This window comes from Oceanibaculum indicum P24, from assembly GCF_000299935.1.
GTDB classification, from domain to species: domain Bacteria; phylum Pseudomonadota; class Alphaproteobacteria; order Oceanibaculales; family Oceanibaculaceae; genus Oceanibaculum; species Oceanibaculum indicum.
In genome coordinates this window covers 1-55950 of record NZ_AMRL01000001.1, presented here as the reverse complement: position 1 = coordinate 55950, position 55950 = coordinate 1, and the positions used below count along the sequence as shown (strand labels likewise).

The following is a 55950-nucleotide window of genomic DNA, read 5'->3' as shown; positions in this document are numbered from 1 at the left end:
GCTGCTGACCGCTTTCGGCAAGGCGACGCTGACCGACCGCTACCTGCTGGCAGGTGAAAGCTATCAGGACATGTTCGCGCGGGTCTCCTGCGCCTTCGCCGACGATATCGGCCATGCCCAGCGCCTCTATGACGCCATGTCGCGCCTGTGGTTCATGCCGGCGACGCCGGTGCTGTCCAATGGCGGCACCACGCGCGGCCTGCCGATTTCCTGCTTCCTGAACGCGGTGCCGGACTCGCTGGATGGCATCGTGCGCACCTGGAACGAGAATGTCGCGCTGGCCTCCAATGGCGGCGGCATCGGCACCTATTGGGGCCAGGTCCGCTCCATCGGCGAGGCAGTGAAGGGGGCAGGCGAGACCTCGGGCATTATCCCCTTCATCCATGTGATGGACGGTCTGACGCTGGCGATCAGCCAGGGCTCGCTGCGGCGCGGCTCGGCGGCGGTCTATCTCGACATCCACCATCCGGAGATCGAGGAATTCCTGGAAATCCGCAAGGCCTCGGGTGATTTCAACCGCAAGGGCCTGAACCTGCATCACGGCATCAACGTGACCGACGAGTTCATGGAAGCGGTGCGCGATGGCGGCCAGTTCGGGCTGAAGAGCCCGAAAACCGGTGAGGTGCTGCGCAAGGTCGATGCCCGCCAGCTGTGGCAGCGCATCCTTGAGACCCGCCTGCAGACCGGCGAACCTTATCTGTTGTACATCGACACGGTGAATCGCGCCCTGCCGAAGCATCAGCAGAAGCTGGGGCTGAAGGTTTCCACCTCCAACCTGTGCAGCGAGATCACCCTGGTCACCGGTCAGGACCAGGAGGAGAAGGAGCGCACTGCCGTGTGTTGCCTGTCCTCGCTGAATGTCGAGACCTGGGAGGAGTGGGCCGAGGAGCCGGGCTTCATCGAGGATGTGCTGCGCTTCCTCGACAATGTGCTGACCCATTTCATCGAGAATGCGCCCAGCGGCATGGAGCGCGCGACCTATTCGGCGATGCGCGAGCGCTCCGTCGGGCTTGGCATCATGGGCTTCCATTCCTTCCTGCAGGCGCGCGGCATTCCGTTCGAGAGCGCGCTCGCCAAGTCCTGGAACTTCAAGATGTTCCGCAAGATCCGCCGCGAGGCCGACGCCGCCTCGGTGGCGCTGGCGGAAGAGCGCGGGCCGTGCCCGGACGCGCATGATGCCGGCATGAAGGCGCGCTTCAGCCACAAGATCGCCATCGCGCCGACCGCCTCCATCAGCATCATCTGCGGCGGCACCAGCGCCGGCATCGAGCCGATCCCGGCCAACATATACACCCACAAGACGCTGTCCGGCGCGTTCTCCGTGCGCAACCGCCATCTGGAGACGATGCTGGAGGAAAAGGGCCAGAACACCGCCGAGGTGTGGCAGTCCATCGTGGAGAAGGAAGGTTCGGTCCAGCATCTCGATTTCCTCAGCGAGGACGAGAAGGCGACCTTCCGCACCGCCTTCGAGATCGACCAGCGCTGGATCATCGACCTGGCGGCCGACCGTGCGCCCTTCATCTGCCAGAGCCAGTCGCTGAACCTGTTCCTGCCGGCCGACATCGACAAGTGGGACCTGCACATGCTGCACTGGTCCGCCTGGAAGCGCGGCATCAAGAGCCTGTATTACTGCCGCTCCAAGTCGATCAGCCGTGCCGCCTTCGCCGGCAAGCTGGATGCCAAGGCGGAGGAGGGCGAGACGTCGGCCTTCGATAACCAGGCCCCAACCGATTACGAGGAGTGCCTGGCATGTCAGTAAATCTGGGTTATCTGAACCCGCGCGATCTGGTCGGTACCGGCAAGGTCGGGCTGCTGACCGCCACCGGCACCTATGATGTGAACCGCTATGGCTGGGCCTACGAATACTGGAAGCGCCAGCAGCAGACCCACTGGATGGGCGAGGAAGTGCCGCTGGGCGGCGACATCAAGGACTGGGCCTCGGATCGCGTCAGCGATTCCGAGCGGGCGTTGCTGACGCAGATTTTCCGCTTCTTCACCCAGTCGGACGTCGAGGTCGGCGACAATTACCTGAAGCGCTACATCCCGCTGTTCCAGCCGCTGGAACTGCAGATGATGATGGCCGCCTTCTCCAACATGGAGACGGTGCATATCGACGCCTATGCGCTGCTGCTGAAGACTCTGGGCATGCCGCAGTCGGAGTTCGAGGCGTTCCGCGACTATTCGGAGATGCGCGCCAAGGCCGACTACATGCACACGTTTGGCGTGGAGACGGTGTCGGACGTCGCCCGCACGCTGGCCATGTTCGGCGCGTTTACCGAGGGCATGGCGCTGTTCGCCAGCTTCGCCATGCTGCTGAACTTCCCGCGCCACAACAAGATGAACGGCATGGGGCAGATCGTCTCCTGGTCGGTGCGCGACGAGAGCCTGCATTGCGAGGGCATCATCCGGCTGTTCCACGAATGGCACCGGGAGACCGGCGCGGTCACGCCTGCCGTGCGCGACGACATCATCGACGTCGCCAAGACGATGGTGGGTCTTGAGGAGAATTTCGTCGATCTGGCCTTCGGCATCGGCGAGATCGAGGGGATGAAGGCCGAGGACATCAAGGCCTATGTCCGCTACATCGCCGACTGGCGGCTGACCCAGCTGCGCCTGCCCACCGTGTTCGGCTGTTTCGAGAAGACCGACACCGGCTACAAGCAGCTCACGCCGCACCCGCTGCCCTGGCTGGTGGAAATCCTGAACGGCGTGGAGCACGCCAACTTCTTCGAGCAGCGCGCGACGGAATATTCCAAGGGCGCCAGCCGCGGCAGCTGGGATGGCGGCAATGGTGTTTGGGCGCGATTCGAGCAGATGGAAAAACAGCGCGCGGAACTCGTCTCCTGATCGCGCGCAAGATAAAATAAATGCAATATATGGTTATCGATTTCTTAAGATAGTTCACATAGAAGCGTAGGGAAATTCACCTTTCTCCTAATGAAAGGATTGGGAGGGTATGAAGTCCCTACGCATCGGTTTCCAGGTTCAGCTGATTACGCTGATCGCCGTCATCGGTTTCGCGATTTTCACTGCGGTTTATCTGGTCGGCGACCAGATACGCGGCGGCTACCAGCGCGAGGCCGACCGGGCGATCGAGGCCAAGCTGCTGTCCGACCAGATCCGCTACGCCTTTCTCGACGCCCGCCGTCACGAGAAGGATTTCCTGCTCTACAAGAAGGAAGAAAGCATCGCCAGCCATGCCGAGAGGATGGCGGCGATCTCGGGCGCTATCGAGGAGATGCAGCCGAAGGTGAGCGAGGAAATCCGCGCCGGGCTGCCGGAAATCCGCGAGGGACTGGCCTCCTACGACAAGCAGTTCCGCGCCCTGGCGGAAGCCTGGAAGACCATCGGCCTGACCGACCGTTTCGGCCTGATGGGCGAGCTGCGCAATTCCATCGATGCGGCCGAGGAAAAGCTGGACGAGTTCCGCAATCACCAGCTTTCCGCGATCATGCTGATGATGCGCCGTTACGAGAAGGACTTCCTGGTGCAGGTCGATCCGCGCCTCGTCCGTTCCATCGCGGGGCGTTTCGAGGAGTTCCAGAAGGTGCTGGAGCGGTCCGACCTCTATGCTGCCGACAAGGAAGAGCTGATCAAGCGCTTCACCGTCTATGTCGAGAACATGCAGCGCGTGGGCGACCTGCGGGTGCAGATCAAGGCAGCCGAGGAAGCGCTGCAGGCGGAGTTCGCGCGCGTCGATCCCATGGTGTCGTCGCTGGGCGATGCCGTGCAGGCCTCCTACGAGGCGGCCGAGACCCAGGCCCGCAGCATCGCCGATCTGGCACGTCTCATCGTCATCGGCGCGGTGGTCGGAATCATCGTCCTGTCCATCCTCATTGCCGCCCTGGTCGGGCGCGCCATCGCAGCACCGGTAGGCCGGATGACGGACGCCATGCGGCACCTGGCCGACGGCGACAAGGAGGTGGAGATACCGGCCACCGATTACCGCAACGAGCTGGGCGAGATGGCGCAGGCGCTGGACGTGTTCCGTACCTCCATGATCGAGGCCGACAGGCTGGCGGCGGAGCAGGCGGAAAGCCAGCGCGTGCAGATCGAACGGGCCGAGCGGCTGCAGCATCTGGCGCAGGCCTTTGACAGCGAGGTGAAGGATGTGCTGGGCAGCGTGAACTTTGCCCTGCAGACCATGATCGAGACCTCGGCGTCGATGAGCGATGCCGCCAAGATGCTGAACACGCAGTCCAGCTCGGTTTCGACGGCAGCGCAGCAGGCGGCCGGCAATGTGCAGACTGTAGCTTCGGCGACCGAGGAGTTGAACAGCACCTTCGGCGAGATTTCCGATCAGGTCACCATGTCGGCCAATATTGCCCAGGACGCGGTCGCCGAGGCGAAGCGCACCAATGAGGGCATCACCCGGCTGGTCACCACCGCCGACCGTATCAGCGAGGTGGTGCGGCTGATCCAGGATATCGCCGAGCAGACCAACCTTCTGGCGCTGAACGCAACCATCGAGGCGGCGCGCGCCGGCGAGGCCGGCAAGGGTTTCGCCGTGGTGGCCTCCGAAGTGAAGAACCTGGCCACCCAGACCGCCAAGGCGACCGAGGAGACCGGCCAGCAGATCGGCGATGTGCAGGATTCGACGCAGACGGTGGTGACCGCGATCCAGAGCATCACGCAGATCATCGAGCGGATGCACGAGGCCTCTACCGCCATCGCGGCGGCCATCGAGGAACAGACGGCGGCCACCCGCGAGATCGCCCGCAATGTCGAGCAGGCGGCGGCCGGCACCGACGAGGTGACGCGCAGCATCGCCAAGGTCAGCGAATCCTCCGACGAGACCGAGCAGGCCAGCGCCTCGGTGCGGGCGGCGTCGGAAGATCTTGCCGAACAGTCGGAGCGTCTCAGCGCCCGCGTCGAGAGCTTCCTGTCGGATGTGAAGGCCGCCTAAGCGGTACCTGAGGGGAACATCGGAGAGGGATTTTTCGTTAACCCTAAATTCCCTCTGCTCAAGCGCCGGGATTTCGGTCATGATCCCGGCGTTTTAGCTCGTACTGCGGGTTACACCTCTCATGACAACCGATACGGACTGGTGCCGTGACCTTCCCGTCGTCGTTACCGGCGGCATGGGGTTCATCGGCTCCAACCTTGCGCTGCGCCTGGAAGCCCTGGGCGCGCAGGTGACGCTGATCGACAAGATGCTCTCCCAATATGGCGCCAACCCCCACAATATTGCCGATCCGATCCGGGTGAACCGCAAGGGCCCACCCTTGCAGGTGATCGAGGCGGATATCGGCGCCACGGCAGAGATCGAGAACGCGGTTGCCGGCGCGAAGGTGATCTTCAATATCGCCGGCCAGACCTCGCACATGGATTCGATGAAGGACCCGCTGGAGGATATGCGGCTCAATCAGGAATCCAACCTGCGCTTCCTTGACCTCATCCGCCGGGTCAATCCGACGGCACGGGTGGTGTTCAGCAGCACGCGGCAGTTCTATGGCCCGCCGCGCTACCTGCCGGTGGATGAAGCCCATCCGATCAACCCGCCGGACATCAACGGCGTGCATAAATACGCGGCGGAGAGCTACCACATGCTCTATGCCCGGATTTACGGCATGCGCACCACGGCGCTCAGGCTTACCAACGTGTTCGGCCCGCGCATGCGCATCCGCGACGCCAAGCAGACCTTCCTGGGCATCTGGGTGCGCCACGCCATCGAGGGCACGCGCTTCGAGGTCTGGGGCGGCGACCAGATGCGCGACTTCTCCTATGTCGAGGATCTGGTGGACGCGCTGCTGGCGACGGCGAACTCCGAAGAATCGGTTGGGCAGGTGTACAATATCGGCGGCTGCCCCGCTGTCAGCCTGCTGGAGCTGGCCGAGCTTCTGGTGCGCATCGCCGGTACTGGCAGCTTCGAGCGCAAAGTCTTCCCGGAAGAGCGCAAGAAGATCGATATCGGCGATTATTACTGCGACGACTCGCCGTTCCGCGCCGCCACGGGCTGGCAGCCGCATATCGACCTGGAAGAAGGGCTTCGCCGCACCATCGCCTATTACCGGACCAACGCCGAGCATTACCTCTGAAGGCCAGCTGACCATGATTCCGCAGACCGACCCAAAGGCCGCCTATCTCGAACGCAAGGCGGAGATCGATGCCGCGATTGCCCGCGTGCTGGACAGCGGGCGCTACATACTGGGGCCGGAGGTCGAGGCGTTCGAACAGGAATTCGCTTCCTTCGCCGGCGTGCGCCATGCGGTGGCGGTGGCCAGCGGTACTGACGCGCTGATCCTCGCCTTGCGCGCCCTGGGCGTGGGGGAGGGGGATGCGGTCATCACCGTCTCGCACACGGCAGTCGCCACCGTGGCGGCGGTGGAGTTGGTGGGGGCCACGCCGGTGCTGGTCGATGTCGATGCCTGCCATGGCCTCGATCCCGAGAAGCTGGCGGCAACGCTGGCCGCCTGGCCGTCCGGTGCCCCAAAGCCGAAGGCGATCATTCCGGTCCATCTCTATGGCCAGCCGGCGGCGATGAACGAGATCATGGCGATTGCCGACCGGTACGGGCTTGCCGTGCTGGAGGATAATTCCCAGGCCCATGGCGCAACGCTGGACGGCACCATGGTCGGGCGGTTCGGGCGGATCGCCGCCTACAGCCTCTATCCGACGAAAAATCTGGGCGCCATCGGCGATGGCGGCATCGTTGCCACCGACGATCCGGTCCTTACCACGGCGCTGAAGGAGCTTCGCGAATATGGCTGGCGCGAGCGCTATGTCAGCGCAATTGCCGGCATGAACAGCCGGCTCGATCCGCTGCAGGCGGCGATCCTGCGCGTGAAGCTCTCCCACCTGCCGGCGGATACGGCGCGCCGCCGCGCCATTGCCGCTGCCTACGACAAGGGACTGGCCGGCACCGAGGGGCTGCGCCTGCCGCAAACCCGGTCGGGTGCCGTGCCGGTCTATCATCAGTATGTGGTGGAGGCGCCGGGCCGGCGCGATGCGTTGCAGGCCGCCTTGCGCGAGAAGGGTGTCGGCACGCTGGTGCATTACCCGGTGCCGGTGCATCTGCAGCCGGCCTACAAGGGCCGGGTGCCGCTGGGCGCGGGCGGTCTGCCGCGCACCGAGACGGTGGCGCTGTCCGTGCTCAGCCTGCCGATGTTCCCGCAGCTTGCCGATACGCAGGTAGTACAGGCGATCCAGGCAATCCGGGATGTGTGCCGCCAGGCGGCGTAACCGCCTTACGCCTGCCGGGTAATCAGGAACACGCCGCCGACGATCATCGCGATGCCGGCCAGCTTCAGCGGCCCCAGCGATTCGCCCATCGTCCAGTAGGCCAGCAGCGCCACGATGACGTAGGACAGCGACACGCTGGGGAAGGCGACGGAAACCGGCAGCTTGCGCAGCGCATACATGTAGCAGACCGCCGCCGCGAAATAGAGGCCAAGGCCGAGGATCGACTGCGGCGACAGGAACTGCTTCAGCAGCGTATCACCCGAGGCGCCGGCCTTCAGCAGCATCTGCCCGGCGACACCGATCAGGATGCCGACGGCGAGCGCGGCGATGGAAAGGGTCATGCGGCTTCTCCCGGCTTTTCGGCGGCGGCGCTGCGGGTGACGTCACGCACCACGAATTGCGGCTTGCGGTTCACCGTCAGGAACAGCCGGCCCAGATATTCGCCCAACACGCCCAGCATGATCAACTGCACGCCGGCCAGCAGCAGCGTGACCGCCATCAGCGAGGCCCAGCCCTGCGGCGTCTCGCCGGCCAATGCCTCGAACAGTACGATCAGGAACCCCAGCAGGCCGAGCGACGCCATGCCGATGCCGGCCATGGTGCTGAGCCGGAGCGGCATCACCGAGAAGTTCAGGAACATCGACAGGAACAGCCGCACCAGCCGGCGCAGCGTATAGTTCGAGCGGCCGGCGGCGCGCGGCAGATGGGTGACCTGCAGCCGCCCGATATTCTGCGTCACCTGCATCAGCAGTCCGTCCACATAGGGGAAGGGGCCGGCATGGTCCAGGATGGCGCGGGCGGCAAAGCCGCTCATGCAGCGGAAGCTGGACAGGTACAGGCCCTTCGGCTTGTCGATCAGGATGTCGGCACACCAGTTGGTGAAGCGGCTGCCGAGATTGCGCCAGGCGGCATGCTGCTTCTGGGCGTAGTAGGTATAGACCACGTCATAGTGGTTATCATGGGCGTAGCGCCACAGCCGCACCACCTCCTCCGGCGGGTTCTGCAGGTCGTCATCCATGGTGATGATGTAGGCGCCGCGGGCATGGCCAAGGCCGGCCATGACGGCGTTATGCTCGCCGAAATTGCGCGCCAGGTTCACCACCGTCAGCGGGATGCTGGCCTCCTTTGCCAGGCGGCGGCAGACCTCCAGCGAATTGTCTGGGCTGCAATCGTTCACCAGCACGATTTCCAGCCCGCCGGGGACATCAAGCGCACTTAGCGCCTCGACCAGGGCCGGCACGCTGTCCGCGCCATTATAGACCGGGACGACGATGGACAGGGCGAAAGGATAGTCAGAAGCCGGCGCGGAGGGGGCTTCGGAAGGGCTTGCTTTGGAGGCACTCATGGCCGTGTTGCCGATATCCAGACGGAACCGCCGAAAGGCAGGGTAAGCCCATGTCTGGCCATCCCGCGTTCGACCGCCGTAACGGTGAAGAACAGCCGATCCTGCCAGGGCGGAAAAAACGATACGTCGCTATCCTGCTTCTGTCGCGCCGCCAGCATCCGGTGCAGCAGCATTAGCGGAAACAGCAGGCTGTTCCAATAGCCTGATTGCACCGGGCCGAACCCGGCCGCCGCGACGCGTTGCCGCGCCTGCCCGGCGGTGTAGCGCCGCACATTGTGGACATGGCGGTCATGGGCGGAGGCCATCCACTGATAGGCTGGCAGGTTCAAAAGCAGCAGGCCGCCCGGCTTCAGGCAGCGCCGGAACTCCGCCAGCGCGGAGGATTCATCCACCCCGGCATGGCAGAGCACATCGGTGCTGACGATGATGTCGAAGCTGGCATCGGGGAACGGCATCGCATTGACCGAGCCGCTGGTGACCCTGGCGCCGGACTTGGCGGCGGCGATATGCGCAGCTTCCGGATCGTATTCCAGCCCGTGCAAATCGAGGTCAGGGCGCACCGTCGCCAGATGGCGCAGCAGCCCGCCGGTGCCGCAGCCGGCATCCAGCAGCCGGATGACGGGCGCATGACGCGGCAAACGTTCCGCCAGCCCCGCACGCAGCGCGCGGAACCACCACATGCCGTCCTCGACCGCCGCCATGCGACGATACTCCGCCCGCTCCATTGCCGAACGCCGATATGTAGGATGTTGGGATAAAACCTGCCGACCCTGCGCCTATTTACCGCAGCGTGACATGACTGCCCAGCTTCCGGCAAATGGATTTGCGCGGGTTTATTGCGGACGCTAAGAAAAAATCAGCGCGCTATTTGATAAAAAGCGCTCGTTTTTTTCGCGGCGAAGGCGCACTATCCGCGCTTCCGCGGCAGATGCGATGATCCTGATGCAACGCTGGCCGTGCCGATGCGTTCCCTAAGGCAAGAGTGGCTTTCGCGCGTATCCCCGATCCGATCATGAACAACTCCAACGATTCAGCACCGGACGATCTGGTGCGGCGGGACACCGCGCAGCAGGGTCACCCGTCGCTCGACCGTATTGCCGGCATCGACTGGTCACAGGTCTTTCACACGTTGGTCTTAAGCGTCTGCGCGATATGGCTTGCCGGCTATTTCCTGCCGCCGATCAACCACGATACGGCGGTGCTGCTCTATATCGCGAAACTCTGGCTGGAGGGCGGGCAGCTCTATGTCGATGCGATCGACATCAACACGCCGCTGGTCTTCGTGCTGCACCTGTTGCCGCAGGCGCTGGCGAAGCTGACCGGCCTTGATGGCCCGACCATGCTGGTGGCGCTGCTGGGTTTTGGCATCCTGGCCTCCTTCCAGACCTGCCGAACGGTGCTGGCGGCCAGCCTGGAGCCCTATCGCGCCTTCTCGGCCACCTTGCTGCCGGTGCTGCTGCTGTTCCTGCTGATCGTGTTCCCGAACTACATGTTCACCCAGCGCGAGCACATCATGATGGTGCTGGGCATGCCCTATCTGCTGGTGGCCAGCGCGCGCGCCGGCGGTATCGAGATGCCGCGCCGCCTGCGCATCGCGACCGGGCTGATGGCGGGGCTGGGCTTCGCCATGAAGCCCTATTTCCTGGCCTTCCCGCTGCTGGTCGAACTCTATGTGCTGTCGCGGCGCGGCTTCCGCAGCACGGCGACCGATGCCGCCCCCTGGTCGGTGCTGGCGGTCTGTGTCGCGCATGCGCTGTTCGCGGTGCTGGTGACGCCGGAATATTTCACGCAAGTGCTGCCGATGGCGCAGGATTTCTACAGCCGGGTGGCAGACACCGACCTGTTCGACCTGGCGACCGGCACCAACCTTGCGGCGCCGACGATTATCCTGCCGCTGCTGGGCATTGTCGCCTTCTGGGGCGTGCGCTCACATCTCTCCCGGGTCATCTTCCTGGCTGGCGTCGCGGGGCTGATCTCCGCCTATGCGCAGGGCAAGGGCTGGCCCTATCATGCCCTGCCGGCGCGGGCCTTCACCCTGTTCCTTGCCGGCACGGCGATTGCCTCGGTGCTGGACAACACGGCCTGGCTGCGGCGCGGCGACCGACGGCCGGCGCGCTGGTTCGCCAGCGCCCTGATGCTGCTGGTGTTCTACCAGCACGGGCTGGCGCGCGTGCCGTTCGCGCAGCAGCTTGCCTATGCCGATTCGGAAGTGAAGAAGCTGGCCGATATCATCACGCCGCAGCGCCTGGACAACCGCATCCTGATCCTGTCGCCGGGCATCTATCCGCATTTCCCGCTGCTGAACTACACCGGCATGAAGATGACCATGCGGTTTGAGAGCATGTGGCTGCTGCAGGGTGTCTATGCGGAATGCAATGACAATGGCGACATCTATAACGCCCCCGCGCGCATGTCGGACAATGAGGCGATGGTGTTCCGCACCGTCTCGGAAGACTTTAACAAGGCCCGGCCGTCGCTGCTGATCGTGGACAAGATCGCCGGCATTCCCGAATGCGTCGAGGAAATGCCGTTCAGCTATCTAGACTATTTCAACCGCAACCCGCTGTTCGCCGAGCGCTTCCTCGACTATGAGCCGCTCCTCGAATATGATCGGTATGAAATATACGTCCGGCGGCGCTGACCGCGGATAGAGCGGGGCTCTCTTTACTCCAGAAGGCCATTGATGCCCGCGCCCATTGATGCAGGTCAAAGACGCTGCGCTGGCGCACACCTATCCTTGAAAAAACCGGAACTGAGAGGGTGGTGGCCGACCGGCGGCGAGAGGAGGGGGCCCAGAGGAGGAGACGATGTCGAAACCTGCGGTTTCCGAGTTGATCCTGCACCGCAGCCCGATCGTGATGCGGGACACGGCGACGGTGCTTGAGGCCTGCAAGATCATGCAGAAGCACCGCATTGGCGCCATCATCGTGGTCGATGAGGAAAAGCGGCCGGTTGGCATCTTCACCGGGCGCGATGCAGTGAACCGCGTGCTGGCGAAAGGACTGGATGGCAGGCGCACCCTCTTGAGCGCGGTGATGACGGCAAAGCCGGACTGCGTGTCGCCCGACTGGGTCACGCTGGACGCGTTGCGGCAGATGAGCGATTGCGGCTACCGCCACCTGCCGGTGGTGAAAGATGGAAAGATCGTTGGCCTGGTCTCGCGGGGCGATTTCCGGCTGATGGATCAGGTCAGATTGGACGAGGAAACCGGCTATTGGGAACGAATCTGAAGCCGGCAACGGAGTGAACGGAATGGCTTTGAAGAAGATCAGCATGGAACTGGCGCGGTCCGCCGAATTTCCGAATGGCAGTGGCGATCATCGCTACGAGATCACCGCGCCGCTGGCGGCGGACGGGCATCTGGACGCCGAGGCCTACAAGCAGCACAAGACCGACTGCCGGATCGTTCGCTTCTGGCCGCTGGAGCCGATCCGCCAGGGGCTGCTGATCCATACCCGCAAGGGCTGGGCCTTCTCCTACGAAAAGGGGGAGGAGGATGACGAGACGCTCTACAAGCTCGACCGTCACCTCTTCAAGCCGGGCGAATACGTCACGGTGACGGAGCCGGACGGCGACTCCCACACCTTCAAGGTCGTGTCGGTCGCCTGATTTTCAGCCCTTCACCACGGCGGCGCAGGCGCGGATCGCCTCCTCAATATCGGCGCGGCTGACATCCAGATGGGTGACGGCGCGCATCAGGTCCTTGCCCTGCGGGCCGATGCGCACGCCGTGATCCGCCAGCAGCCGGCGGGCGAATTCTTGTTCGGTGAGGCCGGTGCCGCCAACCGTGAAATACACCATGTTGGTGTCGATCTCGTTCGGGTTGATGCCGATGCCCTTGATGCCGGCCAGCCCCTCGGCCAGCAGCCGGGCATTGGCGTGATCCTCGGCCATGCGCTCGACATGGTTCTCCAGCGCATAGACTCCTGCCGCGGCGATGATGCCGGCCTGCCGCATGGCGCCGCCGAACTGGTGCTTGAAGCGCCAGGCCTGCTCGATGAAGTCCCTCGATCCCGCCAGCACGCCGCCGACCGGGCAGCCCAGCCCCTTGGACAGGTCGATCCAGGCGGAATCGGCGGATGCGGCATAGGCTGACGCCGGAATGCCGCTGGCAACCACGGCGTTCAGCAGCCGCGCGCCGTCCAGATGCAGCTTCAGCCCGTGCTTGCGCGCGACCGCCGCCACGTCCTCGATCTGCTCCAGTGGCCAGATCGCGCCGCCGCCCAGATTGGCTGTGTTCTCGATGCTGACCAGCCGCTGGCGCTGGCCGTGCCAGCCATGGGGTACGCGGATCACCGCCTCCAGCTCGGTGCCGGTGAACATGCCACGTTTGCCCCGAATTGTACGGCACATGGCGCCGGACAGCGCGGCCGGCCCGCCGGTTTCGTAATGCAGCGCGTGGGAATTCTCCTCCAGCACGATCTCCTCGCCATGATCGACCCAGACCCGGTAGGCGATCTCGTTGCACATGGTGCCGGACGGCAGGAAGATCGCCGCCTCCTTGCCCAGCAACTCGGCGACCATCTCGCACAGCCTGTTCACCGTCGGGTCTTCGCGCGCCTGCTCGTTGCCGACCTCGGCCTCGGCGATTGCCTTGCGCATGCCCGGCGTCGGGCGGGTGACGGTGTCGCTGTACAGGTCGATGCGCGGGGTGGCAGTGACGGAATTTGCGGCCATGGCGGGGTCCGTTCTTCGTTGCGGGCGAGGTGGGTAGTAGAGCATTGCCGGCGCGGCCGGAAAAGGCTTCCCGCGCATGGCAGCCCGTTTCACCGGCGTATCGCTAAAGCCGGCGCGGCAGGCTAGGCTTCCGGCAGGAAACCATAATTCGCGGAAAGCCTGACCGATGACGCAGCCTGCCGATCTGGCGCATGCCGACCTCTCCACCCTCTCGCGCGCCCTGTCCGATGGCGCTGTCAGCGCACGCGAGCTGACGGAGCTGTATCTCGACCGTATCGCGCGTCACAACCCGGCGCTGAACGCGCTGATCCATGTCGATGCCGATGCGGCGCGGGCAGAGGCGGATGCCGCCGATGCGCTGCGCCGCGCCGGTGCGGTGGCCGGGCCGCTGCATGGCATCCCCATCGCGGTGAAGGATCTGTGCGATGTCGCAGGCCAGCCGGGCACGGGCGGATCGCTGGCGCTGAAGGACCGGCGGCCAAAGGAGACAGCAACTGTTGTGAAGCGGCTGCGCGCCGCCGGCATGGTGCTGATCGGCCGCGCGCATATGGTGGAGTTCGCCTGCGGTGGCTGGGGCACCAACCAGTATCTCGGTACGCCGCGTAATCCCTGGGACAGGGAGGTGCACCGCGTGCCTGGCGGTTCCTCCAGCGGTTCCGGCGTCACTGTGGCGGCGGCGCTGGCGCCAGCGGCCATCGGCAGCGACACCAGCGGTTCGATCCGTATTCCCGCCGCCTTGTGCGGGTTGACCGGGCTGAAGCCGACGCATGGCCGGGTCAGCAACGCCAACACCATGCCGCTGGCGCATAATCAGGATTCGCTGGGGCCGATGGTCCGCACCGCGCGGGATGCGGCCCTGATCCACGCCGCGATTGCCGGCCCCGATCCGCTGGACCCGGCGACGCTGGACCTGCCGCCGGCAGCCGATGTGCTGGACGGGATCGGCCTCGGCATTGCCGGCATGCGCTTCGGCGTGCTGCCCGGTGCGCATCTGGATGGCGTGGCTGACGGCGTTCTGGCCGCCTACCGCGCGGCGCTGAAGGCACTGGAGGGGCAGGGGGCGAGTATCCATGAGATCGCGCCGCCGGAGCGCTGCGAGGATGTGCAGCCGCGCAGCTTCCTCACCATCATGTCGGAGGGGTACAGCAATTTGCGACACCTGCTGGAGGATGAGAGCCTGCCCATCGGCCAGCACACCAAGCAGCGCATCCTGACCGGCAAGCCGCTGCTGGCCGCCGACTATATCGCGCTGTTGCAGGACCGTATCGACAGCTCCCGGCGCTGGCAGGCCAGTATCGACGGGATGGATGCGCTGCTGACCCCGACCCTGCCGATCAGCGCCATTCCGGTGGAGGCGGTGGATGAGGGCAGCTTGATCCTCGGGCGCTTCACCCGCATGGTCAGCTATTTCGGCTGGTGTGCGCTGGCGCTGCCGGCGGGGCTGGATGCGGCAGGGCTGCCGGTTTCGCTGCAGATCGTCTGCCGGCCGCATGACGACGCGCTGGCGCTGCGCATCGGCCATGCCTTCCAGGCGGCCACGGACTGGCACAAGCAGACAGCACCAGGCTGGGAATGATGCCTGTATTGAGGTCTATCTTCCCCTGGACCCCTCTGTTTTTGTCTAAAAAGCAAATTATCTGATATAAGTGAGCATGAATAATGCCGGACAGGAACAGGCGCGATGGTGAAGGATGGCAGATCGTCGAAGGATCGTGACACCGCGACGTCGAATCCTTCCATCGCCAGCTTCTCCAGGAAGCTGACCCATCCGCATCATCGCCAGATGTTCGATTACTGGCGCGGGAAATTCGTAGGGACCTTGCCACCGTCCCGGTCCGCGATCGATCCGCTCGATATACCGACGGCTGTCCTGCCCTGGCTGGTTCTCTACAATGTTCACTGGGTTTCAGACGAGCAGGGTTCGGAACGGCCGCGCTTCGAGTTCCGGCTTGTCGGCACCGGCGTCGTCCAGCGGTATAATCGCGATTCGACCGGGAAATATTTCGAGGATGTCTATGACAGCACTGTCTTCCCCAGAATGATGGCCGCCTTCTCCGAGGTCGCCCTGAACTGCCAGCCGGCCTATGCCCAGCTTCAGATGCCAATTCCGGGCCGCGACTTCATTCCCTATGAACGCCTCCTGCTTCCGCTAGCCGGAGAGGACGGGCGGGTCGAGGCGATAATCGCCGTCATGGGCTTCAAGCCCAACTGATCCCCGCATGGCCCCATGCCATTGCGCCGCATGGACCCTATTCAAAAATTGCGGCATACACCCCTTGCTAAACAGGGGTGTCTTTATTTAAGAGTAAGTCTTAACAATTTGTTCGTGTACGTACAATTATCAGCAAGGAAGGCGGACGGACCGGATGAGCAATCTGATGAAGGCGACCGTGACCAGCGTGCATCACTGGACCGACACGCTGTTCAGCTTCACCGCGACGCGCGATCCGTCCTTTCGCTTCCTGAATGGCCAGTTCGCCATGATCGGGCTGGAGCTGAACGGCAAGCCGCTGCTGCGCGCCTACAGCATGGTCAGCGCCAATTACGAGGAGCAGCTGGAATTCCTCAGCATCAAGGTGCCGGATGGCGCGCTTACCTCGCGGCTGAAGGATATCCAGCCCGGCGACACGGTGCTTGTCGGCCGCAAGGCGACCGGCACGCTGCTGCAGGACAATCTGCTGCCGGGCAAGCGTCTCTATCTGCTGGGCACCGGCACCGGCCTGGCACCGTTCATGAGCATCATCAAGGACCCGGAGGCCTATGAGCGCTTCGAGAAGGTGGTGCTGGTCCATGGCTGCCGCGAAGTGGCGGAGCTTGCCTACAAGGACGTGATTGCCGACCTGCCAAACAACGAGTTCTTCGGCGAGATGGTGCAGGGCAAGCTGCTTTACTACCCGACCGTCACCCGCGAGGCGTTCCGCAACACCGGACGCATCAGCACTTTGGTCGAGACCGGCAAGCTGTTCAGCGATCTGGGCCTGCCACCGCTGGATAAGGAGCATGACCGTGTGATGCTGTGCGGCAGCCCCGCCATGCTGGCCGATCTGCGCGTGATCCTGGAAGGCAAGGGCTTCGTCGAGGGCAGCCAGTCGGAACCGGGCCACTATGTCGTCGAGAAGGCCTTCGTCGAACAATAGGCTGGCGTCGAGCAATAAACAGGCTGCCGTGCGGTCGCCACAATGACGCGATAGCGTTGATGAACCCTCGCGTGATAGGCATGCGCGAGGGTTCGGTTTTTTCCATGGAGAAGTGATCTTGTCCTCCGCTCTTTTCGTCCGCCGCCTCGCCGTTCTGTCGGCAGCATTTGCGGCGTTCTTGTCTGTTCCGGCTTTTGCCCAGACCGCGCCGGCGCCCGGTACGGCTCCCGGGCTGGCGCCCGGCCAGCAGCAGGCGCCGAAGCAGACCCGCGAACAGGTGCAGGACTGGGTGGTCCGCTGCCTGGAGCCGCAGGCCGGCCAGCCGAAGCGCTGCGAAATGGTCCAGGTTCTGTCCGACCGCAATACCAAGCGCGAGGTGCTGGTGATGGTTGTCGGCTATACCGGGGAGAAAGCGCCACAGGCGGTACTCGTGCTGCCGCTGGGCGTGCTGCTGCCTGCCGGCATCTCGCTGAAGATCGATCAGGGTGCGCCCAAGACGATCCCCTACCGGCATTGCGAGCCGCAGGGCTGCATCGCCCCCTGGCAGATGACCGAGGTCGATCTGGCCGCCCTGCGTGCCGGCACGACACTGACAGTCTCGGTGAATGACGGCGGCGGCAAGGCGGTCGATCTGCCGGTATCGCTGAAGGGCTTCACGGCTGCACTCGGCAAGCTGCGCTAGGCTGCTCGGCGTCTATCTTTTGAAATTCAAATATAAAACAAGGACTGGCCGGGATCGACCGAGAGAATACGTGAATACGCGCTTATATATTTGTTAATATCTAAGCGTTAGAAAGAATGCGTACTCTCTCGGTTAGGACTCGATGCGCCCGTCACATTTCCTGGACCGTCTGTCGCTGCCAACGCAGCTTGGTATCGCCATCGGGCTGCTGATGGCGGCACTTGTGTTTTTGTCCACTCTCGCTATCGATTCCTATACCACGCGTCGCCTGCAGGACCGGATCGGCACTGATCTCGCCGTGCGCGCCACGATCATGCAGAAGGCGCTCGACAATGGCATGTACGAGCGTTTCCGCGATGTCGTGAACCTGTCCAACATGCATTTCATCCTGAATCTGGAGCAGGCATCGGACCGGCAGCTTGCTGCCCTGCTCGACCGGATGAAGAAGACCTATCCGCTGTACAGCTGGATCGGCATCGTGAAGCCCGATGGCACGGTCCGGGCATCGACTGGCGATATGCTGGTGGGTGTGAATGTCAGCGCCAGGGACTGGTTCAAGGGCGCCCTGAACGGCCCCTTCGTCGGCGATGTGCATGATGCGATGCTGCTGGCCAAGCTGCTGGGCGCAAGCGATCTGGAGCCGTTGCGCTTCATCGATGTCGCGGCGCCGATCCTCACACGCGATGGCAAGGTTGCCGGCGTGCTTGGCGCACACCTGTCGGCGGAGTGGCTGCGGGAGGTGCGCAACAGCACGCAGTCGAATGACGATCTGGCCGAGCAGCGCTCTTTCATGATCCTCGATCAGAACGGCAAGGTGCTGGTCGGTGGACCGTTCGGGCAGGATTATTCCGAACTCGCATCCTTCCGGCAGGCGCGGGCGGGAAAGAACGGCTTCGTGCGCGAGACGGTGAATGGCCATGACAGCATCATCGGCTACCGTGCCACCGAAGGGTACAAGGACTATGAGGGGCTGGGCTGGGTCGTGCTGTCTTTCCAGCCGGCGGAGAGGGCGCTGGCGCCGGTTGTCCGGCTGCAATATGTGATCATTCTGGTCGGCCTGTTGCTGGCGAGCCTAGCGACCATTCTGGGATGGCTGACGGCGCGCCGCCTCGCTTCGCCGCTGAATACGCTGCGCGCCACGGCGGAGGCGCTGGGCCGCGACCCGCACGAGGCCAATCTGCCTCGGCTGTTCGGCAGCAGCGAGATGATTGCACTGTCGCAATCGCTGCGCGCCCTGGTCCGCCGCCTGCAGCGGGCGGAGGGTGCTGTCGAGCAGATGGAAAGCCAGGTCGAAAGCCGCGTCGCCGAGAAGACCTCGGAATTGCAGGCCGTCAATGAAAGCCTGATCGAGCTGGCGGAACGCGATGCGCTGACCGGGCTGCTGAACCGCCGCGGCCTGGAGGCGCGCGGGCGACACTTGATGACCCGCATGCGGGAAACCGGCGGCGAGCTGTCGGTTATGCTGCTCGATATCGATCACTTCAAGGCAGTGAACGATCTGCATGGGCATCCGATTGGCGACAAGGTTCTTCAGGCCATTGCTTGGCAATGCCTGGCGGTGGCGCGCGGCGAGGATGTGATCTGCCGGCTGGGCGGCGAGGAGATCGCCATCCTGTCGGCCAGCCCGCTGGGCGGCGCGCTGAAACTGGCGGAACGGTTGCGCAAGCGCATCGAGAGCAACCCGGTGTCGGTCGAATCGGTTCTGGTCAGCATCACGGTCAGCATCGGCGTTGCAGCCGTCAACCAGTCCGATCCAGACATGATGGCGGGCATCGCCCGGGCCGACGAGGCGCTTTACATGGCCAAGCGCAGCGGTCGAAACCGGTGCGTGCTTTATCAGGACGCCAGTGCTGAGCGGCGTTTCGCCGGCTGACCCTTCCCAAGGTTCCGTTTTTGTTCCAAACTCCCTGAGTCGGATTGGCGATGGGAAAGCGAAAATGGCTGTCTGGAAGGATATGGGCCGGCTGACACCGGCGGAGGCGCGGCGTGTCGCCTTGGCGGCGCAGGGTTTTGGCGGGCGCCAACCGGCTGCCGTGGCGGTGCGGCATCTGCGCGGCGCGTTCGAGCGAATCGGCCTGCTACAGATGGATTCGGTGAATGTGCTGGTGCGCTCACACTATCTGCCGATCTTCTCCCGCCTCGGCCATTACGAACACGATCTGCTGGACCGCCATGCCTATCGCGGCAAGCGACGCGGGTTGTTCGAATATTGGGGCCATGAGGCCTCCCTCCTGCCGTTGGAACTGCAGCCGCTGATGCGCTGGCGCATGGCGCGGGCCGAGCGTGGGGAAGGGCTGTACAAGAGCCTCGCGCGGTTTGGCCGGGAGCGGCAGCCCTATCTGAAGGAGGTGCTGGCGGAGCTGCGCGACCGTGGGCCGCTGGGCGCGTCGGAACTCAGCATGGCCGGCGAATCGCGCGGCGCCTGGTGGGGCTGGAGCGACGGCAAGATCGCCATGGAATGGCTGTTCTGGGCCGGCATCGTCACCACTGCCACGCGGCGCAATTTCGAGCGCGTCTATGACCTGACGGAGCGCGTGCTGCCGCCCGCCATCGTCGAAACCCCGACACCTTCGGAGGGTGATGCCCAGCGCGAACTCATGCGGCTGTCGGCGCAGGCGATGGGTGTGGCGACGGAGCGTGACCTGCGCGACTATTTCCGTCTCGACGTCGCCGATGCCAGGGCGCGGCTGGCAGAGCTGGTGGAGGCGGGCGAGCTGCTGCCGGTCACCGTCTCTGGCTGGAAACACCAGGCCTATCTGCACCGGGAGGCGCGGCTACCGGGCCGGGTGAAGGCGCAGGCGCTGCTCTCACCCTTCGATTCGCTGGTGTGGGAGCGCGACCGCACGGAACGTCTCTTCGGCTTCCGCTACCGGCTGGAATTCTATACGCCGCAGGAAAAGCGCCAGTATGGCTATTACGTGCTGCCCTTCCTGCTGGGTGACCGGCTGGTGGCGCGGGTGGATGCCAAGGCGGACCGCGCGGCGCATACATTGCGCGTCCATGCCGCCCATGCCGAAGCCGGGCAGGACCACCGAAAGATCGCCGGCCCGTTGGCCGAAGAACTGCACCGTATGGCGCGCTGGCTGGGGCTGGAGCGGGTGGAGGCCGGCGCCGATGGAGATCTGGCCGGGCCGTTGCGCCATGCCCTCAGCGCCCGGCGCGATGCTCCAGCCGACTCAGCAGCCTGACGCAGGGCCACAGCAGTGCCAGATAGATCGCCGCCGCCAGCACCAGGCTGGACGGGTTGTAGGTGACGGAGCGTGCCATGTCGGCGGCGTAGAGCAGTTCCGGCAGGGCCACCACGCTGGCGATGGAGGTCAGCTTCACTACCTCGACCGTATTGGAGACGAGGTCCGGCAGCACGTTGCGCACGGCCTGGGGGATAATGACGTAGGTGAGTGTCTGCGGCAGCGTCAGGCCGCTGCTGCGCGCCGCTTCCCACTGGCCCTTGCCGATGCTTTCGATGCCGGCGCGGTAGATCTCGCCGTAATAGGCGCCGGTGTTCAGGAAGAAGGCCAGGCACACCGCCAGGAAGGGCGAGGGGCGCACCCCCACGAAGGGCAGGCCGGCATAGATGAAGATCAGCAGCACCAGCGGCGGCACGGCGCGGAAGAAATCGACCAGCGCGAAGGCCGCCCAGCGCAACGGTCGGTAGCGGCTGCGGCAGACCAGCGCGATCACGAGGCCGCCGACAAGGCCCAGCGGGATCACCGCGAGGCACAGCAGCAGCGTCATGCCCAGCCCGCGCAGCAGCAGTGGCAGCACCTGGCGCATGATGTCGATGTTGAAGAACTGGTCGAGCAGCAGGTCCATGCGTGGCTCCTACGCCCGGTCCCAGGCGAAGCGGGTTTCCAGCCAGCGCCCCAGGATCACCACCGGCACGAACAGCGCGACATAGGCGAGCGAGCCCAGCAGCAGCGGCGTCGCATTGCCGGAAAAGCTCTGCGCGGTCTGCGCCTGCATCAGTATTTCCGGCACGCCGATGACCGCCCCCAGCGCCGTGTTCTTGGTGATGGCGATGGTGCGGTTGGTCAGCGGCGGCACGGTCAGGCGCACCGCCTGCGGCAGGATGATGTAGGCCAGCGTCTGGGCGAGCGTCAGGCCGGTCGAGCGCGCGGCTTCCCACTGGCCCTTGCGAATCGAGGCGATGCCGGCCCAGAAGATTTCCTCGGAAAATGCCGCCAGCACCAGCGAGAGCACCAGCCACAGCACGGCGAAGCTGGACAGGTTGATGCCGACATTGGGCAGCCCGAAATAGACGATCAGGATGACGACCAGCGGCGGCAGCGCGCGGAAGATGTCGACGAAGCCGACGATCATCCAGTTGAGCGGCCTGATGTGGAAGCTGCGGATCGCCGCCAGCAGCAGACCCGCCAGGATGCCGGTGACGACCACCGCGGCGGCGGCCTGCACGGTCACCACCATGCCCCAGAGGATATCCGGCAGGTATCTGTCGATGACCTTCTGGTTGAAGAAGGCGTCGAGGAAAATATCCAGCCCGCTCATGGCGTTACGCCTGGAAGTTCGCGAGAAAGGCGCGGGTGCGCTCGTGCCCGGGCGATCCGAATATCGCGGCCGGCGGGCCCTGTTCGACGATCACCCCGCCATCCATGAACACCACGCGGTCGGCGGCGTCGCGGGCAAAGCGCATCTCGTGGCTGACCACCATCATGGTCATGCCGGCGTCGCGCAGTTCATGCATCACCTGCAGCACGCTGCCGACCAGTTCCGGGTCCAGCGCGGAGGTCGGCTCGTCGAACAGCATGATCTTCGGCTCCAGCGCCATCGCGCGGGCAATCGCCGCGCGCTGCTGCTGCCCGCCGGACAGCTGGGCGGGGTAGGAGTCCAGCTTGTCGGCCAGCCCGACGCGCGCCAGCGCTGCCTCGGCGATCTCGCGTGCCTCAGCCTTGCTTTTCTTCAGCACCTTGCGCAGCGCCAGCATGACGTTCGCCAGCACGCTCATATGCGGGTAGAGGTTGAAGGACTGGAACACCATGCCGATGCGCTGGCGCATGCGGTTGATGTCGGTCTGCGGATCCAGCAGCTCCACGCCATCGACGCGGATCGACCCCTCGTCCGGCACTTCCAGCAGGTTGCAGCAGCGCAGCAGCGTGCTCTTGCCGGAGCCGGACGGGCCAATGACGAACACAAGCTCCTGCGGCGCCACCGCAAGGTCGATGCCTTTTAGCACTTCGAGGTCGGCATAATTCTTCCGCAGGCCGGCAATATCCAGCATGGCGGCGGGGTTGGACAAGTGGGGACTCCTAACTCAACAGAAATGTCATTGCCGGGCTTGACCCGGCAATCCAGCCTTCACCGGCCTGGACGGTTGTGCACCGCCTCAGGCAAGGCGCCGCCCCTGGATGCCCGGGTCAGGCCCGGGCATGACAGGAAGGGGTCGTAAACGATCAGCCGCAGGACGGGGTGTGTTCGGTCGGGTCGTAGCCGGTCATCCCCGGCACGCCATAGCCCGGATAGACCGTGACCGCTGCGGAGCCGGCCGCCGGCTTGGTGCCGAACCACTTCTCGTGCATCGCGGCCATGGTGCCGTCCAGCTTCATGCACTCGATGGCGTTCTCCACCAGCTTGCGCATTTCGGCATTGTCCTTGCGGATCGGCGCGGCCCAGACGAGGCCGGTGGAATGCAGGTAGGACAGCTTGATCTGCGGGTTCTTCTTCACCGCCCAGGCGGCGACCGTGTTGCCGGCGACATTGGCGTAGGCGCGGCCGGAAATCACCGCCTGGATCGCATCGGTGTTGGTGCCGAAGGTCTCGACCTTCCAGCCGATCTGGTCGGCGAGGCCGCGCACCCAGCTGTCGTAGGCGGAGCCGCGATTGACCGCGATCACCTTGTCCTTCAGTTCGGCCAGATCCTTGATGTCCGGCGTGCCGGCCTTGGTGACGAACTGGTAGTCGGTGTTCAGGTAGCCTTCGGTGAACAACAGGTTCTCCGCACGCTCCTTGGTTACCGTGGTCGGGGCGGCGATGAAATCATAGGTGCCGGCCTGCAGGCCCGGCAGCAGGCCGGAAAACTGGGTGGCTTCGATGGTCACGCCGCGCCCGGTGCGCTTGCCGATCTCGTTGGCGAGGTCGATATTGAAGCCCTCGACGCCGCCGCTCAGATTCGGCATGGCGTGCGGTGCGAAGGTGCCGTCCACGCCGGTCTTCAGCGGCTCCGCCTGCACAGCGGCAGCGGCGAGCAGCAGGGCGCAGGTCGCGCCGGCCAGTAGTTTCATGTCGCAATCTCCCAGATTTGCCTGAATAAGGGTGCCCACGCGAACGGGGCGGCGTTCACCTGTCAGCAATCGCCGTGCCATGCACGGCAGGCCAGCCCGACGCTGGCATTCTGTGCGCTCATCTGGGGCTATTCGCCCAGCGTAGGAGCATTTCCGCCCGCTGTCCTGACCAATTCTTGCGCAGATGGCCAAAAAGTTGACAGCACCGCTTACCAGCCCATTTCACTCCGCAACGGTTAAAACGATGGAGCGGAGGCCATGAAAAGGATGCGCAAGTCTGTTGGTGCCTTTCTGGCAGTGCTGATGGCGACAGCGATGACGAATGTTCCCCAGGCGGCAGCGGAGCCGGTTGGTGTGACGCTGGGCACCTCGACCCAGGGCGGCGGATTCAGCCTGTATGGCAATGCGCTTGCCGAGGCGATCAATGCTGCCGATCCGGGTCTGAAGGTCGAACCGCGTTCGACCCGCGGGACGGGTGAGAATCTGCCGCTGCTGGAAAAGGGCGAGCTGGATATCGCGCTGGTACAGGGTACCTCCGCCTATGAGGCGCTGGCAGGGATCGGCCAGCCGAAGTCGGAGCTGAAAATCCTGACGGCGATGTATTCCAGTCCCGGCGTTTTTGCCGTGCGTGGCGATGTGGAGGCGCGCAGCATCGAAGATCTGAAGGGCAGGACGGTGGTGTTCGGCACCGAAGCATCCGGCCTCGTCGTCATGGCGAATTATGTGTTGGATGGGCTGGGCCTCGACATGCGGCGCGATTTCGACGCGGTCTTCGTGAAGCGCGCCTCGGAGTCCCCGCCCAAGGTGATCGGCGGGGAGGCGGTGGCGCTGTGGGGTGCCGGCGTCGGCTGGCCGGGCTTCGTGAAGGTGTCGGAAGGGCCGGCGGGCGCCCGGTTCATCGGCCTGACGCCGGAACAGGTGGCGCAGGTGCGGGCCAAGCACAGTTTCCTGAAACCGATGCGGCTGCCCGCCGGCAGCTATGCCGGCCAGGCGGGGGCGGTGCAGACCGTAGGCTCCTGGAATTTCGTGCTGACCCGCACCGACCTGTCGGAGGATGTCGCCTACCGGCTGATCGCGGCCATCGACAAGGCCGGCCCGGCCCTGACGGCGAAGCTCGATCAGGCGGCGGAGACGACGCCGGCCAACACGGCGGAAGGCGCGCCGGACAAGGCGATGATCCATCCGGGCGTAGTCCGTTACCTGACGGAGAAGGGGCTGCTGTAAGGCACTTCGGGCAATCGCTTTTTGCGATTGGTTTGACCAAAACAATCAATTTTCCGGACCGCGAACCGCCGGATATTCTGGTTCCAGGATGGTATTCGCCCTCGCAATGCCTGGTGTCATGCACCGGCGCGGGACGCAAATCAGGAATCGTTATCGGGCTTCGCGGGCCGTTTGGGTTAGTCGCCAATGGGCGGCCTGCGGGATAGGCCGGGAACCTTCGGGTTCCCGGTCTTTTCTTGTGTTCTCCAGCCCTTGTCCTGTCATGAAAAATTCATCGACCGCTTCATTGCGCGGCGCCGGGCGCTGCGACACTATCCGCCGCTGATCCGCACGGGGCATCTGGGAAGGGCGGGCTGTCCATGGCGTTGACTCTTGCCAGCATTCTGGCTGGCCTGGGGCTGTTCTTTGTCGGCAAGGATCTGCTGACCTCCAACCTGCGCAACATGGTCGGGCGCAGCGTGCAGCTGATCCTGTCGCGCGTCGCCGCCTATCCCCTGCTGGGCTTGTCCTGGGGCGCGGTGCTGGGCGCGATGATCCAAAGCACCGCCATCGTCACCTTCATCCTGGTCGGGCTGCTGACGGCGCGCATGATCGAGCCGCGCCGCGCCCTGCCGATCCTGATGGGCGGCAATATCGGCAGCGCACTCATCCTGCTGCTGGTCACGCTGGATATCCGCATCGTCGTCATGCTGGCGCTGGGGCTGACCGGAATTCTGCTGACGCAGGGCCGGCTGCAGCATTGGAAGGCGGCGCTGAGTGCCATCTTCGGCCTGTGCCTGCTGTATTACGGGCTGGTGCTGCTAAAGTCCGGTACGGTGCCGCTCGCCCAGTCCGACGATGTGATGGCGCTGATGGCAACCCTCAATGGCTCGCTGTCGGCGGCCTTCCTGATCGGGGCTGCTCTGTCGGCGGCCTGCCAATCCTCCATCACCGTGGCACTGCTGGGTATCGGCTTTCTGGGTAGCGGGCTGTTCAGTTTCGAGCAGGCGATGCTGGTGATCTATGGCACCAACCTGGGCAGCGGCATCGTCACCTATCTGCTGGCCGGCGGGGTGCAGGGGACGGCGCGGCGCATGGCGCTGTTCCAGCTTGGCTTCAACCTGACCGGCTGCGTCCTGCTACTGGCGCTGTTCGTTGCCGAGCATGTTTTCGGCGTGCCGCTGGTCATGGCGCTGCTGCGGGCAGTCTCCTCCGATGTGCCGCAGCAGCTGGCGCTCAGCTACCTCGTCTTCAACAGTGTGACGGCGCTGTTCCTGTTCCCGTTGATCGGCCTCGTGGAGCAGCTGCTGGCCCGTCGCTGCCCGCCCTCGCCGCAGGAGAGCGACAGCCAGCTCGCCTATCTCAGCCCGGAGACGGCCCGCGATTCCGCGACCGCCATCCTGCTGACCGAGAAGGAGCAGCTGCGCCTGCTGGAGCGGCTGCCGCGCTATGCGGAGTTGTTGCGGCAGGCCGAAACGCCGGCCCGCAAGGCACGGCTGGAGGCGCTGCACAAGGCGTTCGTCTCGGTGCATGGCCAGACGAAGCCCTATATCGCCGGGCTGGCGGAGGGCGATTTGACGGCGGACAGCCATGAGCGGGTCTATCGCATCGTGGACCGGCATGACCGGCTGGGTTCGATAGAAGCGGTGCTGTACGAGTTTGCCGCGGCTGCACCGTTGCTGGAAGACAGCACGGCGCTGGCGGCGATCCGCGAGGCGCTGACCGAGGGGCTGGATGCGCTGCTGCTATCCTATGTCGAGGCGATGGCCGGCGACGATCCCGACGATATGGCGCTGATCGAACGGATCACCGGCGACCGGGGCGAGCTGATGGAAGGGGTGCGACGCAGCTTCTTCAACGATGCCGCGCTGGAGCTCGATCGCGACGAGAAGATGGGGCTGCTGCAGCTGACCGGCCTGTTCGAACGGCTGGTCTGGCTGCTGCGCGAAATGGCGCTGAAGGCGCCGTTCGAGGCCGGGACGCGCCCGGCGCTCGAAGCGGCATAGCAGGCTTACGCGCCGCCCTTACTCGCCGCCGGTATCGGCGACGAGGCCGGCCTTCTCGATGGCGTGCACGGCGCACAGCTCGTCATTCTCCGACACGTCGCCGGTGACGCCCACCGCGCCCAGGATGCGGCCATCCTTGTTCTTCACGATCACGCCGCCGGGCAGCGGCACGAAATTGCCTTCCGACATGGCGGTCAGCGAGTTGAACAGCGCCGGCATCTTGGCGGCGCGGCGCGCCAGCTCCCGCCCGCCGAAGCCGAAGCCCAGTGTCGCCGCCGCCTTGCCCATGGCGACCTGCGGGCGCAGCAGGCTGCAGCCATCCTCGCGCTTCAGCACCTTCAGCTGGCCGCCGGCGTCGAGCACGGCCACGGTCAGCGGGGCGAACTTCATCTCGCGGCCCTTGCGCAGGGTCTCGTCGGCGATCAGTGAGGCGGTTTCCAGGGTCATATCCAGCATGCGTTTCTCCACTGTCCTTATTGGCCGCCTGAAGGGGCGGCGCGATTGATCGAACAGGCGTTATAGGATGCGGAGATCGGCGCGAACAGAGGATTCGCGCAACTGGTACTACCAGGCATTCGCGGCCAGCACATCGCAGGGTGGCTCGTTCAGCAGCCGCTGCGCCGTGCTGCCCAGCCCGGCCCGCAGCGACGCGGGACGGCCGCGCATGCCGACGCCCAGAAGGTCAGCCTGCCTCTCGCGGGCGATGCCGGACAGCACGCTGTGCGGTTCGCCGGTGCGGACGACCAGTTCCATCCGGCTGGCCGTCGCCTGCTGCTGATCCGGGGGCAGCAGCTTGCCCAGCGTGTCGGCCATGAATTCGGATAAGGCGGCCTGCGCGGCCTGGCCCGCCGCCTCCGTCGCCGCACCTTGCAGGGCATGCACGCAGACAAGCTCGGCCTGTGGGGCGAGCCTCAGGACCATCGACACGGCAAAGCGCGCATAGATCGACATATCGATTCCCAGCACGGCCTTGCGGTATGCCGCCGGTCTATTGTCCGCGACGACCAGCAGGGAGCAATTGCCGTCGCGGGCCAGCCCTTCCGCCGTGCTGCCCACCAGCAGATCGTGCCCGCCCCTGGGTTCATGCCGGCCAAGGACGACCAGTTCGCTGCGGTGCATATGGGCCAGCCGGCCCAGCTCCCATTGCGGGGTGCCGGTCGTCACCTTGATCGCGATATCCTCGCGCTCCTCGGGCGGCAGTTCCTGCAGCTGCCCGTCGATGGTCTTGAAGGCCGTCCTGGAGCGGCGCTCGACATCGAGCGAGGATGTCGGCCGGTCGATGATATGCGCGATGACGAGCGCGCAGGCATGCTCCCGCTTCAGCGCCAGCGCCCGCTGCACGGCTGCACCGGCGCGGGGTGACAGATCAGTGGCGGTCAGGATGGTGCCGATCATCGGGCAGGTCCAACGGTTATGATGTCCCTGCCATTGGATCAGACGGTATCCGGCTATTCCTTGATGTGCGTCAATAACCGCTAAAATTGCTGTCATTTTCGCGCCGATGCGGCCGCTTTCACGGGATAGTGAAGCGGGTGAGTCTGGCAGCCGACCCCCCGGGATGATTAGCTGTGCGTCATCTTCAGCAATCTCATCGGGAGTATCCGGTCATGAGTTCCATCACCCCCTTGATGCCGCGCCAGAAGGTGCCGGCGCTCGATCTGCCGCTGGCTGGCGGCGGACGCTTCACGCTGGGCGAGACGAAGCCCGCCAATTTCACCTTGGTGGTGTTCTATCGCGGGCTGCACTGCCCGATCTGCGGGCGCTATCTCGCCGACCTGCAGAGCAAGCTGGAGGCCTTCGCCGAGCGCGGCGTGGATGTCGTGGCGATCTCCTCCGACAGCGGGGAGCGCGCGGACGAGGCCAAGGCGGTCTGGAAGCTCGACCGGTTGCGGGTCGCCTATGGCCTGCCGCTGGAGGAAGCCCGCGCGTGGGGGCTGTATATCTCCACCAGCAAGGGCAAGACCTCGACCGGCGTGGTGGAGCCGGCGCTGTTCAGCGAGCCGGGCCTGTTCCTGGTGCGGCCGGACGGCACGCTCTATTTCGGCACAGTGCAGACCATGCCCTTCGCCCGGCCGAACTTTCAGGAAATCCTGGGGGCGCTCGATTTCGTCATCAAGAACGACTATCCGGCGCGCGGCGAGGTGATCGACCACACCGCGGCCGCCTGATCGGCCGCCATTGCAGGCATCAGGAGGCCGGGGGTTCGTCCTCCGGCCTCTTGCGTTTTGCCGGCTTGTCCTCTTCGTCGAACAGGATGCGGCTGCCTTCGCCGTCCAGATCCTCGAACTGGCCGTTGCGCAGCGCCCACAGGAAGGCGATCAGCCCGGCAAGGCCGAGCGCCAGCGCGACAGGGATGAGGTAGAGCAGGACGCTCATGCGCGGTTTCCGTCCTTTGGTCCCCAGTTCAGCCTCAGCGCGTTGCCGATGACCAGGATGGAGGAGCTGGACATGGCAATCGCGGCGATCAGCGGCGTCACATGGCCGGCCATCGCCAGCGGCACCGCCAGCATATTATAGCCGAGCGCGATGGCGAAGTTCTGCCGGACCAGCCGGTCGGCCTTCGTCGCCACCGCCAGGATTTCCAGGATTGGCGACAGGCGCTCACCCTGAAACACCGCGTCGGCGGCGTTCTGGCTGATCTCCGCCGCGCTGGCCGGCGACAGCGAGACGGTGGCCGCCGCCAGCGCCGGGGCGTCGTTCAGCCCGTCGCCCACCATCAGCACCTTTTCGCCGGCATCGACCCAGGCGCGGATCGCCGTCACCTTGTCCGCTGGCAGGCATTCCGCGCGCCAGTCCACGATGCCGGCGGCGTGCGCCGTCGCCTCGACACTGCCCGGCCGGTCGCCCGACAGTAGGGAGAGTGTGGCCCCGCGCGCCTTCAAGGTCGCGACAACTTCGGCGGCATCGGCGCGCAGCGTATCGCGGAAGCGGAAGCGCACCGGCGGCTCGCCCGGTCGCGCCAGCCAGAGCTCCGGCCCATCCGAATCGGCTGCCGTATCGCCGGATACGCCGGTCCAGCGCCGGCTGCCCAGCCTTATATCGCCCCAGGCGAGTCCGGCGCCCGGCTCTTCCCGAACACCGTCTGGCGCGGTTGCGCCCGGCACCGCCTTCACCAGTGCCTGCGCCAGCGGATGCCGGCTGGCGGCGGCGATGCGGGCGGCCAGCTCAAGGATTTCCGGCGGCATGTCGGTATCGATCAGCTCCGGCCGGCCCAGTGTCAGCGTACCGGTCTTGTCGAAGACGACCCGGTCGATCTGCACCAGACGTTCCAGCGCGGTGGCTGATTTCAGCAGGATGCCGCGCCGCATCAACCGCCCGGTCGCCAGCACCTGCACCGAGGGCACGGCCAGCGCCAGCGCGCAGGGGCAGGTGATGATGAGGACGGCCACCGCGATCATCAGCGCCGGCTGCCAGGCGAGGCCACCCAGCGCGATCCAGCCGAGGAAGGCGATGAGCGCCAGAAGATGCACCACCGGCGCATAGAGCCGCGAGACACGGTCGGCCAGCGCCACATAACGCGCGCGGCCCTGCTCGGCGGTCTCCGTCAGGCGGACGATCTCGGCCAGCAGCGTGCCCTCGCCGACCGCCGTGACGGTCAGCTTCAGCGGCGCGGTCAGGTTCAGCGTGCCGGCATGGACCATGTTACCGGGACCGGCGGTGCCGGGCAGGCTCTCGCCGGTGATCAGGCTGGTATCCAGATCGGACTGCCCATCGGTGATCCGCCCGTCCACAGGCACGCGCGCACCGGCCGCCACCAGCACGATCATGCCGGGAGCGACGCGCTCGACCGGCAGAAGCTTCGTGCCGCCATCCGCCTGCAGCACCGTGACGGCGCTGGCGTTCAGCGCCAGCAGATGCTCCGCCGTGCCGCGCACCTTGCCGCGCGCGCGGGCATCCAGATAGCGGCCGATCAGCAAGAAGAACAGCAGCGTGATGGCGCTGTCGAAATAGGCGTGCGGCCCGCCGCGCATCGTCTCCAGCAGGCTGACCCCCGCCGTCAGCACGACGCCGATGGAGATCGGCACATCCATGTTGGTGCGCCGGGCGGCAAGTGCTGAGAGGGCGGAACGGAAGAAGGGCTGGCCGGCATAGGCGATGGCGGGCAGGGCGATCAGCGCGGAGACCCAGTGCATCAGGTCGCGCGTTGCCGGCCCCATATCCTGGAAATGGCCGGCCCAGATGGCGACCGACAGCAGCATCACATTGCCGGCGGCGAATCCGGCAACCGCCAGCGAGCGCAGCAGCGTGCGTTCGGTCTGCGACTGCGTGTCGGCCAGCCGGGCGGGGTCGAAGGGGGCAACGCGGTAGCCCAGCGCGGTAATCGCCGCGACCAGCGCGTTCGGCTCGGCCTCCGCTGCCCGCCATTCCAGGCGCAGCCGGCGCGTCGTCATGTTGAGGCGCGCCGCGACCACGCCGGCATGCCGGGCCAGCACGCTTTCGATCAGCCAGACGCAGGCCGCGCAATGCAGCCCGTCCACCATCAGGTAAAGCCGGTCGATGCCGTCATCGCCGTGCTGGACGAGGGCGGCGTAATCGCGCGCCGGCGCATCTTCCTCCGGCTGCGGCGGGGCGAGGGCGGGGTCGATGCTGCGCCGGGCGTAATAGGTGTCGAGCCCCAGCCCCCGGATGGTGTGATAGGCCGCCTCGCAGCCGTTACAGCAGAATTGCGCCGCAGCCGGAAATCCGTCAGGGATCGGCTGTTCGCAATGCAGGCAGGACTCGGTCATGGCGGGCCCGGTGTCGCCTATTCGGCGATCCAGAGCCGTTCCATCTGGATATGGGTGTCGTCGCCGTTACGGATCACCAGCCGGGCATTCCAGTTGCCGGCCGCGGGCAGCGTCTCGCGCGCCGCATAGAAGCCGTCGCCGCGCGCCACCAGCGGTACCAGCCGGTCGAGCCCGGCATCGGTCGGGCGGCGCAGTTCCACCACCACGCCCGCACCATTGATCGGGTTGCCGCTGCCGTCCTGCAGGGTGACTTTCAGCTCGCCGCGCGTAGCTTCCAGCGCCGTCCAGCCGAGCGATACCTGCCAGCCGCGTGCCTGCTGGGCGGCCTGCCTGTCGATGACGTCGTTATAGGCCAGCCCCTTGCGGTAATGATCGCGGGTCTCAAGCCCCGTCCAGGTCGAGAGCGCGATGCCGATCATGATGGCGTTGACGGCGAACACCACGGCGAAGAAGCCGACGAACAGCCAGGGATACCAGCGTCCGCGCCGGTGCTCTCCGGTGGTGCTCATGCCGTCGGGCAGGCGGTCGGTCATGCTCATTTCGGCCCCAGGAATACAGTGTCGATAGAATAGGACTCACCGGTCGTCGCGTCACGCAGAAGGAAGCTGACCGGCGTGCTCGCCCCCTGCAGCGCCTCGCGCGGCATGCGGACATGGATGCGGTAGCTGCCGACGCTGTCCGGCTTCACGGTCAGGGTGGCGGCCTGGCCGGCCTCCTCCTCATGGCCGACGAGCGACAATTCCGCCTGCGGCAGGGCGGGGATCGTCATCTCGAAGCTGCGGTCGGCGCGCTCCTTGTTCAGGATCTTCAGCGTGTAGCTGTTCTGGATGCGGCCATTGCCAAGCTGCACGAACAGCGGCACGCGGTCGCGCTGCACCGACAGGTCGGCATCGCTGCGGCTCATCAGGCTGGCCAGCATGACGCCGCCGACGATGGCCAGCACGGCGAGATAGATCAGTGTGCGCGGGCGGAAGATGTGCAGCCCGCTGGTGGGCTGGCCCGCCGCGCGGGCGGTCTGGTTCATCTGCGTGTCGAAGGTGATCAGCTCGCCGGGTCGGCCGATCTTCGTCATCACCTCGTTGCAGGCGTCGATGCACAGGCCGCAGCCGATGCAGTCAAGCTGCTGGCCGTCGCGGATGTCGATGCCGGTCGGACAGACCTGGACGCACTGGTTGCAGTCGATGCAGTCGCCGCGTCCCTCCCAGCTTTCCGTCTTGCGCTTCGGGCCGCGCTGTTCGCCGCGCCAGGCCTGATAGGTGACGGTGGTCGAATGCTCGTCCAGCATTGCCGCCTGAAAGCGCGGCCAGGGACACATATAGACACAGACCTGCTCGCGCACGATGCCGGCCAGCAGATAGGTGGTGGCGGTGAACAGGCCGACGAAGAACAGGATGGTGGGCGAGATATCGAAGCGCAGGATGTCGCCCATCAGGGTCGGCGCGTCGTTGAAATAGAAAATCCAAGCACCGCCGGTGGCAACCGCAATCGCCAGCCATATCAGATGCTTGGTGACTTTCCTTGCGATCTTGTTGAGGGTCAGCGGACCATTGTCCAGCCGGATGCGCTGGGCGCGGTCACCCTCCACGAAGCGTTCCACCATCAGGAACAAATCGGTCCACACCGTCTGCGGGCAGGTGAAGCCGCACCAGACCCGGCCCAGCAGCGAGGTGGCGAGGAACAGCCCAACGGCGGCAAGGATCAGCACGCCGGTCAGGTAATAGACTTCCTGCGGCCAGATCTCGAGGAAGAAGAAATACAGCCGGCGACCGGGCATATCGACCAAGATCGCCTGGTCCGGCGCGCCGGGCCCGCGGTCCCAGCGCAGCCAGGGGGCCAGGTAATACAGACCCAGAAGCAGCGCCATGACCGCCCACTTCATCCGGCGGAAGCGGCCGACGATCCATTTCGGATAGGCTTTCGGCCGGTTGGCGAACAGCGCCTTGCGCGGCTTTTCCTGTTCCGGCGGATGCGGCAGTTCATGCGTGTCGGCGCTGATATGATGCGTATTCATCAGGCCATGCTCCAGGCGAGGTAGCCGAGCATGCCGGCATTGACCAGCATCAGCAGCGGCAGAACCGGGGTGAGGGGGGCTTGCCAGCGCCGCCAGGCGAGGCCGCCGGCCAGCGCGACGCCGATCAGCGCCGGAACGGTGCCAAGCCCGAAGGTGAGGAGCGCCAGCCCGCCGGCCAGCGGATCGGCCGTGCCGGCGGCGGCGGCAAAGGCGCCATACAGCAGGCCGCAAGGAATGAAGCCAAGCACCAGACCCAGCAGATAGCCGCGCAGCGCGCCGCCGCCCCGCAGCAGGGGCGCGGCGGTGCGGCTGACCCAGCCGGACCAGGGAACCGCCACTGCGGGAACCGGCAGGCGCCGGAGGAGACCGAGCCGTTCCAGCGCCACCGCCAGGAACAACAGCGCCGCCAGCGCCAGCAGCAGGGACGGCAGCCAGCCGAACCATGACAGCTGCGCCAGACTGCCGGTCAGTGCCGCTACACCGGCGCCAAGTGCCGCATAGGTGGTGAGGCGTCCCAGATGATAGGGCAGCAGCAAGGCACCGGAGATACGGGTGAATTCGCTCATCCGCGCGGCCGGGACCGACTGCGCGCGATCCGCCGCCTGCTGCAGCACGAACGGGCCGCACATGCCGACGCAATGCGCCGCACTGCCCACCAGCCCGGCCAGGAACATGCCGCCGAACAGGCCGCCCTGCGTCGAGACCACACCCGAAACCGCGCTGGCGCAATGGGCATAGCCTGCGGCGAGCAGTTCGAGAAGGAGCGGATCGGAGTCCAGAAGCATGATATTCTAATATAGCGTGTGCAGGGGATGGGGATACAGCGCGATCATGCGTTGTTGCGCTGCAAAAACTCATTGATCCAGATCAAGGCAACCGCCTGCCACCTGAACGATAGTGCGGGAAATCCTGGAGGGGGGACTTTCATGAGCGAAGCGGTTTCTTCTGGAAGTGGCGCGTTGCGGATCACCATCCGGCCAATTGCGCCGGATCGTCCGTGGGCGTGGCTGTCGGCCGGCTGGCGCGATTTCCAGGCGGTGCCGGGCGTGGCCCTGGCCTATGGCGCGCTGTTCGTCGTCGGCAGCTTCCTGCTGACGCTGGGGCTGTGGCTGCTGGGGCTGTTCTATCTGGTGCTGCCGCTGGCCGCCGGCTTCATGCTGGTGGGGCCGGTGCTGGCGGTCGGCCTGTATGAGGTCAGCCGCAAGCTGTCCTACGGCATCCGGCCGACGCTGGGCGACGCGATGACGGCCTGGAAGGCCAATCCGGGGCAGATCATGGGCGTCGGCGTGGTGCTGATGCTGTTGCTGCTGGCCTGGATCAGGCTGGCCTTCCTGATCTTCGCGCTGTTCTTCGGGACCCAGCCGCCGAGCTGGGAGCTGCTGATCTCCAGCACGCTGCTGTCGGCGGAGGGGCTGCCCTTCCTGATCGTCGGCACGCTGGTTGGTGGCGTGCTGGCGGCGCTGACCCTGGCGATCAGCGTGGTGTCGATCCCGCTGCTGCTGGACCGCGACGTGAACGCGGTCACGGCGGTGCTGGCCAGCCTGAAGGCTGTCGTGCGCAACCCGCTGGTGATGATCGGCTGGGGGGCGCTTGTCACCCTGTTCATCGGCGCCGGCATCGCGGTCGCCTATGTCGGGCTTCTTGTCACCTTCCCGCTGATCGGCTTCGCGAGCTGGCATGCCTATCGCGACCTGATCGAGATCGAGGAAGCGTGACCATTTTTTTCAATCGCCAATTCAAACGCACGAATCGCGGGGGTGCATTGCGATGAAGGATCCACTGATGTGGCCGCTGGGCGCGGTCGTCGCCGTGCTGGGGGTGCTGGGGCTGTTCCTGGCCGCCGGCACGCGCGATAGCGCCCTTTATATCTTCGGGCTGGGGCTGCTGGGCTTTGCCTGCCTGTTCGTCTTCGACCTGATGCGGCGCAGCTTCGACGCAGCAAAGAAGCAGCCTGCCGACAAGATTGGGGAAACCGTGCCATGAGCGCTGTCGCCATGAAACCGGCTGATATCAGCCCGGCATATGACGAGGAAGTCGTCCGGCTGTTCGTGATCGCCACCGTGTTCTGGGGCGTCGTTGCCTTCCTGGCGGGCACCTACATTGCCTTCCAGCTGGCCTTTCCGGCCCTCAATCTGGGGATCGAGTTCACCACCTTCGGGCGGCTGCGCCCGCTGCACACCTCGGCGGCGATCTTCGCCTTCGGCGGCAACGCGCTGCTGGGTACTTCCTTCTATGTGGTGCAGCGGACCTGCCGCACCGCCCTGTTCGGCGGGCCGTCGCTGGCGCGCTTCGTGTTCTGGGGCTACCAGTTCTTCATCGTCATGGCGGCGCTGGGCTACGTCATGGGCGTGACCCAGGGCCGGGAATATGCCGAGCCGGAATGGTATGTCGATCTGTGGCTGACGCTGGTCTGGGTCGTCTATCTGGTGATCTTCATGGGCACCGTGCTGACCCGCAAAGAGACGCACATCTATGTGGCCAACTGGTTCTACATGGCCTTCATCATCACCATCGCGGTGCTGCACATCTTCAACAACCTGGCGATGCCGGTCTCGTTCTTCGGGCTGAAGAGCTATTCGGCGGCCTCGGGCGTGCAGGATGCACTGCTGCAATGGTGGTACGGCCATAACGCGGTCGGCTTCTTCCTGACCGCCGGCTTCCTCGGCATGATGTATTATTTCGTGCCCAAGCGCGCCGAGCGGCCGGTCTATTCCTACCGGCTGTCGATCATCCATTTCTGGGCGCTGATCTTCCTCTACATCTGGGCCGGCCCGCATCACCTGCACTACACGGCACTGCCGGACTGGGCGCAGACGCTGGGCATGACCTTCTCGATCATGCTGTGGGTGCCGTCCTGGGGCGGCATGGTGAACGGCATCATGACCCTGTCGGGGGCGTGGGACAAATTGCGGACCGACCCGGTGATGCGATTCCTGGTCACCGCCGTCGCCTTCTACGGCATGTCCACCTTCGAGGGGCCGGTCATGTCGATCAAGGCGGTGAACGCGCTGTCGCACTATACCGACTGGACGGTTGGCCATGTGCATTCCGGCGCGCTGGGCTGGGTCGCCTTCATCAGCTTCGGGGCGGTCTATTACCTGGTGCCCAAGCTGTGGAAGCGTGAGGAGCTGTATTCGCTGCGCCTCGTCGGCTGGCATTTCTGGATCGCGACGCTGGGCATCGTGCTCTACATCACCGCGATGTGGGTGTCGGGCATCATGCAGGGTCTGATGTGGCGCGCCTACGACCATCTCGGCTTCCTGCAGTACTCCTTCGTCGAGACCGTGGCGGCCATGCATCCCTTCTATGTGATCCGGGCGCTGGGCGGGGTGCTGTTCCTGCTGGGCGCGCTGATCATGGTCTACAACCTGGTGCGCACGGTGCGCGGCGATACCCGCGCGGAGCTGCCGATTGCCGCCACGCCGCGCAGCGGCGCGCTGCGCCCGGCCGAGTAAGCGAGGATCAGACCAATGGCGAAAACCGCATTGTTCAGCCATGAGCGGCTTGAGAAGAACGGCCTGCTGATGCTGGTCCTCGTGCTGCTGACCATCTCGATCGGCGGCATCGTGGAGATCGTGCCGCTCTACACGATCGAGACCACCATCGAGCGGGTGAAGGGCGTGCGCCCCTATACCCCGCTGGAGCAGGTCGGCCGCAACATCTACATCCGCGAAGGCTGCTATGCCTGCCACAGCCAGCAGATCCGTCCGTTCCGCGACGAGGTCGAGCGCTATGGCCATTACAGCCTGGCGGCGGAGAGCATGTACGACCATCCGTTCCAGTGGGGTTCCAAGCGCACCGGCCCGGATCTGGCGCGTGTCGGCGGCAAATACTCCAACGAATGGCATGTGGTGCACATGATCGATCCGCGCGCCGTGGTGCCGGAATCGGTGATGCCGGCCTATCCGTTCCTGGCGGATAAGCTGATCCGCACCGACGATATCGCCGGCCATCTGGTGGCGCTGCGCCGGGTGGGTGTGCCCTACACCGACGAGATGATTGCCGAGGCAAAGGCCGACCTTCTGGCCCAGGCCGACCCGGAGGGCGACCATGCCGCCCTGCAGGCGCGCTATCCGAAGGCGGTGGTCGGGGATTTCGACGGCGATCCGAAGCGGCTGACCGAGATGGATGCGCTGGTCGCCTACATGCAGATGCTGGGCACGCTGGTCGACTTCAGCGCCCACGATCTCGACGATCTGCGGCAGTAGGGCGCGATGGAAATCCTTCAGGAAATCGCGGGGTTTCTGCGCGGCTATTGGGGCCTGTGGCTGATGATGCTGTTCGTCGGCCTGGTGCTCTGGACGCTGCGCCCCGGAGGCCGCAGGAAATATGACGAGGCAAGCCAGATCCCGTTGCGCGACGAGAACGGCAACGGCAGCGGGAAGGAGTGAGGCGATGGCGACCAACCGTATCAAGGACCCGGTGACCGATACCGAAACAACAGGCCATGAGTGGGACGGCATCCGCGAGCTGGATAACCCGGCCCCGAAATGGCTGATGTACACCTTCTACGCCACCATTATCTGGGCAATCGGCTACTGGGTGCTCTACCCGGCCTGGCCGAACCTGATGGGCGGCGGCTACACCAAGGGCGTGCTGGGCTATGTGCAGCGCGAGGAGATCAAGGAGCAGATCGCCGCAAAGCGTGCCGACCAGGCGGTCATGCATGACCGTATCGCCAGCGCCTCGCTGCAGGAAATCCGTGGCGATGCCGACCTGCTGTCCTTCGCGCTGGCCGGCGGCCGCGTCGCCTTCGCGGATAATTGCGCGGGCTGTCACGGTGCCGGCGGCTCCGGCAATACCGGCTTCCCGGTGCTGGTCGATGACGAATGGCTTTGGGGCGGCGCGCTGGAAGATATCCAGTACACCATCCTGCACGGCATCCGGAACAGCAGTGCCGATGCGCGCTATTCGGAGATGCCGCGCTTCGGCCGCGATGGCATCCTGAACCGTGAGGAGATCAACGACGTTGCGGAATACGTCCTGTCGCTGAGCGGCCACGGCACCGACAAGGCGGCAGCAGGGCGGGGCGAGGAGATTTTCGTCGCGCAATGCGCTGCCTGCCATGGCGAGAAGGGCGAGGGCATGCGGGAGCTGGGCGCACCCAACCTTGCCGACGATATCTGGCTCTATGGTGGCAGCAAGGCGAAGGTGGTCGAATCGATAACCAATGCCCGATTCGGTGTCATGCCGGGCTGGGCCGGGCGGCTGGACGACTCGACGATCAAGCAGCTGACTGTCTATGTCCACGCGCTGGGCGGCGGTGAATAGCACAAGGTCGTAGAGGGGGAGAAAAGGCCGGTTCCGGGAAACGGAGCCGGCCTTTTCGTTGTTGGGTTCGCCGGTTCAGTCGGCGGTCCTGGCCGGACAGGTGTTCACGCCGATCAGCGTGTAGGCCGGGCACCAGCGCAGCAGGGCGGTCGTCAGCGGCACTAGGCCGAGAAGGCCCCACCAGCGTTCGTTGCCGTCCAGCAGCACCAGCAGCGACAGGATCGCCAGACCGGCGACGATACGGAGAGTGCGGTCGATACCGCCAACATTCTGCGTCATGTTGAACCCCCTTGGCTTTGAATAGCCGGCCGGCCGATCCGGCGGCTGCCTCACATTGTTAATATATATTTGAATATTAACAGGTAAAAGACCGCAAAGAGGATTTGGACCAAAACGCGTCCGAATGCCGCGCCCTTATGTCTTCTTCGGATCGTCCTTGCCGGCGAGGGTGCCCTCGGCGAGGCCTTCCTCGCGCTCGCGCAGATAATCGTCGGTGGTGCGGGTCAGCGGCCGTGCCTTGCCGGCGAACGGGTTGTTCCCGTTCTCGAACTGCACGATGACGCGGCAATCCTCGCACATCTTGATGCGCTCCAGCGCTGCAGGGTCCTGGAACATCGGGTGGTCCTGCAGCTTGGCGACGATGCGCTCGACCGAGCCCTTGGTGCCGAACGGCTTGCCGCAGCGTACGCACTCGAACGGCTCCTCCTGCTTGATCGGCAGGACGGCGCGCGCCTCGGCGGTGAAGTTAATGCGGGGCTCCAGTGCGATCACCTTTTCCGGGCAGGTCGCCTTGCACAGGCCGCACTGCACGCAGGCATCCTCCTGGAAGCCCAGGAAGGGCCGGTCGGGATCATCAGTGAGGGCGCCGGTCGGGCAGACGCTGACGCAGGACAGGCACAGGGTGCAGCCCTCGGTATCGATCTTCACGGCGCCGAAGGGCGCGCCGGCGGGCAGCTGAAGCATATCGACCGGGGCCGGGGCGGCATCGTGCAGATGCCCCAGCGCCAGCGACAGCATGGCGCGCTTGCCGCCCATCGGCAGGAAGTCGCCGGCCTGCGCGGGATCCAGCCCCGGCAGGGCGTAGAGCAGCGCTTCCAGCGCGTCGGGATCGTCCTCGACCAGCACCGTGACGCGGCCGCTGTCATAGCCGAGGCCGGCCATGATCGTCTCGGCGAGGCCGGCCTGCTGGGCGAGGCCCGCCAGCTCGCCCTGCTTCTTCGTGGAGACCAGCACCGCGACATGGCTGGCGCCATAGGCCAGCGCGCCGGTCAGCAGGTCGAGACCGGTCTGCGTCGCCTCATTCACCGCGAAGGGGATGACATTGGCCGGCAGGCCGCGTCCGAACCGCGCCATCAGCGAGATCAGGTCTGCGCCGTGCCGCTCGTCATGCACCAGGATCACCGGCTTGCGCCCGCCGGCATCGCGGTAGGTGGAGAGCAGGGTGCGCAGCCGCGCCAGCAGCGAGGTGCTGGGCGGCATGGCATAGCTGGTGGCACCGGTCGGGCAGACGCTGTGGCAGGCGCCGCAGCCGCCGCACAGATAGGGATCGATGGCAACCACATCGCCGGCGGAACTGATCGCCGAGGCCGGACAGACATCCAGGCAGCGGGTGCAGCCGGTCTTGTGGTTGCGGCCATGCGCGCACAGATCGGCCTGGAAATTCACATAGCGCGGCTTGGTAAATTCGCCGACCAGGTCGGTCATGTCGAACAGCGCCTTCTGCACCGCCGCCGGATTGCCGGGGTCGGGGCGGAAATAGCCGTCGCGCCGCTCATGCGACGGGAACAGCGGCGACCCGCCGGTCAGGTCCAGGATCAGGTCGCAGCGCGAGGAAGCGCCATTCTTGCCGGCCTCGAAGGCCAGCGCCTCGCGGGAGGAGGGGATCAGCGGCGCGTAATCGTCCACCACAATCTCGAAGGCGCCGAGATGGCCGGCGGCGCGCGCGATGCTGCCCTTGAAGATCGGGATGTCCATCAGCCGCGGCGGGATGATGTCGCCCGGCTTCGACAGCAGCACCGTGACGTCGAGCCGCCCGGCAAGCTGGCGTGCAGCTTCGATGGCCTGCTCGTCACGGCCATAGATCAGGCACACGCCTTCCGACTTCAGGGTGACGCTGGTGGCGTGCTCGATTTCCACCATCGCCTCGGCCAGCAGGGCGGCCATCTTGGGCGTGGTGTTCCGGGCCTGCTCGGCCCAGCCGGCCTGTTCGCGGATATTCACGAAGGAAATGGCGGCGTCGCTGCCATCCTCCCCCATCACCTCGGCGAACAGCGGCGCTTCCTGGGTGCAGGCGACGATGAAGGGATGGCCCTGCGCGGCGGTGCGGCGGAAGCTGTCGATTCCGGCGCGGCACAGCTCCTCGTGGACATCGCCGACGGCCTGGCCGCAGGCCGTGTTCAGAGCCTTGCCGTCGAGCGGCATGGTACCCCGGCAGGTGCAGGCGAGAATGCGGCGCTGGGCGTCCGTCATGGGTGTTCCTCGGTCATCGGTCGTTTGCTGTCATTCTTGGTTTTTACAGGCGGATACATCATTCCGCCTTGTTGCGCTATATACTGGTGGTAAGACCAATCGCGGGCAATAGCCACGCGCGCCGCACGCTCGGGAGGAGCGATGAGCAAGGATATCTCGATGCCGATGGGCATCGTCATCGAACGCCACAAATCGGCAAGCCCCTGGCAGGACTGGCGGTTCCAGCCGGTCGCCGTCATTCCTGGTGCGCCGGATGTTGAGGGCTGGACCGAGATGGTGCGGGGCGAAGGCTGGGTGCGCTACCACGCGGCGACGCTGCCGGTCTGGCTATACCGGACGCAGACACCGGCCTATCTGCACAATCTGTCGATGGAGCAGCCGGTCGTCTATATCGTGCTGCGCCGCGATCCCGATGCGCCGGAGGAGTTCGCCTTCCAGCCGCTGCTTGTCACCGTCTCGCCCTATGAGGCGGAGGAGTATCTGATCAGCGGTGACGAGATCGTCGAACCGGTGGCGATGCCGGAAATGGTGATGGGCTGGATGCAGGATTTCATCGACGGCAACCATGTGGAGCAGCCCTTCGTGAAGCGCCAGCGCGACAAGCACAAGGAGAAGCGGCCCGACTCGCCGCTGCCGCTGGATGCCTATGGCAAGCCGATCCGGGAAGGGGGGCGTCATGGCTGAGCGCCCGTTCCTGTCGCGCTGGTCGCGGCTGAAGCAGGAGGCCCGCACCCAAGCGCCGGGGCGACGTGGTGGTGCTGCGCCGGTAATACAGGACGATCGTGCGGAGGAAACCCGGCAGGCAGCCTTGCCGCCGGAAGCGCCGGCTCAGCAACAGGCGGTACAGCCGGCGCGAAGCGATCAGCAGCCGCAGGAGGCAGCGTTCGATGCCGATTCCCTGCCCGATATCGATAGCCTGACAGTCGAGTCCGACTTCACGCAGTTCCTGCGCAAGGAAGTGCCGAAGACGCTGCAGCGCAGGGCGTTGCGCAAGCTCTGGACCTCCGATCCGGTCTTCGCCTGCCTGGACGGGCTGAACGATTACGAGGAGGATTTCACCGACGCGGCGACGGTTATCGAGGGCATGAAAAGCTCCTATCAGGTCGGGCGCGGCTTTCTGACCGATGAGGAACTGGCAGAGAATCATTCCGTCTATACCGCTTCGCGGCAGGCGCGGATCGATGCTGAGGAGGCCGAGGCCGCAGCCGAGCAGGACGGGAGCGAGGTGGAATCCAGCTCGCCGGAAACCGATGGAGCGCCGGAGCAGGGTGAGCCGGAGAAGGCGCCTGAACAGGCCACAGCCGCGGTCGCGGATGAGGAGACATCACCGGAAGGTGTGGCTACCGAACAGGAGTCCGAAGATAAGAGTGATAATCGTTCTTAATTTAACAACGCCATCATTACTCAATTAAGATCGATTATCATTTGCGATTTTCTGTTCCGATGTTCCTCAGAACTTGCCACCACCGCTCGGCCGCCTGCCGTTTCTGCTAGACCTTGGAATTTGATTGGCATAGGCTATTGGTAAGACCAATAAGGCACACCCGGTCCGCCTAGGATGAATAAGGCGGAAAAACAATGGGGTGCCACATGGATTTGGTGTTGAGGGAGCGAAACGACGCAGATGCCTGACGCGGCTGCGCATATTCAGCATATGATGGCGGAAGAAGACCTTCTGCGGGCCAACTGGTACGGCTTTCTGGCGCGCTTTCTGGCGGCGCCGGCCGATCAGGTCGCGCTGTCCCTTGCCGCCGGTTTCGACAGCCAGGATGACGGGACCGACATGGGGCGCGCGCTTGGCGTTTTGTCTCGTCTCGCCCAGCAGACCACGCCTTCCCAGGCGGAAGAAGAATATTTCAATCTTTTCATCGGTGTGGGGCGGGGCGAGCTGATGCCCTACGGCTCCTATTATCTGACCGGGTTCCTGAACGAAAAGCCGCTGGCCCATCTGCGCGGCGACATGGCGCGCCTGGGGATTGCGCGCGCCGAGGACGTGAAGGAGCCGGAAGATCACATCGCCGCGCTGTGCGAGATGATGGCCGGCCTAATTGCCGGCAGCTTCGGCACGCCGGCCCCGCTTGCGGTCCAGAACGAGTTTTTCCAGCGGCATCTGTCCCCCTGGGCCGGCCGCTTTTTCGGCGATCTGGAGCGGGCGCGCCATGCGCGGCTGTATCAGCCGGTCGGGACGATCGGCCGGCTGCTGATCGATATCGAACGCGACGCTTTCGGGATGGAAGCGTGACGGAATCGTAAGCGACTGGCGCAAGCCGGACAGAGTTTTGAACGGGTTGTACGTTTTTTGAGGGTTGAGGAGGACGCATCATGAAGCAGCAAGACAAGCCGGTTTCGGCGCATCGCCGCGACTTCCTGCGCGTCGCCAGTGTCGGTGCCGTGGCAGGTGCTGCCATGGCCGTCGCGGGCGGCAGCGAGGCCGAGGCCGCCGAGGTCAGTGAGACGGTCGGCGACCACAAGGGCTATCGCGAAACCCAGCATGTGAAGACCTTCTACAAGCTGGCCCGCTATTAAGCGCCGGCAGCCAGTAGGGAGCGGGAGAAGACAATGCTCAAGAAAAAATCGGATGCAGTAGCGGCCCGTCCGCGCCTCAGCCAGGCGCTGGCCAGCCTCACCGGCGGCGCCATTGACCGCCGTACCTTCCTGAAGCGCTCCGGCCTCGCGGCTGGCGGCGTGGCGATGGCTGGTGCCTTTACCGGCGGCATGGTGCGTAAGGCGCCGGCGGCCAACCCGGCCTTCGGCGGCGAGATCAAGACCGCCAAGACGGTCTGCACCCACTGCTCGGTGGGCTGCACGGTGATCGCCGAGGTGCAGAACGGTGTGTGGACCGGGCAGGAGCCCGGCTTCGACAGCCCGTTCAACATGGGGTCGCACTGCGCCAAGGGCGCGTCGATCCGCGAGCTGACCCATGGCGAGCGCCGGCTGAAATATCCGGTGAAGCTGGTTGACGGCAAGTGGACCCGCGTGAGCTGGGAGCAGGCGATCAGCGAGATCGGCGACAAGATGCTCCAGATCAGCGAGCAGTCCGGCCCCGATTCGGTCTATTGGCTGGGCTCGGCCAAGCACAGCAACGAGCAGGCTTACCTGATGCGCAAGTTCGCCGCCTTCTGGGGCACGAACAACATCGACCATCAGGCCCGCATCTGCCACTCCACCACGGTCGCCGGTGTCGCGAACACCTGGGGCTATGGTGCGATGACCAATAGCTACAACGACATGATGAACAGCCGCCTGATGTTCTTCATCGGCGGCAACCCGGCGGAAGCCCATCCGGTGTCGTTGCAGCACATCCTGAAGTCGAAGGAGCAGAACGGCGCGCCGCTGATCGTGTGCGACCCGCGCTTCACCCGCACGGCCGCGCATGCTGATGAATTCGTGCGCTTCCGTCCGGGCACCGACGTCGCCCTGATCTGGGGCATCCTCTGGCACATCTTCGAGAATGGCTGGGAGGACAAGGAATACATCGCCAAGCGCGTCTATGGCATGGACAAGGTCCGGCCGGAGGTCGCGAAGTGGACGCCTGAGGAAGTCGAGCGCGTCACCGGCGTTCCCGGCTCGCAGCTGAAGCGCGTTGCACGCCTGATGGCGACCAACAAGCCCGGCACGCTGGTCTGGTGCATGGGTGGCACGCAGCACACCAACGGCAACAACAACACCCGCGCCTACTGCATCCTGCAGCTGGCGCTGGGCAATGTCGGCGTGGCCGGCGGCGGCACCAACATCTTCCGCGGCCATGACAACGTCCAGGGCGCCACGGATTTCGGCGTGCTGATGGACTCGCTGCCCGGCTATTACGGCCTGGCGACCGGTTCCTGGCAGCACTGGGCCCGCGTCTGGGACGTGGACTACGACTATCTGCTGAAGAAGTTCAAGTCGAAGGAGCTGATGGAGCGGTCCGGCATTCCGGTGTCGCGCTGGTTCGACGGCGTGCTGGAAGACAAGGGCAACATGGACCAGCCGGACAATGTCCGCGCCATGGTGTTCTGGGGTCATGCGCCGAACTCGCAGACCCGCCTGCCGGACATGAAGAAGGCGATGGAGAAGCTGGACCTTCTCGTCGTCATCGATCCGGTGCCGACGGTCTCCGCCGTGCTGCACGACCGCAAGGATGGCTGCTACCTGTTGCCGGCGGCGACGCAGATGGAGACCTATGGCTCCGTCACCGCGTCGAACCGTTCGCTGCAGTGGCGCGAGAAGGTGGTCGATCCGATCTTCGAGGCGAAGACCGATCACGAGATCATGTATCTGTTCGCCAAGAAATTCGGCTTCGACAAGGAGATGTTCAAGCACATCAAGGTGGACGGCAACGAGCCGAACATCGAGGACATCACCCGCGAATGGAACAAGGGCATGTGGACCATCGGCTATACCGGCCAGTCGCCGGAACGGCTGAAGATGCACATGGAAAACCAGCACACCTTCGACAAAGTCAGCCTGCGCGCCAAGGGCGGTCCGGCCGATGGCGATTTCTACGGCCTGCCCTGGCCGTGCTGGGGCACGCCGGAGATGAAGCATCCGGGCTCGGCCAACCTCTATGATATCTCGCTGCCGGTCGCCGAGGGCGGCATGGGCTTCCGCGCCCGCTATGGCGTGGAACGCAATGGCGAGACGCTGCTGGCCGAAGGCTCCTGGCCGGTCGGTTCGGAGATCGAGGACGGCTATCCCGAGTTCACCATGGCGATGCTGCAGAAGCTCGGCTGGGACAAGGATCTGACCGCTGACGAGATGGCGGCGATCCAGAAAGTCGGCGGCGACAAGATCGGCGGCGTGAACTGGAAGACCGACCTGTCGGGCGGCATCCAGCGCGTTGCCATCAAGCATGGCTGCGCCCCCTACGGCAACGCCAAGGCGCGCTGCGAGGTGTGGAACTTCCCGGACCCGATTCCGCTGCACCGCGAGCCGCTCTACTCGCCGCGCCGCGACCTTGTGGCCGACTATCCGACCTACAAGGACCGCAAGATGCATCGCCTGCCGACGCTCTTCGAGTCGATCCAGAAGAACGACTTCTCGAAGGAGTTCCCGATCATCCTCACCTCCGGCCGTCTGGTCGAATATGAGGGCGGCGGTGACGAGAGCCGGTCGAACCCGTGGCTAGCCGAGCTGCAGCAGGACATGTTCGTCGAGATCAATCCGGTCGATGCCAACAATCTCGGCATCAAGGACGGCCAGATGGTCTGGGTGCACGGTCCGGAAGGCGGCAAGGTGCATGTGATGGCAATGCTGACCGAACGCGTCGGCAAGGGCGTGGCCTTCATGCCCTTCCATTTCGGCGGCAAGTTCCAGGGCAAGGATCAGCGGGCGAAATACCCGCAGGGTGCCGATCCGTATGTGCTGGGTGAATCGACCAACACCGCACAGACCTATGGCTATGACTCGGTGACGCAGATGCAGGAAACCAAGACCACGCTCTGCCGCATCGAGCGCGCATAAGAAGGGGAGACGTAAGATATGGCCCGCATGAAATTCCTGTGCGACGCCGAGCGCTGCATCGAATGCAACGCCTGCGTCACCGCCTGCAAGAACGAGCACGAGGTGCCCTGGGGCATCAACCGGCGCCGCGTCGTCACCATCAATGACGGCAAGCCCGGCGAGAAGTCGATCTCGGTGGCCTGCATGCACTGCTCTGATGCGCCGTGCAAGGCGGTCTGCCCGGTCGATTGCTTCGTGACCACCGCCGAGGGCATCGTCCTGCACAACAAGGACACCTGCATCGGCTGCGGCTACTGCTTCTATGCCTGCCCGTTCGGCGCGCCGCAGTATCCGCAGGCCGGCAATTTTGGCACCCGCGGCAAGATGGACAAGTGCACCTTCTGCGCCGGCGGTCCGGAAGAGGCCGCGAATTCCGAGGCGGAGTTCCACAAGTACGGCCGCAACCGTATCGCCGAAGGCAAGCTGCCGCTCTGTGCCGAGATGTGCTCGACCAAGGCGCTGCTGGCCGGTGACGGCGACGTGGTGTCCGACATCTACCGCGAGCGCGTCGTCGCCCGCGGCTTCGGGTCGGGCGCCTGGGGCTGGGGCACGGCCTACGAGGCAAAGGCCGGCGGCTGATACGCCGCTGGCTGTACCGGATGACGGGGCCGTCTGCCTTAGGCTGGCGGTCCCGATATCCCGATCCGGTGGAAGAAGCAGAAGAAGAAGCAAGAGACAGGATGGGGGTCGATCCATGCTCAAGGCACTGATCGGAGCCGGCGAGAACCGGCGCGGCGAGATGAAAAGGGTGTCCGGCCTGATGGCCGTGTCCCTGCTGCTTGTGGCGGGTTTCCTGCTGCAGGGGTGCCGTGAGGAGGAGCAGGGCCGCATCCTGCTGTTCGACAAGGGCAACTATATCGGCAAGGTCGTCGATGGCGAGAAGCTGGACCCCTCGACCGTCGAACAGCTGAACAAGCGTGCCGAAAAGCAGTGGATGTAAGGTCAGGGGAGCGCAAGACATGAACGTCCGGAATTTCATCCCGCGTCTCTTCGCCATCCTGTCGCTGGCCGTGCTGCTGCTGGGCGGCATGCCGGCTGCGGAACGGCTGACGGGCATCGCTGCCGGTGCCCATGCCCAGCAGGCTCCCGCCGATGCCGGCAAGTCCGACGTCTGGCGCGCGATCCGCCAGGGCGAGCAGGGCTATGTCTCGATCCCCGACAAGAAGGCCGGTGTGCTGATCCAGTCGGAAGGCGAGAACTGGCGTGCCTTCCGCAACGGCCCGCTCTCCACCTGGGGCGTGTGGGGCATGGTCGGCATGCTGGGTCTGCTGGCGCTGTTCTTCGTGGTGCGCGGCCGTATCCGCATCGAGCATGGCAAGAGCGGCCGGCTGATCGAGCGCTTTAACGGTCTGGAGCGCTTCTCGCACTGGCTGACCGCCGTCAGCTTCATCGCGCTGGGCCTGACCGGCCTGAACATCCTCTATGGCCGCTATGTGCTGCTGCCGGTGATCGGGCCGGAGGCGTTCTCCGCCATCAGCCTCGCCGGCAAATATGTCCACAACTACATTTCCTTTGCCTTCATGCTGGGCATCGTTCTGATCCTCGTGCTGTGGATCAAGGACAACATCCCGAGCAAGCTGGACCTCACCTGGTTCGCCCAGGGCGGCGGTATCTTCTCCAAGCACAAGCACCCGCCGGCAAAGAAGTTCAACGCCGGCCAGAAGATCATCTTCTGGGCCGTGGTGCTGGGCGGCATTTCAGTCAGCCTGTCCGGCCTGGCGCTGATGTTCCCGTTCGAGTTCGCCTTCTTCGGCAAGACCTTCGCCGCGCTGAATGTCTTCGGCTTCGGCCTGCCGGAAAACCTGACGATGATGCAGGAGATGCAGCTGTCGCAGCTGTGGCACGCCATCGTCGCGCTGGTGCTGCTGGTCCTCATTATCGCTCACATCTATATCGGCACGGTCGGCATGGAAGGTGCCTTCGATGCGATGGGCAGCGGTATGGTGGACGAGAATTGGGCAAAGGAGCATCATTCGCTGTGGGTCGATGAGGTGAAGGAAGAGGAGCGCAAAGCCCGTGGGGCCGCGCGTGGCGCACCCGCCCCCGGCGACGATTGACCAGACGACGATTGACCGAAGCTGCCTCTCCGCAGCCCTCCGGAACCGATGGAGTAGTCCCCGTGCCGCGTCTTATCCGCCGAAACTCCCTTGCCGCCGCAGCGGGCCTGGCCCTGTTTTGCCTCGGCGCGATGGCTGCTCCGGCTGTGGCGCAGCTCAGCACGGATGAGGCCGGCAAGAAGCTGGCGGAGACGTACAATGTCCGCGTGCTGGATGTCCGGCTGGCGGAACATGATGGCAAGCCCGTCTATGCCGCCAAGGTGATGCGCACCGGGGAGGGGGCAGGCAATGCCGCCTTCATGGTGACGACGTTGCTGGTCGATCCGATGACCGGCAATCTCATCTCGGCTTTTGAGCATCGCACGACCGGCTATGAGACCTCCGCCACGGATTCCTACGAGGCGCGCCTCGATTCCTCCGGCAGCGAGATGCGCCGCATGACCAACCGGCCCGCCCCGCGCAACTGAGCGGGGAGCCGGGCAGCATGGTCTTTCGCCCTGTCCTCTCGGTCCTGTCTGTCCTGATCCTGGGCCTGTCCGCCCTGTCATCGGCTGCGTATGCCCAGCTTTCTGGCCATGGCGGGCCGGTCCGGGGCGTTGCCGTGGCCCCCGACGGGCAGCGGGCGGTAACCACCAGCTTCGACTATTCGGTCATTCTCTGGTCGCTGGACCGCGGCGAGGCGAATGCGATCCTCCATGGCCATGAGGCGGCGGTGAACGCGGTCGTGGTTCTGCCGGACGGGCAGCGGGCGGCGACCGCCGGAGATGATGGCAAGCTGATCTTCTGGCGCTTCGGCGACACGCAGCCGGCCCGGGTGGTGGAAGCCCATGCCGGCCGCATCGTGGCGCTGACCCTCAGCCCGGACGGCAAGGTGATCGCCTCGGCCGGCTGGGACGGCTCGGCGGCGCTGTGGAGCACGGCGGATGGCAGCCTGATTCAGCGTTTCGAGGGGCACCAGAGCAATGTGAACGACGCCGTCTTCTCGCCCGACGGCACGATGCTCGCCACTGCGGCCTATGATGGGATCATCCGGCTGTGGAATCTGGCTGATGGCCGCCTGCTGCGGGAGATGACGGGCCACGAATTCAGCGTGAATGCGCTGGCATATTTGCCCGATGGCGCGCTGCTCAGCGGCGGGTCCGACGAGACGGTGCGGCGCTGGAACACCGCAACGGGCGAGGAGACCAGCCGCCGCATCGCCCATAAGGGGCCGGTCCTCGATATCGCGGTGGCGCCGGATGGCAAGGGCTTCGCCAGCGGCGGCATTGACGGCATGGTGCGGCTGTGGAAGGCCGGCGAGGAAAAGCCGGTCCATGCACTGGCCGGACGCGGCGGGCCGGTCTGGGCGCTGGCCTACACGCCGGACGGCAAGCGCGTGCTGGCGGCGGGCAATGATTCGGTGGTCCGGCTGTGGGATGCGGCCACCGGCCAGCCTTTGGGCGACTCGGGGGGCGAACCGGTGGAGACGGCGGCAGTCACCGCCGCCGCACCGCAGGATAAGGGGGCGGCCATCTTCCGGCGCTGCGGGCCGTGCCATACGGTGACGGCCGATGGCGGCAACCGCGCCGGGCCGACGCTGCACGGTATCTTCGGCCGTAAGGCCGGCACGGTCGAGGGCTATCCCTATTCGCCGGCACTGCTCGACAGCGACATCGTCTGGACCGCCGAGACCATTGGCGACCTGTTCACGAAAGGCCCGGATGTGGTGACGCCCGGCAGCAAGATGCCGCTGCAGAAGCTGGTGCGTCAGGAGGATCGCGACGCCCTGATCGCCTATCTGCGCCAGGTCACCACGCCATGAGGTGCGATCGGGTGAACAATGCTAAACTGGGTCCAACTAGGCCCGCTACATGAAGGGGGGAGTATCATGAAGGCGTTTCTGGCGAGTGTCATCGCGCTGCTGGTCATCACCATCGGCGCTGGCGTGCTGCTGACCAGCATCAACCCGAATGTCGGCAAGGTCTATCAGTCCTCGCACGGGTCGGTGCGGCTCTAGAACCATGGCCAGGGCCATCGCCTTCGATGCCTATGGCACGCTGTTCGATGTCCATTCGGTGCGCGCGCTCTGCGAGGAGATGTTTCCTGGCAAGGGCGCGGCACTGTCACAGCTCTGGCGGCTGAAACAGCTGGAATATACCTGGCTGCGCAGCCTGATGGGCCGCTATGAGGATTTCTGGGCGGTCACGCGCGATGCGCTGGTCTATGCCCTGAAAAACCAGGGGGTCACTCCTGTCGAGGCCGATCTCGACCGGCTGATGGGGGAATATCTGCGGCTCTCCCCGCATGCCGAGGCGGCCGAGGCGCTGAAGCGCCTGAAGGAGATGGGCATCCGCCTCTCCATCGCCTCCAACGGCAGTCCGGCCATGCTGGACGCGGTGGTAAGCAATGCCCGCTTCGACACGTTGCTGGAGGCTGTCATCAGCGTCGATCCGGTGCGGGTCTTCAAGCCGCATGACGCGGCCTACAAGATCGTCACCGACACGCTGGGCCTGCCGGCGAACGAGATCCTGTTCGTCTCCTCCAACGGCTTCGATGTGGCCGGCGCCAGCCATTACGGCTTCGAGAGCGTGTGGATCCAGCGCAGCACCGGCCAGATGGAGGAGCTGGGTGTGCAGCCGCGCCATGCCATCCGCTTCCTCACAGATATCCCGGCGCTGCTCGCCTGATCTTTTAGTATCGCAGAACGAATGGGCAGTCGTGCCGGGACGTTCTGCACAGTGTCCTGCCGTCTTGTCTGAGATGCTTCTCCCAGTTTGAAATCCGGGAGAATAATCATGAGTAAAGCAGAGATGGAGCGGTTTCTGAGCGACCTGGCGAACGATGCTGATCTTGCCGATGCGGTGCGGTCGGCAGTCCGCCAGCCCGCCGATCTGGCAGCGTTCGCCACGCAGCACGGCTATGCGGTCGAGGGGGCGGATATTGAGCAGGTTGTGCACGCCGCGTCAGCAGAAGGGGGCGCACTGTCCGACGAGCAGCTGGAAGCGGTTGCCGGCGGAACCGCAGGGCGCACTGCTTTCGAGATTATCCAACGTTACTTGCTTGACGGCGATATGAGTGGTCGCCCTGCGTAAGCAGTCATCAGCCGCTGAACCACAGCCACAGGCCGGCACCGGCCAGTGACAGCAGCGTCATCGGGATGCCGCAGCGCGCATGTTCGGCGAAGCCCAGCCGCACGCCGGCGCTCTTCGCGCGTTCCACGGTGATGATGTTGGCCAGGCTGCCGACGATCAGCAGATTGCCGGCCAGCGTGGACAGGATGGCAAGGCCATAGAGCGTCTCCGCCGTCAGGTCCGGCCAGACCGAAAGCAGCAGGATCACCGCCGGCACATTGCCGATGGTGTTGCTGCCGAGGATGGCGACCGGCGCCAGTACGGCCAGCCGGTCGGGGTAGAAGCCGCTTGCTGCCAGCAGATCGACGGCGCGGCTCGGCAGGCCGGTCGCGGCCAGCGCCTCGGTCACCACGAACAGGCCGGCGAACAGCACCAGCAGCGGCCAGTCCACCTTGGCGAACAGGGCGCGCGTCTCAAGCCGCCGGCTGACCAGCAACGCGCCACCAATGATCAGCGCGCTGACGGCATGCGGCAGCGGCGTGGCGAACAGCGCCAGCAGGGCGGTTACCGCGACTATTCCTTTCAGCAGATGCGCGCGGTCCAACGGCTGGATTGGGAGCGCCGGGACAGGAGGCATATCCGCCTCGAACCGGCCGCGCCAGACCAGCCAGATGATCAGGAACACGCTGGCCAGCCCGATCAGCGCCGGGACCGCGCAGGCGGCGAGGAAGGCCCAGAAATCGAGGCCGCCGGTCTGGCCGATCAGGATGTTCTGCGGGTTGCCGATCAGCGTCGCCGCCGATCCGGCATTGGCACCACCGGCAAGACCAATCAGATAGGGCCGGGGGTCGAGGCCGCGCGCCAGCAGCCCGGCGCACAGCAGTGGCGTCATCGCGAACACCACCACATCGTTCGCCAGCACCGCCGACAGCAGGCCGGAGGTGGCCACGACGGCACCCAGCAGCCAGACCGGGGAGCGTTCGAGGCCGGCGATGCGCAGCGAACACCAGTCGTAGAAGCCGCTGGCATCGAACTGCGCCGACAGGATCATCAGCCCGAACAGCACGAACAGGGTCGGGAAGTCGATGGCGTCCAGAATGCCGGCGGGCGTCACAGCACCCGTCACCGCTAGTACGATGGCAGCCAGCAGGGCGATGCCCGCACGGTCGATGCTGAGGCCGGGGAAGCGCCCCAGCGCCATGCCGATATAGGTCGCGGCGAAGACCGCCAGGATCAGGCCGACATCGACAGTATCGCTCATGCGGGAACGCCCGAAGGGAAGGATGATCCCTTCTGGACCCTTTTCGCGCCCTTGGCAATCAGCGCTGCGTTTCCTCCGGCGGCGCGGGATCGTCCGGTGGTGAGGCCATCGGCGTCGAGGCCATTGGTTCGCCCTCTGGCTCTTCTTCCTCGGCGCGCGGGTCGAGCTGGAAGACTGCCGGCGTGCTGCGCGGCACGGCGATGAAGTCGCCCTGCTCCTCGGCCGGTTTCGGCGGGCGGCGGGTCATGCGGTACAGCGCGAAGCCGCCCATGCCGGCATGGACAAGGGCGGTAAAGGCGAACAGCGCGCGGGCATCCGTTGCCTCCATAAGGATCGAGGCGACGAGCGGCCCGACCACCGCGCCGGCGCCGTTCAGCAGCAGCAGGCCGGAGGAGGCCTCGACGAAGTCGCCGGGCTCCATATAGTCGTTGGCGTGCGAGATACACAGCGAATAGACCGGGATCATCAGCGCGCCGAACAGCGCGGAGCCCACCAGCAGGAACTGCTGCGGCATGCCGTACAGCGCGATCAGGATCAGCCCGGACAGGCTGGCCAGGAACACGGTGCCGGCCAGGATGGTGCGGCGGTCATACCGGTCCGACAGCCAGCCGACCGGCCATTGCGCGACAGCGCCGCCGATCATCACCGCGGCCATGAAGAAGGCCACGCCCGACAGCGGCACGCCGCCGGCCTGGGCGAAGATCGGCCCCATGCCCCAGAAGGCGCCGCTGACCACACCGAAGCCGAAGCAGCCGACCACGCCAAGCGGCGACAGGCGGTACAGACGCCCGATCCTGATCTTCACCGTACCGATAGGGGCGGGGACGGCGCTGCGGGTCAGGCCGACCGGCACCAGCGCCAGGCAGATCAGGATGGCGCCCAGGCAGAACAGCGGATAATCCTGCGGGTCGCCTAGCGTCAGCAGCAGCAGCCCGCCAGTCGTCGCCGTCAGATCGACGATGCGGTAGATCGAGATGATGGAGCCGCGCAGCTCGTTCGGGCTGCGCTCGTTCAGCCAGCTCTCGATGATCATGTAGAGCCCGGCAAGGCACAGGCCCGTGATGGCGCGCAAGCCGGTCCAGACATAGGGATCGACCGCCAGCGCATGCAGCAGGAAGACCGAGGCGGCGACGGCGGCAAAGACGGAGAAGGCACGGATATGGCCGACCCGGCGCACGATATGCGGGCCCAGCACGCAGCCGGCGATGAAGCCGGCGAAATAGCCCGACATCATCATGCCGATCATCGAGGGCGGAAAGCCTTCCAGATTGCCGCGCACGGCCAGCAAGGTGCCTTGCAGGCCGGAACCCAGCAGCAAGATGCCGACCGAGAGCAGGAGGGCGCTGAGTGTGGTGATTGTCTGTCGCAAGGGTCCGTTCGTCAGGCTGGGGAATTTCTGACGGGCGAGGCCGCCGGCTATCAGGGAAACAGTCTAGAACATTAACGCGGGATATGGCTAAGGTTCCGGACCGATTTTCCTGCCGCGCGGTTCCCGAATGTCCTCGTCTCAACCTGTCGCCCCCCCAATCGCTCCCCGTAACGTCACCATCATCGGTGCCGGTATCGTCGGCATGAGCGCCGCCCTCTACCTGCAGCGCGACGGCCACAAGGTCACGGTCATCGACCCGAAACCGCCGGGGACCGGTACCTCGCTCGGCAATGCCGGGGTCATCGCCACCGGTGGCGTGACGCCGACCGCCATGCCGGGGCTGTGGAAGAAGGTGCCGAAGATGCTGATGGACCCGGCGGGGCCGTTCGCTATCCGCTGGCGGTACCTGCCGCAGATCGCACCCTGGCTGATCCGCTTCCTGCAGGCCGGCGATGCGGGGCGTGTCCGGCAGATTTCGCGTGAGCTTCTGCCCCTGGTCAGCCGGGCGCTGATCGCGCATGAGGAGCTGGTGAAGCTGACCGGGGCGGAGGACATCATCCGCCGTGTCGGCTGGCTAAAGCTCTATGGCAGCGAGGAGGGCTTCGCTGGCACCGCCTTCGACCGCGAGCTGATGACCGGCTGCGGCGTGAATTTCCAGGTGCTGGACAGTGACGAGGTGCGCCAGCTCGAACCGCATCTGCAACGGCGCTTCGCCCGCGGCATCTTCCAGCCCGATGCCGGCTTCGTGTCGCTGCCGCACAAGCTGATTACCGCCTATGCCGAACATTTCCGGCGCAATGGCGGCACCATCCTGCAGGAGACCGTCCGCCGGCTGGAAATCGGGCCGAATGGGCCGGAGAAGGTGGTGACCGACCTCGCCATCCATCCGGTGGACCGGCTGGTGATCGCGGCCGGCGCCTGGTCGAAGGCGCTGGCTTCGGAGGCTGGCGCGCCGGTGCCGCTGGATACGGAGCGCGGCTATCACCTGAACCTGAAGCTGCCGGACGGCACGCCGACGGTCGGGCGGCCAACGCTGATCGCCGACCAGTCCTATGTGCTGGCGCCGATGCAGGAAGGCTTGCGCCTGACCAGCGGCGTGGAGCTGGCGGGGCTGGATGCGCCGGCCGATTTCCGCCGCATCCGCCGCATGCTGGAACTGGCGAAGGAGGTACTGCCCGCCATCGGCCAGGCGGAGGTCACGCGCGAATGGCTGGGCTACCGTCCCTCGACGCCGGATTCGAAACCTGTGGTGGGGCGCTCGCCGCGCTATGCGAACACGGTGCTGGCCTTCGGACACGGCCATATGGGCCTGTCGCTGGGGCCGCTTACAGGGCGCGTGGTGGCCGATCTGGTCGCCGGGCGTGGCTCGGAATTCGACCTTGCGCCCTACCGTCCGGATCGCAGCTTCCGCTGAGGAGTGGGTAGGGAGTATTGCGCTCAGTGTGACTCCTCATTTCCCGTCGTCATTCCCGGCCTTGTGCCGGGAATCCAGGGTTCAGCCCAACTCGACAGATATCCAGCAAGCTGAAGTCTGGACCCCCGCAACAATTGCGGGGGTGACGGAAAGAGTATAGCGGCAGGCAGGCGTCTCGAAGGGTATCGGGGGCAGGATTCCCTACGGCACCTTACCCTTGTCGAGCAGGATGGCGGTGTATTGCTGGTAGGTCATACCCAGCTCACGGGCGCGGCGCAGCCGCATCAGCACCACCTCGCGCGGGGCTGCGAAGGCCTTTTCCTTCGCCTTCTTCCAGCAGGTGACCTGCCAGCCGGTGGATAGCGGCGGGCC

General features: G+C 65.2%; 56 protein-coding genes (1 of these 56 only partly in view). 37 read left to right on the top strand and 19 right to left on the bottom strand.

Features of this window, described 5'->3' with window-relative positions; all coding sequences use genetic code 11:
* The 5 genes from P24_RS00275 to P24_RS00255 form a co-directional block, all read left to right on the top strand.
* On the top strand, nt 1-1759 hold the 3' portion of the coding sequence (locus P24_RS00275; RefSeq protein ID WP_083859428.1) for a ribonucleoside-diphosphate reductase subunit alpha. It extends 257 nt beyond the left edge of the window; the window shows 1759 of its 2016 coding nt (coding positions 258-2016); its start codon lies off the left edge, out of view; its stop codon occupies nt 1757-1759.
* Nucleotides 1750-2847 (top strand): ribonucleotide-diphosphate reductase subunit beta, encoded by a 1098-nt coding sequence (locus P24_RS00270; RefSeq protein ID WP_008942674.1) that lies wholly within the window; start codon nt 1750-1752, stop codon nt 2845-2847. Before P24_RS00275 ends, P24_RS00270 begins: the two co-directional genes overlap by 10 nt.
* 109 nt (nt 2848-2956) lie before the next feature.
* Nucleotides 2957-4906, top strand: a complete 1950-nt coding sequence (locus P24_RS00265) for a methyl-accepting chemotaxis protein (RefSeq protein WP_008942673.1) — start codon at nt 2957-2959, stop codon at nt 4904-4906.
* A gap of 121 nt (nt 4907-5027) precedes the next feature.
* Nucleotides 5028-6038 carry an NAD-dependent epimerase/dehydratase family protein gene (locus P24_RS00260; RefSeq protein ID WP_008942672.1) on the top strand — a complete coding sequence of 337 codons (1011 nt, stop codon included), beginning with the start codon at nt 5028-5030 and terminating at the stop codon, nt 6036-6038.
* A gap of 13 nt (nt 6039-6051) precedes the next feature.
* Entirely contained in the window at nt 6052-7182 is a 1131-nt protein-coding gene (locus tag P24_RS00255) for a DegT/DnrJ/EryC1/StrS family aminotransferase (RefSeq protein ID WP_008942671.1), read from the top strand.
* Nucleotides 7183-7187: 5 nt separating this feature from the next.
* On the opposite strand, the gene P24_RS00250 is transcribed toward P24_RS00255, so the two are convergent.
* Genes P24_RS00250 through P24_RS00240 form a run of 3 tightly spaced genes read right to left on the bottom strand, consistent with a single transcriptional unit; the run spans nt 7188 to nt 9228 of the window.
* The gene (locus P24_RS00250) at nt 7188-7523 is read right to left on the bottom strand and encodes a DMT family transporter (RefSeq protein ID WP_008942670.1); all 336 of its coding nucleotides are present in this window, start codon (nt 7521-7523) and stop codon (nt 7188-7190) included.
* The gene (locus P24_RS00245; protein WP_008942669.1) at nt 7520-8527 is read right to left on the bottom strand and encodes a glycosyltransferase family 2 protein; all 1008 of its coding nucleotides are present in this window, start codon (nt 8525-8527) and stop codon (nt 7520-7522) included. Before P24_RS00245 ends, P24_RS00250 begins: the two co-directional genes overlap by 4 nt.
* Nucleotides 8524-9228 (bottom strand): class I SAM-dependent methyltransferase, encoded by a 705-nt coding sequence (locus P24_RS00240; RefSeq protein ID WP_008942668.1) that lies wholly within the window; start codon nt 9226-9228, stop codon nt 8524-8526. The genes P24_RS00245 and P24_RS00240 overlap by 4 nt, the downstream gene beginning before the upstream one ends.
* Before the next feature lie 281 nt (nt 9229-9509).
* On the opposite strand from P24_RS00240, the gene P24_RS00235 reads away from it, so the two are divergent.
* The 3 genes from P24_RS00235 to P24_RS00225 all read left to right on the top strand — a co-directional run bounded on the left by P24_RS00235 (nt 9510) and on the right by P24_RS00225 (nt 12136).
* Nucleotides 9510-11168: a hypothetical protein gene (locus P24_RS00235; protein ID WP_008942667.1), complete on the top strand. Its 1659-nt coding sequence runs from the start codon at nt 9510-9512 to the stop codon at nt 11166-11168.
* 166 nt (nt 11169-11334) lie between these two features.
* On the top strand, nt 11335-11757 hold the full coding sequence (locus tag P24_RS00230) for a CBS domain-containing protein (RefSeq protein ID WP_008942666.1): 423 nt from the start codon (nt 11335-11337) through the stop codon (nt 11755-11757).
* 22 nt (nt 11758-11779) lie between these two features.
* On the top strand, nt 11780-12136 hold the full coding sequence (locus P24_RS00225; RefSeq protein WP_008942665.1) for a hypothetical protein: 357 nt from the start codon (nt 11780-11782) through the stop codon (nt 12134-12136).
* Between the two features lie 3 nt (nt 12137-12139).
* Here the strand turns inward: P24_RS00225 and P24_RS00220 are convergent, their stop codons facing one another.
* Nucleotides 12140-13204 carry a threonine aldolase family protein gene (locus P24_RS00220; protein WP_008942664.1) on the bottom strand — a complete coding sequence of 355 codons (1065 nt, stop codon included), beginning with the start codon at nt 13202-13204 and terminating at the stop codon, nt 12140-12142.
* 166 nt (nt 13205-13370) lie between these two features.
* Here P24_RS00220 and P24_RS00215 point away from each other — a divergent pair, with 166 nt between their 5' ends.
* From P24_RS00215 to P24_RS00190, 6 genes are all read left to right on the top strand, one after another.
* Nucleotides 13371-14780 (top strand): amidase, encoded by a 1410-nt coding sequence (locus P24_RS00215; RefSeq protein ID WP_008942663.1) that lies wholly within the window; start codon nt 13371-13373, stop codon nt 14778-14780.
* Between the two features lie 105 nt (nt 14781-14885).
* Nucleotides 14886-15416: a PAS domain-containing protein gene (locus tag P24_RS00210; RefSeq protein ID WP_008942662.1), complete on the top strand. Its 531-nt coding sequence runs from the start codon at nt 14886-14888 to the stop codon at nt 15414-15416.
* Nucleotides 15417-15570: 154 nt separating this feature from the next.
* Complete coding sequence (locus tag P24_RS00205; RefSeq protein ID WP_008942661.1) at nt 15571-16341, top strand: ferredoxin--NADP reductase; 771 nt, start codon at nt 15571-15573, stop codon at nt 16339-16341.
* Between the two features lie 118 nt (nt 16342-16459).
* Nucleotides 16460-17023 (top strand): invasion associated locus B family protein, encoded by a 564-nt coding sequence (locus tag P24_RS00200; protein ID WP_008942660.1) that lies wholly within the window; start codon nt 16460-16462, stop codon nt 17021-17023.
* Nucleotides 17024-17165: 142 nt separating this feature from the next.
* Nucleotides 17166-18896, top strand: a complete 1731-nt coding sequence (locus P24_RS00195) for a sensor domain-containing diguanylate cyclase (protein ID WP_008942659.1) — start codon at nt 17166-17168, stop codon at nt 18894-18896.
* 64 nt (nt 18897-18960) lie between these two features.
* Nucleotides 18961-20211 (top strand): winged helix-turn-helix domain-containing protein, encoded by a 1251-nt coding sequence (locus P24_RS00190; RefSeq protein ID WP_008942658.1) that lies wholly within the window; start codon nt 18961-18963, stop codon nt 20209-20211.
* On the opposite strand, the gene P24_RS00185 is transcribed toward P24_RS00190, so the two are convergent.
* The 4 genes from P24_RS00185 to P24_RS00170 form a co-directional block, all read right to left on the bottom strand.
* A complete protein-coding gene (locus P24_RS00185) occupies nt 20171-20836 on the bottom strand; it encodes an amino acid ABC transporter permease (RefSeq protein WP_008942657.1) in 666 nt (221 codons plus the stop codon). The genes P24_RS00190 and P24_RS00185 overlap by 41 nt on opposite strands.
* 9 nt (nt 20837-20845) lie before the next feature.
* Nucleotides 20846-21529: an amino acid ABC transporter permease gene (locus P24_RS00180; RefSeq protein WP_008942656.1), complete on the bottom strand. Its 684-nt coding sequence runs from the start codon at nt 21527-21529 to the stop codon at nt 20846-20848.
* A 4-nt stretch (nt 21530-21533) separates the two neighbouring features.
* Entirely contained in the window at nt 21534-22259 is a 726-nt protein-coding gene (locus P24_RS00175) for an amino acid ABC transporter ATP-binding protein (RefSeq protein WP_008942655.1), read from the bottom strand.
* A gap of 172 nt (nt 22260-22431) precedes the next feature.
* Nucleotides 22432-23259 (bottom strand): transporter substrate-binding domain-containing protein, encoded by an 828-nt coding sequence (locus P24_RS00170; RefSeq protein ID WP_008942654.1) that lies wholly within the window; start codon nt 23257-23259, stop codon nt 22432-22434.
* A 258-nt stretch (nt 23260-23517) separates the two neighbouring features.
* On the opposite strand from P24_RS00170, the gene P24_RS00165 reads away from it, so the two are divergent.
* On the top strand, nt 23518-24483 hold the full coding sequence (locus P24_RS00165) for a TAXI family TRAP transporter solute-binding subunit (RefSeq protein ID WP_202802331.1): 966 nt from the start codon (nt 23518-23520) through the stop codon (nt 24481-24483).
* A gap of 359 nt (nt 24484-24842) precedes the next feature.
* Nucleotides 24843-26468, top strand: a complete 1626-nt coding sequence (locus P24_RS00160; protein WP_008942652.1) for a Na/Pi cotransporter family protein — start codon at nt 24843-24845, stop codon at nt 26466-26468.
* An 18-nt stretch (nt 26469-26486) separates the two neighbouring features.
* Here P24_RS00160 and P24_RS00155 read toward each other — a convergent pair whose 3' ends face one another.
* Both P24_RS00155 and P24_RS00150 read right to left on the bottom strand, forming a co-directional pair.
* Nucleotides 26487-26924, bottom strand: coding sequence for a GlcG/HbpS family heme-binding protein (locus P24_RS00155; RefSeq protein ID WP_008942651.1), 438 nt, complete (start codon nt 26922-26924; stop codon nt 26487-26489).
* Between the two features lie 108 nt (nt 26925-27032).
* Nucleotides 27033-27863: a universal stress protein gene (locus tag P24_RS00150; protein ID WP_008942650.1), complete on the bottom strand. Its 831-nt coding sequence runs from the start codon at nt 27861-27863 to the stop codon at nt 27033-27035.
* A 212-nt stretch (nt 27864-28075) separates the two neighbouring features.
* Between P24_RS00150 and P24_RS00145 the strand changes: the two genes are divergently transcribed.
* Nucleotides 28076-28636 (top strand): peroxiredoxin-like family protein, encoded by a 561-nt coding sequence (locus tag P24_RS00145; RefSeq protein WP_008942649.1) that lies wholly within the window; start codon nt 28076-28078, stop codon nt 28634-28636.
* Nucleotides 28637-28655: 19 nt separating this feature from the next.
* On the opposite strand, the gene ccoS is transcribed toward P24_RS00145, so the two are convergent.
* The 5 genes from ccoS to P24_RS00120 are packed head-to-tail and all read right to left on the bottom strand — an operon-like array spanning nt 28656 to nt 33991.
* Entirely contained in the window at nt 28656-28844 is a 189-nt protein-coding gene (ccoS, locus tag P24_RS00140) for a cbb3-type cytochrome oxidase assembly protein CcoS (RefSeq protein ID WP_008942648.1), read from the bottom strand.
* Nucleotides 28841-31195 carry a heavy metal translocating P-type ATPase gene (locus tag P24_RS00135; protein ID WP_008942647.1) on the bottom strand — a complete coding sequence of 785 codons (2355 nt, stop codon included), beginning with the start codon at nt 31193-31195 and terminating at the stop codon, nt 28841-28843. Before P24_RS00135 ends, ccoS begins: the two co-directional genes overlap by 4 nt.
* A gap of 17 nt (nt 31196-31212) precedes the next feature.
* Nucleotides 31213-31734, bottom strand: a complete 522-nt coding sequence (locus tag P24_RS00130) for a FixH family protein (RefSeq protein WP_083859421.1) — start codon at nt 31732-31734, stop codon at nt 31213-31215.
* Nucleotides 31731-33206, bottom strand: coding sequence for a cytochrome c oxidase accessory protein CcoG (ccoG, locus tag P24_RS00125; RefSeq protein ID WP_008942645.1), 1476 nt, complete (start codon nt 33204-33206; stop codon nt 31731-31733). Before ccoG ends, P24_RS00130 begins: the two co-directional genes overlap by 4 nt.
* The gene (locus P24_RS00120; protein ID WP_008942644.1) at nt 33206-33991 is read right to left on the bottom strand and encodes a sulfite exporter TauE/SafE family protein; all 786 of its coding nucleotides are present in this window, start codon (nt 33989-33991) and stop codon (nt 33206-33208) included. Before P24_RS00120 ends, ccoG begins: the two co-directional genes overlap by 1 nt.
* 141 nt (nt 33992-34132) lie before the next feature.
* Between P24_RS00120 and P24_RS00115 the strand changes: the two genes are divergently transcribed.
* From P24_RS00115 to ccoP, 6 genes are read left to right on the top strand one after another with little or no spacing between them, the layout of a single operon-like run.
* Complete coding sequence (locus tag P24_RS00115) at nt 34133-34921, top strand: DUF2189 domain-containing protein (protein WP_040706020.1); 789 nt, start codon at nt 34133-34135, stop codon at nt 34919-34921.
* 52 nt (nt 34922-34973) lie between these two features.
* A complete protein-coding gene (locus P24_RS00110) occupies nt 34974-35189 on the top strand; it encodes a hypothetical protein (RefSeq protein ID WP_121217124.1) in 216 nt (71 codons plus the stop codon).
* Nucleotides 35186-36661 (top strand): cytochrome-c oxidase, cbb3-type subunit I, encoded by a 1476-nt coding sequence (ccoN, locus tag P24_RS00105; RefSeq protein ID WP_008942641.1) that lies wholly within the window; start codon nt 35186-35188, stop codon nt 36659-36661. Before P24_RS00110 ends, ccoN begins: the two co-directional genes overlap by 4 nt.
* 15 nt (nt 36662-36676) lie before the next feature.
* The gene (gene ccoO, locus P24_RS00100) at nt 36677-37414 is read left to right on the top strand and encodes a cytochrome-c oxidase, cbb3-type subunit II (RefSeq protein WP_008942640.1); all 738 of its coding nucleotides are present in this window, start codon (nt 36677-36679) and stop codon (nt 37412-37414) included.
* Between the two features lie 6 nt (nt 37415-37420).
* Complete coding sequence (locus P24_RS00095; protein ID WP_008942639.1) at nt 37421-37597, top strand: cbb3-type cytochrome oxidase subunit 3; 177 nt, start codon at nt 37421-37423, stop codon at nt 37595-37597.
* A gap of 4 nt (nt 37598-37601) precedes the next feature.
* A complete protein-coding gene (ccoP, locus tag P24_RS00090) occupies nt 37602-38477 on the top strand; it encodes a cytochrome-c oxidase, cbb3-type subunit III (RefSeq protein ID WP_008942638.1) in 876 nt (291 codons plus the stop codon).
* 75 nt (nt 38478-38552) lie between these two features.
* Here ccoP and P24_RS00085 read toward each other — a convergent pair whose 3' ends face one another.
* Together P24_RS00085 and P24_RS00080 are read right to left on the bottom strand one after the other, a co-directional pair.
* The gene (locus P24_RS00085; RefSeq protein ID WP_008942637.1) at nt 38553-38756 is read right to left on the bottom strand and encodes a YgaP family membrane protein; all 204 of its coding nucleotides are present in this window, start codon (nt 38754-38756) and stop codon (nt 38553-38555) included.
* Nucleotides 38757-38891: 135 nt separating this feature from the next.
* Entirely contained in the window at nt 38892-40946 is a 2055-nt protein-coding gene (locus P24_RS00080) for a 4Fe-4S binding protein (protein WP_008942636.1), read from the bottom strand.
* Nucleotides 40947-41087: 141 nt separating this feature from the next.
* Here P24_RS00080 and P24_RS00075 point away from each other — a divergent pair, with 141 nt between their 5' ends.
* The 13 genes from P24_RS00075 (at nt 41088) to P24_RS00020 (ending at nt 51555) form a co-directional block, all read left to right on the top strand.
* The gene (locus tag P24_RS00075) at nt 41088-41630 is read left to right on the top strand and encodes a DUF3305 domain-containing protein (RefSeq protein WP_008942635.1); all 543 of its coding nucleotides are present in this window, start codon (nt 41088-41090) and stop codon (nt 41628-41630) included.
* A complete protein-coding gene (locus P24_RS00070) occupies nt 41623-42330 on the top strand; it encodes a DUF3306 domain-containing protein (RefSeq protein ID WP_008942634.1) in 708 nt (235 codons plus the stop codon). Before P24_RS00075 ends, P24_RS00070 begins: the two co-directional genes overlap by 8 nt.
* Nucleotides 42331-42570: 240 nt before the next feature.
* Nucleotides 42571-43188 (top strand): TorD/DmsD family molecular chaperone, encoded by a 618-nt coding sequence (locus tag P24_RS00065; RefSeq protein WP_008942633.1) that lies wholly within the window; start codon nt 42571-42573, stop codon nt 43186-43188.
* Nucleotides 43189-43268: 80 nt separating this feature from the next.
* Entirely contained in the window at nt 43269-43472 is a 204-nt protein-coding gene (locus P24_RS00060) for a twin-arginine translocation signal domain-containing protein (RefSeq protein WP_008942632.1), read from the top strand.
* Between the two features lie 33 nt (nt 43473-43505).
* A complete protein-coding gene (locus P24_RS00055) occupies nt 43506-46388 on the top strand; it encodes a formate dehydrogenase subunit alpha (RefSeq protein ID WP_008942631.1) in 2883 nt (960 codons plus the stop codon).
* 18 nt (nt 46389-46406) lie between these two features.
* Nucleotides 46407-47006, top strand: a complete 600-nt coding sequence (gene fdh3B / locus P24_RS00050; protein ID WP_008942630.1) for a formate dehydrogenase FDH3 subunit beta — start codon at nt 46407-46409, stop codon at nt 47004-47006.
* A gap of 115 nt (nt 47007-47121) precedes the next feature.
* Nucleotides 47122-47367: a hypothetical protein gene (locus P24_RS00045; RefSeq protein ID WP_008942629.1), complete on the top strand. Its 246-nt coding sequence runs from the start codon at nt 47122-47124 to the stop codon at nt 47365-47367.
* A gap of 19 nt (nt 47368-47386) precedes the next feature.
* Nucleotides 47387-48484: a formate dehydrogenase subunit gamma gene (locus tag P24_RS00040; protein ID WP_008942628.1), complete on the top strand. Its 1098-nt coding sequence runs from the start codon at nt 47387-47389 to the stop codon at nt 48482-48484.
* 62 nt (nt 48485-48546) lie between these two features.
* Nucleotides 48547-48951, top strand: a complete 405-nt coding sequence (locus tag P24_RS00035; RefSeq protein WP_156816116.1) for a PepSY domain-containing protein — start codon at nt 48547-48549, stop codon at nt 48949-48951.
* 17 nt (nt 48952-48968) lie between these two features.
* A complete protein-coding gene (locus P24_RS00030) occupies nt 48969-50285 on the top strand; it encodes a c-type cytochrome (protein WP_008942626.1) in 1317 nt (438 codons plus the stop codon).
* 66 nt (nt 50286-50351) lie between these two features.
* Nucleotides 50352-50480 (top strand): hypothetical protein, encoded by a 129-nt coding sequence (locus tag P24_RS20605; RefSeq protein WP_272943343.1) that lies wholly within the window; start codon nt 50352-50354, stop codon nt 50478-50480.
* 4 nt (nt 50481-50484) lie between these two features.
* Nucleotides 50485-51150 carry a haloacid dehalogenase type II gene (locus tag P24_RS00025; RefSeq protein ID WP_008942625.1) on the top strand — a complete coding sequence of 222 codons (666 nt, stop codon included), beginning with the start codon at nt 50485-50487 and terminating at the stop codon, nt 51148-51150.
* Between the two features lie 108 nt (nt 51151-51258).
* A complete protein-coding gene (locus P24_RS00020; RefSeq protein ID WP_008942624.1) occupies nt 51259-51555 on the top strand; it encodes a Nif11-like leader peptide family RiPP precursor in 297 nt (98 codons plus the stop codon).
* Between the two features lie 7 nt (nt 51556-51562).
* Here the strand turns inward: P24_RS00020 and P24_RS00015 are convergent, their stop codons facing one another.
* Nucleotides 51563-52795 carry an anion transporter gene (locus tag P24_RS00015; RefSeq protein WP_008942623.1) on the bottom strand — a complete coding sequence of 411 codons (1233 nt, stop codon included), beginning with the start codon at nt 52793-52795 and terminating at the stop codon, nt 51563-51565.
* A 58-nt stretch (nt 52796-52853) separates the two neighbouring features.
* Complete coding sequence (locus tag P24_RS00010) at nt 52854-54164, bottom strand: MFS transporter (protein WP_008942622.1); 1311 nt, start codon at nt 54162-54164, stop codon at nt 52854-52856.
* A 127-nt stretch (nt 54165-54291) separates the two neighbouring features.
* Here P24_RS00010 and P24_RS00005 point away from each other — a divergent pair, with 127 nt between their 5' ends.
* On the top strand, nt 54292-55578 hold the full coding sequence (locus P24_RS00005; protein ID WP_040706016.1) for an NAD(P)/FAD-dependent oxidoreductase: 1287 nt from the start codon (nt 54292-54294) through the stop codon (nt 55576-55578).
* Nucleotides 55579-55950 lie beyond the last annotated feature (372 nt).

Coding starts and splice junctions, on each gene's coding strand:
- P24_RS00270 (WP_008942674.1), top strand. CDS start 1,750: ATGTCAGTAAATCTGGGTTATCTGAACCCGCGCGATCTGGTCGGTACC.
- P24_RS00265 (WP_008942673.1), top strand. CDS start 2,957: ATGAAGTCCCTACGCATCGGTTTCCAGGTTCAGCTGATTACGCTGATC.
- P24_RS00260 (WP_008942672.1), top strand. CDS start 5,028: ATGACAACCGATACGGACTGGTGCCGTGACCTTCCCGTCGTCGTTACC.
- P24_RS00255 (WP_008942671.1), top strand. CDS start 6,052: ATGATTCCGCAGACCGACCCAAAGGCCGCCTATCTCGAACGCAAGGCG.
- P24_RS00250 (WP_008942670.1), bottom strand. CDS start 7,523: ATGACCCTTTCCATCGCCGCGCTCGCCGTCGGCATCCTGATCGGTGTC.
- P24_RS00245 (WP_008942669.1), bottom strand. CDS start 8,527: ATGAGTGCCTCCAAAGCAAGCCCTTCCGAAGCCCCCTCCGCGCCGGCT.
- P24_RS00240 (WP_008942668.1), bottom strand. CDS start 9,228: ATGGCGGCGGTCGAGGACGGCATGTGGTGGTTCCGCGCGCTGCGTGCG.
- P24_RS00230 (WP_008942666.1), top strand. CDS start 11,335: ATGTCGAAACCTGCGGTTTCCGAGTTGATCCTGCACCGCAGCCCGATC.
- P24_RS00225 (WP_008942665.1), top strand. CDS start 11,780: ATGGCTTTGAAGAAGATCAGCATGGAACTGGCGCGGTCCGCCGAATTT.
- P24_RS00220 (WP_008942664.1), bottom strand. CDS start 13,204: ATGGCCGCAAATTCCGTCACTGCCACCCCGCGCATCGACCTGTACAGC.
- P24_RS00215 (WP_008942663.1), top strand. CDS start 13,371: ATGACGCAGCCTGCCGATCTGGCGCATGCCGACCTCTCCACCCTCTCG.
- P24_RS00210 (WP_008942662.1), top strand. CDS start 14,886: ATGGTGAAGGATGGCAGATCGTCGAAGGATCGTGACACCGCGACGTCG.
- P24_RS00205 (WP_008942661.1), top strand. CDS start 15,571: ATGAGCAATCTGATGAAGGCGACCGTGACCAGCGTGCATCACTGGACC.
- P24_RS00195 (WP_008942659.1), top strand. CDS start 17,166: ATGCGCCCGTCACATTTCCTGGACCGTCTGTCGCTGCCAACGCAGCTT.
- P24_RS00190 (WP_008942658.1), top strand. CDS start 18,961: ATGGCTGTCTGGAAGGATATGGGCCGGCTGACACCGGCGGAGGCGCGG.
- P24_RS00185 (WP_008942657.1), bottom strand. CDS start 20,836: ATGGACCTGCTGCTCGACCAGTTCTTCAACATCGACATCATGCGCCAG.
- P24_RS00180 (WP_008942656.1), bottom strand. CDS start 21,529: ATGAGCGGGCTGGATATTTTCCTCGACGCCTTCTTCAACCAGAAGGTC.
- P24_RS00175 (WP_008942655.1), bottom strand. CDS start 22,259: ATGCTGGATATTGCCGGCCTGCGGAAGAATTATGCCGACCTCGAAGTG.
- P24_RS00170 (WP_008942654.1), bottom strand. CDS start 23,259: ATGAAACTACTGGCCGGCGCGACCTGCGCCCTGCTGCTCGCCGCTGCC.
- P24_RS00165 (WP_202802331.1), top strand. CDS start 23,518: ATGAAAAGGATGCGCAAGTCTGTTGGTGCCTTTCTGGCAGTGCTGATG.
- P24_RS00160 (WP_008942652.1), top strand. CDS start 24,843: ATGGCGTTGACTCTTGCCAGCATTCTGGCTGGCCTGGGGCTGTTCTTT.
- P24_RS00155 (WP_008942651.1), bottom strand. CDS start 26,924: ATGCTGGATATGACCCTGGAAACCGCCTCACTGATCGCCGACGAGACC.
- P24_RS00150 (WP_008942650.1), bottom strand. CDS start 27,863: ATGATCGGCACCATCCTGACCGCCACTGATCTGTCACCCCGCGCCGGT.
- P24_RS00145 (WP_008942649.1), top strand. CDS start 28,076: ATGAGTTCCATCACCCCCTTGATGCCGCGCCAGAAGGTGCCGGCGCTC.
- ccoS (WP_008942648.1), bottom strand. CDS start 28,844: ATGAGCGTCCTGCTCTACCTCATCCCTGTCGCGCTGGCGCTCGGCCTT.
- P24_RS00135 (WP_008942647.1), bottom strand. CDS start 31,195: ATGACCGAGTCCTGCCTGCATTGCGAACAGCCGATCCCTGACGGATTT.
- P24_RS00130 (WP_083859421.1), bottom strand. CDS start 31,734: ATGAGCATGACCGACCGCCTGCCCGACGGCATGAGCACCACCGGAGAG.
- ccoG (WP_008942645.1), bottom strand. CDS start 33,206: ATGAATACGCATCATATCAGCGCCGACACGCATGAACTGCCGCATCCG.
- P24_RS00120 (WP_008942644.1), bottom strand. CDS start 33,991: ATGCTTCTGGACTCCGATCCGCTCCTTCTCGAACTGCTCGCCGCAGGC.
- P24_RS00115 (WP_040706020.1), top strand. CDS start 34,133: ATGAGCGAAGCGGTTTCTTCTGGAAGTGGCGCGTTGCGGATCACCATC.
- P24_RS00110 (WP_121217124.1), top strand. CDS start 34,974: ATGAAGGATCCACTGATGTGGCCGCTGGGCGCGGTCGTCGCCGTGCTG.
- ccoN (WP_008942641.1), top strand. CDS start 35,186: ATGAGCGCTGTCGCCATGAAACCGGCTGATATCAGCCCGGCATATGAC.
- ccoO (WP_008942640.1), top strand. CDS start 36,677: ATGGCGAAAACCGCATTGTTCAGCCATGAGCGGCTTGAGAAGAACGGC.
- P24_RS00095 (WP_008942639.1), top strand. CDS start 37,421: ATGGAAATCCTTCAGGAAATCGCGGGGTTTCTGCGCGGCTATTGGGGC.
- ccoP (WP_008942638.1), top strand. CDS start 37,602: ATGGCGACCAACCGTATCAAGGACCCGGTGACCGATACCGAAACAACA.
- P24_RS00085 (WP_008942637.1), bottom strand. CDS start 38,756: ATGACGCAGAATGTTGGCGGTATCGACCGCACTCTCCGTATCGTCGCC.
- P24_RS00080 (WP_008942636.1), bottom strand. CDS start 40,946: ATGACGGACGCCCAGCGCCGCATTCTCGCCTGCACCTGCCGGGGTACC.
- P24_RS00075 (WP_008942635.1), top strand. CDS start 41,088: ATGAGCAAGGATATCTCGATGCCGATGGGCATCGTCATCGAACGCCAC.
- P24_RS00070 (WP_008942634.1), top strand. CDS start 41,623: ATGGCTGAGCGCCCGTTCCTGTCGCGCTGGTCGCGGCTGAAGCAGGAG.
- P24_RS00065 (WP_008942633.1), top strand. CDS start 42,571: ATGCCTGACGCGGCTGCGCATATTCAGCATATGATGGCGGAAGAAGAC.
- P24_RS00060 (WP_008942632.1), top strand. CDS start 43,269: ATGAAGCAGCAAGACAAGCCGGTTTCGGCGCATCGCCGCGACTTCCTG.
- P24_RS00055 (WP_008942631.1), top strand. CDS start 43,506: ATGCTCAAGAAAAAATCGGATGCAGTAGCGGCCCGTCCGCGCCTCAGC.
- fdh3B (WP_008942630.1), top strand. CDS start 46,407: ATGGCCCGCATGAAATTCCTGTGCGACGCCGAGCGCTGCATCGAATGC.
- P24_RS00045 (WP_008942629.1), top strand. CDS start 47,122: ATGCTCAAGGCACTGATCGGAGCCGGCGAGAACCGGCGCGGCGAGATG.
- P24_RS00040 (WP_008942628.1), top strand. CDS start 47,387: ATGAACGTCCGGAATTTCATCCCGCGTCTCTTCGCCATCCTGTCGCTG.
- P24_RS00030 (WP_008942626.1), top strand. CDS start 48,969: ATGGTCTTTCGCCCTGTCCTCTCGGTCCTGTCTGTCCTGATCCTGGGC.
- P24_RS20605 (WP_272943343.1), top strand. CDS start 50,352: ATGAAGGCGTTTCTGGCGAGTGTCATCGCGCTGCTGGTCATCACCATC.
- P24_RS00025 (WP_008942625.1), top strand. CDS start 50,485: ATGGCCAGGGCCATCGCCTTCGATGCCTATGGCACGCTGTTCGATGTC.
- P24_RS00020 (WP_008942624.1), top strand. CDS start 51,259: ATGAGTAAAGCAGAGATGGAGCGGTTTCTGAGCGACCTGGCGAACGAT.
- P24_RS00015 (WP_008942623.1), bottom strand. CDS start 52,795: ATGAGCGATACTGTCGATGTCGGCCTGATCCTGGCGGTCTTCGCCGCG.
- P24_RS00005 (WP_040706016.1), top strand. CDS start 54,292: ATGTCCTCGTCTCAACCTGTCGCCCCCCCAATCGCTCCCCGTAACGTC.